This is a genomic window from Ralstonia sp. ASV6, from assembly GCF_016429285.1.
Taxonomy (GTDB): Bacteria; Pseudomonadota; Gammaproteobacteria; order Burkholderiales; family Burkholderiaceae; genus Ralstonia; species Ralstonia flaminis.
In genome coordinates this window covers 1-56661 of the sequence record NZ_JAELUI010000010.1, presented here as the reverse complement: position 1 = coordinate 56661, position 56661 = coordinate 1, and the positions used below count along the sequence as shown (strand labels likewise).

The 56661-nt window shown below is 61.9% G+C and carries 55 protein-coding genes and 1 pseudogene (1 of these 56 only partly in view); 35 read left to right on the top strand and 21 right to left on the bottom strand.

The window, feature by feature from the left end; translation table 11 throughout:
* The 3 genes from JHD73_RS03250 to JHD73_RS03240 form a co-directional block, all read right to left on the bottom strand.
* On the bottom strand, positions 1-371 hold the 5' portion of the coding sequence (locus JHD73_RS03250; protein WP_233176761.1) for a transposase. It extends 73 nt beyond the left edge of the window; the window shows 371 of its 444 coding nt (coding positions 1-371); it begins with the start codon at positions 369-371; its stop codon lies off the left edge, out of view.
* Between the two features lie 396 nt (positions 372-767).
* Positions 768-2591 carry a reverse transcriptase domain-containing protein gene (locus JHD73_RS03245; protein WP_199027707.1) on the bottom strand — a complete coding sequence of 608 codons (1824 nt, stop codon included), beginning with the start codon at positions 2589-2591 and terminating at the stop codon, positions 768-770.
* Between the two features lie 249 nt (positions 2592-2840).
* The gene (locus JHD73_RS03240) at positions 2841-3452 is read right to left on the bottom strand and encodes an HAD family hydrolase (RefSeq protein ID WP_199027705.1); all 612 of its coding nucleotides are present in this window, start codon (positions 3450-3452) and stop codon (positions 2841-2843) included.
* Between the two features lie 485 nt (positions 3453-3937).
* Between JHD73_RS03240 and JHD73_RS03235 the strand changes: the two genes are divergently transcribed.
* The 5 genes from JHD73_RS03235 (at position 3938) to JHD73_RS03215 (ending at position 11551) form a co-directional block, all read left to right on the top strand.
* Positions 3938-5077 carry an AAA family ATPase gene (locus JHD73_RS03235; protein ID WP_233176760.1) on the top strand — a complete coding sequence of 380 codons (1140 nt, stop codon included), beginning with the start codon at positions 3938-3940 and terminating at the stop codon, positions 5075-5077.
* Between the two features lie 11 nt (positions 5078-5088).
* The gene (locus tag JHD73_RS03230; RefSeq protein WP_199027701.1) at positions 5089-7305 is read left to right on the top strand and encodes a S8 family peptidase; all 2217 of its coding nucleotides are present in this window, start codon (positions 5089-5091) and stop codon (positions 7303-7305) included.
* A 246-nt stretch (positions 7306-7551) separates the two neighbouring features.
* Positions 7552-8061 (top strand): hypothetical protein, encoded by a 510-nt coding sequence (locus JHD73_RS03225; protein ID WP_199027699.1) that lies wholly within the window; start codon positions 7552-7554, stop codon positions 8059-8061.
* A 257-nt stretch (positions 8062-8318) separates the two neighbouring features.
* A complete protein-coding gene (locus tag JHD73_RS29705) occupies positions 8319-8543 on the top strand; it encodes a DUF2158 domain-containing protein (RefSeq protein WP_199027697.1) in 225 nt (74 codons plus the stop codon).
* A 2-nt stretch (positions 8544-8545) separates the two neighbouring features.
* A complete protein-coding gene (locus tag JHD73_RS03215) occupies positions 8546-11551 on the top strand; it encodes a DEAD/DEAH box helicase (protein WP_199027695.1) in 3006 nt (1001 codons plus the stop codon).
* A gap of 16 nt (positions 11552-11567) precedes the next feature.
* Here JHD73_RS03215 and JHD73_RS03210 read toward each other — a convergent pair whose 3' ends face one another.
* From JHD73_RS03210 to JHD73_RS03195, 4 genes and pseudogenes are all read right to left on the bottom strand, one after another.
* Positions 11568-13370, bottom strand: coding sequence for a hypothetical protein (locus tag JHD73_RS03210; RefSeq protein WP_199027693.1), 1803 nt, complete (start codon positions 13368-13370; stop codon positions 11568-11570).
* A gap of 78 nt (positions 13371-13448) precedes the next feature.
* Positions 13449-14327: pseudogene (locus JHD73_RS03205) on the bottom strand (YifB family Mg chelatase-like AAA ATPase); the annotation flags it as partial.
* A gap of 202 nt (positions 14328-14529) precedes the next feature.
* Complete coding sequence (locus JHD73_RS03200) at positions 14530-15042, bottom strand: DUF1269 domain-containing protein (RefSeq protein WP_199027691.1); 513 nt, start codon at positions 15040-15042, stop codon at positions 14530-14532.
* Positions 15043-15214: 172 nt separating this feature from the next.
* Entirely contained in the window at positions 15215-15478 is a 264-nt protein-coding gene (locus tag JHD73_RS03195) for an accessory factor UbiK family protein (protein ID WP_199027689.1), read from the bottom strand.
* Between the two features lie 545 nt (positions 15479-16023).
* Here JHD73_RS03195 and JHD73_RS03190 point away from each other — a divergent pair.
* The 10 genes from JHD73_RS03190 to bfr all read left to right on the top strand — a co-directional run bounded on the left by JHD73_RS03190 (position 16024) and on the right by bfr (position 25233).
* Positions 16024-16842, top strand: coding sequence for a TorF family putative porin (locus tag JHD73_RS03190; RefSeq protein ID WP_199027687.1), 819 nt, complete (start codon positions 16024-16026; stop codon positions 16840-16842).
* A gap of 65 nt (positions 16843-16907) precedes the next feature.
* Positions 16908-17246 carry a P-II family nitrogen regulator gene (locus tag JHD73_RS03185; protein WP_021196337.1) on the top strand — a complete coding sequence of 113 codons (339 nt, stop codon included), beginning with the start codon at positions 16908-16910 and terminating at the stop codon, positions 17244-17246.
* 30 nt (positions 17247-17276) lie between these two features.
* A complete protein-coding gene (locus JHD73_RS03180; protein ID WP_199027685.1) occupies positions 17277-18812 on the top strand; it encodes an ammonium transporter in 1536 nt (511 codons plus the stop codon).
* A 367-nt stretch (positions 18813-19179) separates the two neighbouring features.
* Complete coding sequence (gene gshA / locus JHD73_RS03175) at positions 19180-20475, top strand: glutamate--cysteine ligase (protein WP_199027683.1); 1296 nt, start codon at positions 19180-19182, stop codon at positions 20473-20475.
* A gap of 24 nt (positions 20476-20499) precedes the next feature.
* On the top strand, positions 20500-21495 hold the full coding sequence (gene gshB / locus JHD73_RS03170; protein ID WP_199027681.1) for a glutathione synthase: 996 nt from the start codon (positions 20500-20502) through the stop codon (positions 21493-21495).
* Positions 21496-21613: 118 nt separating this feature from the next.
* Complete coding sequence (locus tag JHD73_RS03165; RefSeq protein WP_039598986.1) at positions 21614-22069, top strand: PTS sugar transporter subunit IIA; 456 nt, start codon at positions 21614-21616, stop codon at positions 22067-22069.
* Positions 22038-22307, top strand: coding sequence for an HPr family phosphocarrier protein (locus JHD73_RS03160; protein WP_021196342.1), 270 nt, complete (start codon positions 22038-22040; stop codon positions 22305-22307). Before JHD73_RS03165 ends, JHD73_RS03160 begins: the two co-directional genes overlap by 32 nt.
* A gap of 45 nt (positions 22308-22352) precedes the next feature.
* A complete protein-coding gene (gene ptsP, locus JHD73_RS03155; protein ID WP_199027679.1) occupies positions 22353-24104 on the top strand; it encodes a phosphoenolpyruvate--protein phosphotransferase in 1752 nt (583 codons plus the stop codon).
* A gap of 230 nt (positions 24105-24334) precedes the next feature.
* Entirely contained in the window at positions 24335-24610 is a 276-nt protein-coding gene (locus JHD73_RS03150; RefSeq protein ID WP_021196344.1) for a bacterioferritin-associated ferredoxin, read from the top strand.
* A 143-nt stretch (positions 24611-24753) separates the two neighbouring features.
* On the top strand, positions 24754-25233 hold the full coding sequence (bfr, locus tag JHD73_RS03145; RefSeq protein WP_199027677.1) for a bacterioferritin: 480 nt from the start codon (positions 24754-24756) through the stop codon (positions 25231-25233).
* 78 nt (positions 25234-25311) lie between these two features.
* On the opposite strand, the gene JHD73_RS03140 is transcribed toward bfr, so the two are convergent.
* From JHD73_RS03140 to gpmA, 3 genes are all read right to left on the bottom strand, one after another.
* Complete coding sequence (locus JHD73_RS03140) at positions 25312-26061, bottom strand: molybdopterin-synthase adenylyltransferase MoeB (RefSeq protein WP_199027675.1); 750 nt, start codon at positions 26059-26061, stop codon at positions 25312-25314.
* Positions 26062-26130: 69 nt separating this feature from the next.
* On the bottom strand, positions 26131-27720 hold the full coding sequence (locus JHD73_RS03135) for a S41 family peptidase (protein ID WP_199027674.1): 1590 nt from the start codon (positions 27718-27720) through the stop codon (positions 26131-26133).
* 118 nt (positions 27721-27838) lie between these two features.
* Entirely contained in the window at positions 27839-28585 is a 747-nt protein-coding gene (gene gpmA / locus JHD73_RS03130; RefSeq protein WP_199027673.1) for a 2,3-diphosphoglycerate-dependent phosphoglycerate mutase, read from the bottom strand.
* Between the two features lie 186 nt (positions 28586-28771).
* Between gpmA and JHD73_RS03125 the strand changes: the two genes are divergently transcribed.
* The 4 genes from JHD73_RS03125 to JHD73_RS03110 all read left to right on the top strand — a co-directional run bounded on the left by JHD73_RS03125 (position 28772) and on the right by JHD73_RS03110 (position 31270).
* A complete protein-coding gene (locus JHD73_RS03125; RefSeq protein ID WP_021196349.1) occupies positions 28772-29194 on the top strand; it encodes a rhodanese-like domain-containing protein in 423 nt (140 codons plus the stop codon).
* 19 nt (positions 29195-29213) lie between these two features.
* Positions 29214-29471 (top strand): glutaredoxin 3, encoded by a 258-nt coding sequence (grxC, locus tag JHD73_RS03120; RefSeq protein WP_199027672.1) that lies wholly within the window; start codon positions 29214-29216, stop codon positions 29469-29471.
* 149 nt (positions 29472-29620) lie between these two features.
* A complete protein-coding gene (gene secB / locus JHD73_RS03115) occupies positions 29621-30142 on the top strand; it encodes a protein-export chaperone SecB (RefSeq protein WP_021196351.1) in 522 nt (173 codons plus the stop codon).
* 111 nt (positions 30143-30253) lie between these two features.
* Complete coding sequence (locus JHD73_RS03110; protein ID WP_199027671.1) at positions 30254-31270, top strand: NAD(P)H-dependent glycerol-3-phosphate dehydrogenase; 1017 nt, start codon at positions 30254-30256, stop codon at positions 31268-31270.
* Between the two features lie 20 nt (positions 31271-31290).
* On the opposite strand, the gene trmL is transcribed toward JHD73_RS03110, so the two are convergent.
* The gene (gene trmL, locus JHD73_RS03105; protein WP_199027670.1) at positions 31291-31761 is read right to left on the bottom strand and encodes a tRNA (uridine(34)/cytosine(34)/5-carboxymethylaminomethyluridine(34)-2'-O)-methyltransferase TrmL; all 471 of its coding nucleotides are present in this window, start codon (positions 31759-31761) and stop codon (positions 31291-31293) included.
* Between the two features lie 110 nt (positions 31762-31871).
* Positions 31872-32594 (bottom strand): ComF family protein, encoded by a 723-nt coding sequence (locus tag JHD73_RS03100; RefSeq protein ID WP_199027713.1) that lies wholly within the window; start codon positions 32592-32594, stop codon positions 31872-31874.
* Positions 32595-32703: 109 nt separating this feature from the next.
* Between JHD73_RS03100 and JHD73_RS03095 the strand changes: the two genes are divergently transcribed.
* The 8 genes from JHD73_RS03095 (at position 32704) to JHD73_RS03065 (ending at position 39349) form a co-directional block, all read left to right on the top strand.
* Positions 32704-33645 (top strand): methyltransferase domain-containing protein, encoded by a 942-nt coding sequence (locus JHD73_RS03095; protein WP_199027669.1) that lies wholly within the window; start codon positions 32704-32706, stop codon positions 33643-33645.
* A gap of 194 nt (positions 33646-33839) precedes the next feature.
* Positions 33840-34382 (top strand): DUF2244 domain-containing protein, encoded by a 543-nt coding sequence (locus JHD73_RS03090; protein ID WP_199027667.1) that lies wholly within the window; start codon positions 33840-33842, stop codon positions 34380-34382.
* Between the two features lie 47 nt (positions 34383-34429).
* Positions 34430-35686 (top strand): cytochrome c oxidase subunit II, encoded by a 1257-nt coding sequence (gene coxB / locus JHD73_RS03085; RefSeq protein WP_199027666.1) that lies wholly within the window; start codon positions 34430-34432, stop codon positions 35684-35686.
* Between the two features lie 41 nt (positions 35687-35727).
* Entirely contained in the window at positions 35728-37332 is a 1605-nt protein-coding gene (ctaD, locus tag JHD73_RS03080) for a cytochrome c oxidase subunit I (protein ID WP_065858722.1), read from the top strand.
* Positions 37333-37384: 52 nt separating this feature from the next.
* Complete coding sequence (locus JHD73_RS29035; RefSeq protein ID WP_233176757.1) at positions 37385-37516, top strand: cytochrome oxidase small assembly protein; 132 nt, start codon at positions 37385-37387, stop codon at positions 37514-37516.
* Positions 37517-37576: 60 nt separating this feature from the next.
* Positions 37577-38179 carry a cytochrome c oxidase assembly protein gene (locus JHD73_RS03075; RefSeq protein WP_199027664.1) on the top strand — a complete coding sequence of 201 codons (603 nt, stop codon included), beginning with the start codon at positions 37577-37579 and terminating at the stop codon, positions 38177-38179.
* Positions 38180-38195: 16 nt separating this feature from the next.
* On the top strand, positions 38196-38408 hold the full coding sequence (locus JHD73_RS03070; RefSeq protein ID WP_039599001.1) for a DUF2970 domain-containing protein: 213 nt from the start codon (positions 38196-38198) through the stop codon (positions 38406-38408).
* An 80-nt stretch (positions 38409-38488) separates the two neighbouring features.
* Positions 38489-39349: a cytochrome c oxidase subunit 3 gene (locus JHD73_RS03065; protein ID WP_199027662.1), complete on the top strand. Its 861-nt coding sequence runs from the start codon at positions 38489-38491 to the stop codon at positions 39347-39349.
* Between the two features lie 104 nt (positions 39350-39453).
* On the opposite strand, the gene JHD73_RS03060 is transcribed toward JHD73_RS03065, so the two are convergent.
* The gene (locus tag JHD73_RS03060) at positions 39454-39663 is read right to left on the bottom strand and encodes a twin transmembrane helix small protein (RefSeq protein WP_021196363.1); all 210 of its coding nucleotides are present in this window, start codon (positions 39661-39663) and stop codon (positions 39454-39456) included.
* Positions 39664-39718: 55 nt separating this feature from the next.
* Here JHD73_RS03060 and JHD73_RS03055 point away from each other — a divergent pair, with 55 nt between their 5' ends.
* The 5 genes from JHD73_RS03055 (at position 39719) to JHD73_RS03035 (ending at position 43920) form a co-directional block, all read left to right on the top strand.
* The gene (locus tag JHD73_RS03055; RefSeq protein ID WP_199027660.1) at positions 39719-40489 is read left to right on the top strand and encodes an SURF1 family protein; all 771 of its coding nucleotides are present in this window, start codon (positions 39719-39721) and stop codon (positions 40487-40489) included.
* A gap of 52 nt (positions 40490-40541) precedes the next feature.
* On the top strand, positions 40542-41198 hold the full coding sequence (locus JHD73_RS03050) for a cytochrome C oxidase subunit I (protein WP_199027658.1): 657 nt from the start codon (positions 40542-40544) through the stop codon (positions 41196-41198).
* A 3-nt stretch (positions 41199-41201) separates the two neighbouring features.
* A complete protein-coding gene (locus tag JHD73_RS03045) occupies positions 41202-42293 on the top strand; it encodes a heme A synthase (RefSeq protein ID WP_199027656.1) in 1092 nt (363 codons plus the stop codon).
* A gap of 10 nt (positions 42294-42303) precedes the next feature.
* Positions 42304-43245, top strand: coding sequence for a heme o synthase (gene cyoE, locus JHD73_RS03040; protein ID WP_199027654.1), 942 nt, complete (start codon positions 42304-42306; stop codon positions 43243-43245).
* A gap of 69 nt (positions 43246-43314) precedes the next feature.
* Positions 43315-43920, top strand: a complete 606-nt coding sequence (locus tag JHD73_RS03035) for an SCO family protein (RefSeq protein WP_199027652.1) — start codon at positions 43315-43317, stop codon at positions 43918-43920.
* Positions 43921-44003: 83 nt separating this feature from the next.
* Here the strand turns inward: JHD73_RS03035 and rpoH are convergent, their stop codons facing one another.
* Both rpoH and JHD73_RS03025 read right to left on the bottom strand, forming a co-directional pair.
* Positions 44004-44927 (bottom strand): RNA polymerase sigma factor RpoH, encoded by a 924-nt coding sequence (gene rpoH, locus JHD73_RS03030; RefSeq protein ID WP_199027650.1) that lies wholly within the window; start codon positions 44925-44927, stop codon positions 44004-44006.
* Between the two features lie 199 nt (positions 44928-45126).
* Entirely contained in the window at positions 45127-48051 is a 2925-nt protein-coding gene (locus JHD73_RS03025) for a diguanylate cyclase (RefSeq protein ID WP_199027648.1), read from the bottom strand.
* A gap of 229 nt (positions 48052-48280) precedes the next feature.
* On the opposite strand from JHD73_RS03025, the gene JHD73_RS03020 reads away from it, so the two are divergent.
* Both JHD73_RS03020 and JHD73_RS03015 read left to right on the top strand, forming a co-directional pair.
* Positions 48281-48685, top strand: a complete 405-nt coding sequence (locus tag JHD73_RS03020; protein ID WP_199027641.1) for an OsmC family protein — start codon at positions 48281-48283, stop codon at positions 48683-48685.
* A gap of 18 nt (positions 48686-48703) precedes the next feature.
* Positions 48704-49573: a pirin family protein gene (locus JHD73_RS03015; RefSeq protein ID WP_199027639.1), complete on the top strand. Its 870-nt coding sequence runs from the start codon at positions 48704-48706 to the stop codon at positions 49571-49573.
* Between the two features lie 10 nt (positions 49574-49583).
* Here the strand turns inward: JHD73_RS03015 and ybiB are convergent, their stop codons facing one another.
* The 6 genes from ybiB to JHD73_RS02985 form a co-directional block, all read right to left on the bottom strand.
* A complete protein-coding gene (ybiB, locus tag JHD73_RS03010) occupies positions 49584-50594 on the bottom strand; it encodes a DNA-binding protein YbiB (RefSeq protein WP_199027637.1) in 1011 nt (336 codons plus the stop codon).
* A gap of 734 nt (positions 50595-51328) precedes the next feature.
* The gene (locus tag JHD73_RS03005) at positions 51329-51835 is read right to left on the bottom strand and encodes a hypothetical protein (protein WP_199027635.1); all 507 of its coding nucleotides are present in this window, start codon (positions 51833-51835) and stop codon (positions 51329-51331) included.
* A gap of 70 nt (positions 51836-51905) precedes the next feature.
* The gene (locus JHD73_RS03000) at positions 51906-52709 is read right to left on the bottom strand and encodes an ABC transporter ATP-binding protein (RefSeq protein WP_199027633.1); all 804 of its coding nucleotides are present in this window, start codon (positions 52707-52709) and stop codon (positions 51906-51908) included.
* Positions 52710-52719: 10 nt separating this feature from the next.
* Entirely contained in the window at positions 52720-53571 is an 852-nt protein-coding gene (gene ntrB / locus JHD73_RS02995; RefSeq protein ID WP_199027631.1) for a nitrate ABC transporter permease, read from the bottom strand.
* Between the two features lie 49 nt (positions 53572-53620).
* Entirely contained in the window at positions 53621-54892 is a 1272-nt protein-coding gene (locus JHD73_RS02990) for a CmpA/NrtA family ABC transporter substrate-binding protein (RefSeq protein ID WP_199027629.1), read from the bottom strand.
* A gap of 498 nt (positions 54893-55390) precedes the next feature.
* Entirely contained in the window at positions 55391-56029 is a 639-nt protein-coding gene (locus tag JHD73_RS02985) for an ANTAR domain-containing response regulator (protein WP_199027627.1), read from the bottom strand.
* A 422-nt stretch (positions 56030-56451) separates the two neighbouring features.
* On the opposite strand from JHD73_RS02985, the gene JHD73_RS02980 reads away from it, so the two are divergent.
* The coding region (locus JHD73_RS02980; RefSeq protein ID WP_368735490.1) for a fumarylacetoacetate hydrolase family protein at positions 56452-56661 on the top strand (210 nt) is incomplete at its 3' end.

Below are 56661 nucleotides of genomic sequence, written 5' to 3'. Positions count from 1 at the left end.
CCGCCCGCGCGTTGGATCTCGATGCGAATCTCTTCGGGTGCCGCCCGCGTCGGCGGCTCGCAAAGAATGTCCTCGTTCGTCTGCTGTACCGCCGCCGCAGACTGCACAAGCAGTGGAACAAACGCATTGCCTGCGCGCTGCGCCGCCAGCTTTTGTCGTTCGCGTTCCTCGTGCATCCAGCGATGCACCATGTTCGGGTGCAGTCCATGGCTAAGCGCCACCCCACTGACTGATCCTTGCTGGCGGATTTGCTCCAGCACCAGCGCCTTGAACTCGGGGCTGTACTCTCGCCGCCGCGGCCGGCGTTCTATCGTCGTCATCGATTCATCGTCTCCACGATTGTCCATCGTGGGGACGATGCTCGTTTGCATCTGCCGATTCAAGATGGGGCGCCAGGACGCTTACGCTATGCTCAGTCGGATGGTCTGCTGCACCTCTGCCACCGTCTATGTATTCCCATCTAGTATTCGATGCGGTCCATCAAATATGCCGCATGTTGGCTGCTGTTACTTCGAAGCACAAATTGCCTCTCACGCAGATCGAGCGAGATTTCAAGTTGCCGCGATGTTCGGTGGAGAGGGTGATACCGCTTGAGCGCCACCGTATAGCTCAGCGACATCACTTGCTCGTCGCTGCGGCTTGTCTTCTACTCGATTGGCCTCATACGTTCCGTTGGTACAGCTCCGTAGCGGGGGAACCGGCCAGCATTTTGCGACGCGACATGCAGACGGTTCCCTATCTGTATCAACTCGCACTAGCTTGAGGACCTACGTGAATGGGGCCGCGGGCGTTCCGGGCGGTACTGCCACTGCCGGCGCTACCGTGGCTGCCGACGCGGCGGGGGCCGGTGCTTCCTCGCAAGCGTGGATCCAAGCATCTAGCTCCGCTACGCACAGGCATTCGTTGTTGCCGTCGTCTTGAGTTGCACCTTTTTGGGCGACGCCAGCGACGCGAAACAACTCGTCCACGTAGGGGCCCCCGGAGTTGCCCTTGCGGATCAACTGGTTTATCTCGACACGCTGCAGTGCGGACCGGCGGAACCGGTTTGTGACTATCGCTGGTTCGACATTGGCTCGCCGGCCCGGACTCCAGTTAGGGAAGCCAATGAGGTGCCCCGGAGCATGACGATTGATGGGGGCGTCCATTCCTGAGAAAAACCGTTGGGCGGCCGGCTCGCCTTCGAACTGTAGGATTGCTAAATCGCGCGGCGCGTCACGGTGAACGATGCGCAACGGCCATCGATTACCCGTGGCAGGGTCGTGCGCCTCAAGCGACACCTCACGAAGGTCCTTCGATTGAATGTCCACATCGACGGAAGCGCCCGCGATCTCGCAGCGGGCTGTGAACACGTGATCGCAAGTAATGAGACGATCCTTCTTTTTGTACGCGAAGGCTGTTCCTTGACCATAGGCCATAGTGGCTTCCGTGGTCCCGGTCGGCAGATAGTCGCCACTCCATTCGACAACAAAGACCGCGCGTTCCGCATCTTCGGCGTTACGAACGATCGCCTCCACAGGCAAACTTGACGCTGCGAAATCGGGTTTCGCTCCGCGTTCTCGCTGTATCAGGTGGTTGTACTTCTCGGCGAGGCGAGTGTAGATCGCATCATCGGCACCGCGCACCATTCGCACGAATAGTAGTTTCCCCCACAGGACGTTTTTCAGTTCAGGCGGGTTGCCCGAGCGAGTTTGCCTCTTCCAGGGGCGTTTTTCATACGCGGTCGACGCGCCGGTTTGAACTCGATTTGCCCACGCTTTCTGGGCTAGGTCATAGCCGTACCGATCCCAGGCGTGCAAGGCTCCGCGAATCCGGTCGATGAAAATGCGCTTTACATTCGGGAACTCGTTAATCACCACACCTGTGACCTCCATCCGGCGTCGGCGCGTAGACATTCGCGTCTTCGTTGGATGGATTTGGAAGCTGTGCGAAGCAATGATTGAGATCAGCTCCTGCCCCAGAGTGACCAAGCCCCCATCGAAAGTGCAGATGTTTGCAGGCAATGAGGTGGCATTCGGGGTCGAGAAGCTGAACGTGATGTCGTCAGCGTAGCGCGTATACGTTGCTCGGTGCCGCCGTGCAAGCGCCATCAGGTCTCTGTCGAGACCTCGGCAGATCTCGTTGGACAAGAAGGGCGACGTCGGTGCTCCTTGAGGTAATTCATTGTCCAAGACACACATCTGTGCAAGGACAGTGGCGACCTCATGGGAGAAGCCAAAGGGTGGCTTCTTTAGAACGCCCCGCACTCTGAAGAAGTTGATCGATGGGAAGAATTTTTCCAGATCCAGGTTCAGCAGGAAGTGCGGCTTGCGTTCTAGGTGCTTGCGAGCGTTGGTGACGATGCTGCGTTCTTTCACGAACCCGTGCGCACAGGGCTTCGGGCGCCCCGCCCTTCGTTCCAGGTCCTCCAGCGCTTTCAGTTGCAGAAGCTTGAGCCGCTTGCGCGGCTCTCGTATCACGCGAATGCCACCACTACGCTTGGCGAGTTCAAATGAACGGTATGGCGGTCGCGGGTACAAGATCCCTTGAACCGCCGCATATGGGGCGCCCAATACTGCCGACGAAAACGAATTGACTTGGGTTTTCTGAAGCAACTGTCTCATTGCTTCAAGGAGTTCGGGCGTAAGGGCCCGGGTGGAGGGTGCACTCATATTCGTTGGGTTGCCGCCCCAGGCATCTTTTACCTGTATATAGGGATAGCCCAGTAAGTCCAGGAAGACCCAGAGGAACGGGGTAACTATGCTGCAATGTCCGCGTTAACGCAGACAAAATTAAGTCCTACCTGGGGCGGCAATCGATTGTACGGTGTGACGCGACTGCACTGCAATGAGGTCTCCTTGCTTTCATTGCAGCCACTTGCACAGCCGCGCGATGGCTAGAACGTCTTCTAAAGTTTGGCCCGCCGTTCGGTCTATCAGTGTCGCTGTCATGCCGAAAGCCCGTGGCCCCTCAAGGTCCGCGCTGGGGGTGTCGCCAATGAAAAGAATGTCGGCAGGGCGGCAGTCGAGTGCGTTGACGAGATGCTGATAAATGCGGGGGTCAGGCTTTATGGCGCCAACTTCGTAGCTCAGAACATAAGCGTCCATTGACGGTAGCAGGCTCCGGAGGGGCGGCCCGTAGGGTGCTGCCAGATTAGAGCAAAGGCCGATGCGATAGCCTGCGCCACGTAGCTGCAGTAAGGTCGACGCTGTGTCGGGAAAAAGTTGAATCGCTCCCAATTCGGTGTGCAGGTCTTCTTCCAACGTAGCCAGTGTCTCACTCGAAGGAGTGATGCCAAACATTGCTGCCGCGTCTGCCAGTCCGCCGGGGTGAGACATGATGCGTGCGGCGTCTTCACGCGTTGGCTTTCTTCCATTCTCGTGCATCCATTGCATCAGCCTTCGGTATGGCGACCGCTTGTCGCCGATCCGCACAAGAGTGCCGAAAGCGTCAAACACGACTGCGCGTACGTCCATAGTTTGCCCCTTCGTGACGTTCGGTCGCGTCACTTCGTTATCTCATTGGTTACCAGAACCGACTCCAGACTGGGCCAGCGGCATGCTCCCTCTCGGCGTACTCACAATTCTTGTGACGACCGTCGTCGTGTCATTGCAGTTCAAATACTAGTCCTGACGATGATTCGACGCTACCGAGATCAATCTAGATCTCATAGGTCACCAAGTTGAGGTGATTGCTGCACCGGCCCCAACCAGCGACAACTTCGTGGCAGTGAGCGCGATCTCCACGTTGCTCGCTGAGGTGCGCTCGCGCAAACGAAGCGATGGAGGAAACGTAGATGGGGCGTGGGGCACGAGTGTCGGCTGCTCTCGAGCGGCCAAGACCCTTCCGCGCCTAGATTTGTCCTTTCCACGAGGTTTGTGGTGCGCTATACTTATACTAGTCCAGTTGGAATAAATAAAAATACTATATAAATCAATTACTTATGGGTGATGTGGGCGAAATGAATGAAGTTCAATCTGATCTAGCCCAGGTTGTGAGGCTGGCCTTGTCTGAACAGTCGGACGATGTTCGGTTGTTTGTGGCTCGGCTGGTGCGGAAGTATCGAAGTAGCGCCCCGGATCTCTCCGAGCAGATGGATCTCTACTTGAAGACCAAGGCCTCTCGGTCCTCTGCGCCTATGCGGAAAGTTATGCGACCTGCGGCACCTGAGCAGGCGCTTCCGGTAGACGATGAGTCGCGGCTCTCGCTATTGAAAGTGTTTCAGGACTCGCCGGAGCGGGAGCAGCCGCTGCTCTCGGGACCAATTGAAGAGGGCTTGACGCAGCTCATTCAGGAGCGTCGGCAGGTAAAACGCCTAACGGACCTGGGCCTCACTCCAACGCGCTCGGCCATTTTTGTCGGAAAGCCGGGGGTGGGTAAAACGCTGACAGCGCGCTGGCTTGCAGCGCAACTTGGCGTGCCGTTGTATGTGCTCGATCTGACCGCTGTCATGAGCAGTCTGCTCGGCCGTAGCGGAAGCAATCTTCGGGCTGCGTTGGATTTTGCTAAGCAGCGTCCTTGTGTATTGCTGCTAGATGAGATCGACGCAATCGCCAAACGTCGGAGTGACGATGCCGATATTGGTGAACTGAAGCGTCTGGTGACCGTGATACTGCAGGAAGTTGATGAGTGGCCGGCCACAGGTTTGCTGCTAGCGGCTACCAATCACCCTGAGTTGATTGATCCTGCATTGTGGCGTCGGTTTGATTTGGTCGTCGAGTTCGGTTTGCCGGAGATGCCCGCCGTAAAAGCAGCTATCAAGCGCTTCTTGGGGCCCGATTTTGCGTTGTTCGGTCGTTGGATTGACATCTTGGCTTTCGCTTTTCGTGGCGAGTCCTTTAGCGATATCGAGCGAGAGATTCAGCGCTTCCGGCGTGCATTGGCCTTAGGTGTGACGGCCGATGCCGATCTCATTGAAGAGTTCATCAAGTCGCGTGTGTTGACGCTTGATCGGCATGAACGTATCGAGTTGTCAGTGCTGTTGGCCAATCAGACCCGGTTGTCGCAGCACACGATTAGAGAGCTCACCGGAGTGAGTCGCGACACTATCCGAAAGTACGCGAATCAGCCCTCAACCGCTGCAAGGAAGACTTCAAGATAGGAACCTGACGCATGAGCCAAACCAATTTCCTGATCGGCCGTGGCGAGCTGCTGACACACGAGATCAAAGGGCCCAAGCGCAAGCCGGGCAAGGCGGAGGTGTATACCTTGACGCAGGCCCAGGAGCGCTTGATCCCTCAATTTGCTACGGCGTCGGAAGCGTTGGACGCGTTGCCGGACGAGGCGTGTCCTGGTGATTTTGGTGTGGCTCGGCTGATGATGAACCCTAGCTACATCGCGAGGTCGTTCTTTCCTGTCGCGCTGCTACGTTCAGTTGGATTGGAGTCAGTTGGCAGTCGGACGGTTAAAGTTACCCCCGACGGTTGGACAAAGAAGGGTGAGCCGCGCGAGTGCACCACGACGGAGTTATTTGTCGCGGGCAAGCGCCAGGTGTTTCATGCCCTCCAGAATTGGGCGCATGAAGTTGAGCCGGAAACAGAGGAGGCGCTGGATCTGGCGCACATCGAGCAGTTCTCGGCCTTCGAACCCGAAGAGCGCATCGTATCGCTGGGAGGAAAGAAGGACCGCTTCTTTGAAGTCGGCCTTCATCTGCTACCCAATGAAAGCCATTTGTTTGTGCAGCGCGCGTTTGGTCGCTTTGCAAAGCACGTAGACGTTAAGGTCTACGTAGACCTCGGCTTCACTGCAGGTAACCTGTGGTTTGTGCCAGCGCAAGGTCAAGCCGACGACATTGAGCGTCTTGCCCAATTTGCATTCGTGCGAGTCATTCGGCCGATGCCGAAGTTGCGCGGTATGTGGCCGGTTCATCGGTCGGGCGAGGTCTCCGTTGGGTGCAGTCTCCCCGTCGAGCAGCCTTTATCGTCTGAACCCAAAGTCGCTATTTTGGACGGCGGTCTGCCGAAGCAGCACACGATTACACCGTGGCTACGTTCATATCGCTTGATGGACGAGGATGCCGAGGACGATCCTGAAGGTCCCGAGCACGGGTTGGGTGTGACATCGGCCTTCCTATTCGGTCCAATTCAGCCCAACGGCACGGCCTCGCGACCATTCTCATACGTAGATCACCTGCGCGTGCTCGATAAAGATACGAAGATCGAGGATCCCCTGGAGCTCTATCGAACGCTCGGTTTTGTCGAGGAAGTTTTACTCTCTCGGCAGTACCAATTTGTGAACCTCAGCTTTGGCCCGGATCTGCCTATCGAGGACACGGACGTTCACGCTTGGACTTCGGTCATCGATGATCTGCTTAGCGATGGCGATACCTTGATGACCGTCGCGGTAGGTAACAATGGGAAACTGGATCGCTCCGTGGGCAACGCTCGCGTGCAAGTGCCTTCGGATTGTGTCAACGCTCTGGCGGTTGGGGCGGCTGATGATACTGAGGACGGTTGGGCTCGCGCTGCCTATAGTGCGATCGGGCCAGGGCGTAGCCCAGGCGTGGTTAAGCCAGACTTGCTCGCTTTTGGTGGGGAGGCGACAAAGTACTTTCACGTTCTGTCATCCGGAAAGAAGCCGGCGTTGTCGCCGCAGCTAGGCACCAGCTTCGCTTCGCCCTATCTGCTGAGGAGCGCGGTCGGCGTTCGAGCAATTCTCGGCTCAGATTTGACCCCATTGGCGATCAAAGCTCTGCTAATTCACGCAGCAGATCCAGCTTTGCACGACAAACTTGAAGTGGGCTGGGGGAAAGTGCCCGAAGACCTTATGGCGGTCATTACTTGTCCTCCAGGTGTGGCGCGTGTGGTCTACCAAGGTGAGTTGAAGCCCGGAAAGTACTTGCGAGCTGCGCTACCTCTTCCTGTTGGCGGTTTGACCGGCAAAATCAAGCTGAAAGCGACCTTCTGTTATGCGTCGCCGACTGATCCACAGGATGCAGCCGCCTACACTCGGGCGGGTCTGGACATCGTTTTTCGTCCTAGCGACAAGAAGATCAAAGATGGCAAAGCCAACGCTGAGACGGCCGGCTTCTTCGATATGAAGAAGTTTGCCACTGAAGCGGAACGGCGCTCCGACCTAGGAAAGTGGGAAACAGTTCTGCATGGCAGTAAGGGCATGCTTGGCAGTAGTCTCGATAGTCCGGTATTCGATATCCACTACAACGCGCGTGAAGGTGGCGGACGTGCAACCGGCCCAGAGAAGATTCGGTACGCACTAATCATAACGGTTGAAGCACCAAAGCACGCTGAACTCTACAACGACATATTGCGTGCATACGCGAAGACTCTAGTACCGATCCAGCCGCAGGTGTCGCTACCGATTCGTGTCTAGAGCGATCATGCGGCAGTATCTGCAAAGACTATGCAGCATCCACAATATCGAACGTGAAATAGCGCAGGGAGGAGTATGTGAGATGAGCTCAATTAAGACCCCCAAACCGACTGGTGTGCGACAGGTCGTCGGAGATTCCTTGCCCCCGGTGTTGCGACGCCCGCCGCCGATGCCTGCCGTCAAGCCGCCAGCGCCTGCTGTAAAGCCGTCGAAGCCGACAAAATGAGCTGAGCGGAGTCAAACGATATGAATCCGCAGCAACGATTCTGGCGGGCTCTCTACGAGCTCGTATCGCACGGGTACTTTCTTGAAGCATATTCTCAGCGCTCAGCACTGTTGGAGCGTCGGGCCAACGTGGCCCTAGCGGTCACGTCAACCAGCAGCCTCGGGATTTGGGCTGTATTCAAACAGTTCCCGTTGGTGTGGAGTGGCATCATTGTTCTCACGCATATCGTAAGTACGACGAGCAAATTTCTTCCGTTCTCGTCGCGCGTGCGTGCTGCGTCGGCCTGTGCCCACGAGTACCGACTGCATCAGAATTGGGCGGAGGCGAGGTGGTGTGAGATTGCTGATGGATTGTTGACCGAGTCGGAAATTAGCAAGGCCCGGGCAGATTTGCAGGCGAAGATTGCGAAGACTTTGAAAACGCATTTTCCCTTGAGTGGCCTGCCGGACAACCCGGTTTTGCTTGAGAAGGCGGAGCAGCGTGCCGCTCAATATTTGACACATCACTACAGTGAAGGCGATGACGAATAACCAGAAGCCACCAGCACCCACGTCGCAACCAGTGAGAAGGATTGAGAGGGGCGCCAACCTTCCCCCGGTGAAGCATTCCCCACCTCCGATGCCCGCGGTGAAACCGGCGAAGCCAAGCAAGTAGCCGAAGCATCCTAGTGCTACAGCACATGTTGTCTCGGCATCGCGCTTCCCCCAATCGGCCTATTGCGTAACCGGCCTTGGATGTTCGGCGCGTATGCCGTCGAATTGCAGCATTGAACACTCTGGAGAAATTTATGAGCTTTCAACCCGGTGATGTTGTTCAATTGAAATCCGGAGGGCCGAGAATGACGGTCGAGAAGGTCGGGAATGACGCCATGACGGGCGTCGAAGCTGTCTGGTGCACGTGGTTTGAAAAAGTCGGTAGCAGGCAGACTGTGCAACGTGACACATTTCCGCCTGCCACGCTGGACAAGGCGGGAGCCCCGGGCCTCGGTGCCATTGGAATCCACCGAGGTTAGCGTTGATAAGAGCGGCCTTTATTGGTATTAACCGATACCAAGACCCACTTATTCGGGATTTGAGCGGTGCGGCACGTGATGCCTCAGCGTTGTGGGCAGTATTTTCGGACTCCATTGCTGGTCTTGAGGCCGCTCTAATCACCGACGAGCATGCGAGCCTGCAGGCAATCACGGCCGCGCTTGACCACACGCTCGGAGGCGCCACAGAGGATGATGTGGTCCTTCTGAGCTTCGCCGGGCATGGGACTCCCGATCATCGTCTAGTTGTGGCGGACACGCGAGCTGACGATCTGCTCGCGACTACGCTAGACATGGCTCACCTAGCAGAGCGGTTCAGAACTACGGCTGCCCGGGCCGTGGTACTACTCCTTGATTGCTGTTTCAGCGGGGGTGCCCCCGCTCGGGTCCTTGATCTTGGATTGGTGTCTCGCAACATTGGCTTACCGCTGGCTGACGTAGCTGGTCGTGGCCGAGTCCTGTTCGCGGCATCGGCACAGGACGAGCCAGCATTGGAGGATCCCCGATCGCGTCATGGGCTTTTCACAAAAGCGATTCTTGAGTGCCTCCTGTCGGCCAACGAACCGGTGAGCGTGATTGGATTGGTTGATCGTGTGGTCCAACTCGTTCGAGCAGACGCAAATCGCTTTGGGTACGAGCAGACGCCTGTCATGTTCGGCCATGTTGAGGGTGAGCTTGTCATTCCTGCCGGCCGAAGAGGCGAAAATTACCTCGCTCTCTTCCCAGCTCGTGCCAAGGTTATGGCAAGGGGGGATTTTGGCGATCTGGTGCCTTATGGCTTCTCCGATAACGTACTTGCAGCGTGGCGAGAGAGGTTCCCTGGAGGGCTAAATGCCCTGCAAATTGCTGCTGTAAACGAGCATGGGGTCCTCGACGGAAGTTCACTGCTCGTGGTCGCTCCAACCAGCGCTGGTAAAACATTCATCGGCGAAATGGCTGCGCTTAAAGCCATTTCTGAAGGAAGAAAGGCGGTTTTCTTACTGCCGTATAAGGCGCTTGTGAATGAGAAGTATGAGGACTTCTCAGCACTGTACGGTGAACGCTTAGATCTCAGAGTCGCCCGCTGTAGCGGTGACTGGCAAGACCAAGTCGGCGACATCCTGCGCGGTAAGTACGACATTGCGTTCTTCACGTACGAGAAATTCCTGAGCCTGTCGGTTTCTGCTCCTCACATCCTCAACCAAATCGGCTTGGTTGTTTTGGACGAGGCGCAGTTCATCACCGAACCTGGTCGTGGGATGGTGGTCGAGCTACTTCTAACAAATCTCATCAGCGCTAGGCAGCGAGGAGTTACCCCTCAGCTTCTAACTCTGAGTGCCGTGATTGGAGATGCTAACGCTTTCGATCGCTGGCTCGACTGTGGACTCTTGCTGACGACCGAGCGACCGGTGCCCCTGACGGAAGGAGTGCTCGACCGCGATGGGAGTTGGCAGTTTTTGGCTGCGGCGGGGGACGCTCGTATAGAGCAAATGTTGGACGGCGCATTGATTCAGCAGCGCGGCCAGAAACCGTCGTCCCAAGACGTGATAGTCCCGTTAGTACGTGACTTGGTAGCGAGGGGCGAAAAGATCATTGTCTTCCGTAACAGCCGAGGGGCTGCAGCCGGGTGCGCGGAGTATCTTGCAGCCAACTTGGGGCTGCCAGCATCTCATGCGGTTCTGGACGCTCTGCCAGAGCGTGATCTGTCTATGATGTCTCGGCGGCTTAGGATTTCTCTTGTCGGGGGCGTCGCATTTCACAACAGCGACCTCAATCGCGAGGAACGAGTGGCCATAGAGCGTGGTTTTCGTGACCCCGACGGGGGGATACACGTTCTTGTGGCTACCAGCACCGTCGCGGCTGGAGTGAATACGCCCGCCTCGACCGTAGTGATAGTCGAAACATCTTTCCCCGGTGCGGGAGCCGAGGAACCCTACTCTGTCGGTCAGTACAAGAACATGGCCGGTCGCGCTGGGAGGTTAGGGTATGAAAACGAAGGCAAAGCTGTGCTCCTTGCGAGTACTAGATTCGAGCAAAATGCATTGTTTCGGCGTTATGTTCAGGGCCGGCCGGAACCCATCACTTCTTCTTTCGATCCGCACGATCCAGGGACATGGGTGGTAAGGCTACTGGCCCAGGTGAGAGAGGTTCCTCGCGAGGCTGTAGTTGATTTGGTTGCCAACACATATGGTGGCTATCTAGCTACGCTGCGTGATCCGCTTTGGCGTCCGCAAATGACTGCGCGCCTTGAAGATCTGCTTGGCCGCATGATCGTAGACGGTCTAATCGAAGAGCGCGGCGGTTTTGTGAGCTTGACAATATTGGGCCGTGCCTGCGGGGAATCTCCACTAACCCTTGAGTCTGCCCTGCAGGCCGTGGAGCTCATACGTCGCCTCGATCCCCAAGCCGTGACACTGGAGAGTCTGCTTGTGCTGGTGGAAGCTCTACCCGAACGCGATCAGGACTACACGCCACAGAGCAGGCAGGGGGAGCCAGGTCGACAACAGGACGCAGGGCACCGTTTCGGTTGGGACGTGACGCGCATGCTGCGCCATCGCGCAACGAGTGACCGCCAGTTCTACGCTAGGTGCAAGCGAGCACTCATCGTTGCTGACTGGCTGGACGGTGTTGCAGTCGGTGATATCGAGGGTCGGTATTCGCCGAATACTTTCGTGCGTGTTGGGCACGGGGATATTCGAGGCTACGCAGACGGTAGCCGTTTCTTGCTTGAGTCGATCTTGAGGATTTCCGCCATCGTGCTTGAGCGCGCAGAAGATCCAAATTCAGTGGCAACGCTTTTAAAGCGTCTGGATCTTGGTGTCCCTGTAGAGGTGCTAGAGCTGACGGAGCTTCCGATCGCGCTGTCGCGAGGAGAACTTCTAGGACTTTGGCGAGCCGGGTTGCACTCTTTCGCGCAGATTGCCGACACGCCTATTGAGAACTTGGAGCGAATCATTGGGAGGGGCGCTCGCGGGCTATCTGCAGCAGTCCAGGAACACATCGGTCAATAAGCAGCGAGGGCCCTGATCACCACAGCTCGGCTACCTTCGCGAGGACCGCGTTCGCAAAGGACTGTATCGTCCTGCTTTCATGGTGCGGTACCTTCGCGCGCAGCAGTCTGGGCAGAAGCTCTGATGGGGGCCATCCATTCTTTCTTGCGGTCATCACCAGAAACCTTTCTAGCGTCGCATCGACCAGAGGCAAGCCATCGTCTGCTCGCAACACGAGAACGCAATGCTTGTCAGTTTTTCGCTCAAGTTCCATGACGTACGAGGTGCCACGCGGTTCATCGATGCGTGCGATGACAACAGCCCGAGGTCTCTCCGGGGAGTTGGACATCAGGTGCCACGATCGACAACCCTTGATTCGCGCCGGAAAGCACGCCAGCACATCGTCCGCGTCCATTGGCCAACCGCGATCGCTGACGGTGAGTGTGGTCACCTCCCACCCATCGGCACGTTTAGACGAGCGAATTGTTTTTACGACATCAAGAAAAGTCTTGAGGTCCGCCGGAAGTCGGGTCTTAAATGGGTTCGTTTGTTGCTGGATATCGACCTTTCCGGCATCGCCGCTTGCGCCTTCACCCTCTCCCGTTCCGTGGGTTTCGAACTGCTGTGCTTCCTTCAACTTGCCTTTTGCGGACTTGTACTTCTGGAGACTCTTCTCGTCCTGGATAAGGGCTCGACCCAAGAGGTCAACAAAACGGTCCTTGAACAACTGCAGCAGTAACGGTCGAACGTCCTTTTGCGGTTCCTCGTTGCTGATCAAGTTCAACTCGTCTTCTGGCGGAACTTGTTGGGGCTGCGTGGTGGCTGGTGGGAACGCAGTTGCAGGCAGGTCCGGATCCTCGCTGTTCGCACCCTTTGCCGAGTTGTTCTTGCGGTCTACCGCAAGGTCTGTGTAGGGGAGTGGGTGCGAGCAAGTGCGAATTCCGAGTACGAGAAACGCCCAGACGTCCTTTTCATTTGTGCCTGGTGTTGCCGTGGCGATTCTCAGGCGTTTCCCATAGGCGGTCAGCGTTGTCTCGTCATCGAACGGAAAGCCAATTTCGATAGGGACGGCATGGGAGCTACCCTTGCCGTTGATGGGAGCATTGACGCTTGCAGCCATCATCGCGCGATGGAGATGGTCGATCTCCCGGTGCGTCTCCTTACTTGCGTACCATCGGCCGATGAACCAAGCATCGCCGTCCGCAATATTCTTCCAAAGCATCAGGAAAAGACTGCCGTCCTCCAACGGGGCCGATTCATCGAGATCAATGAGCGCCCCAATATCATTGGAAAAGACTGCTCGGGCTACGTCGCTTGAGCACAGATAGTAGGTCCGTAGAAGTTCCGCCGGGGGGATGAGCACAAATTTGAATGACTGCCGCTCCACCGGATACACCCAGAGAGGGGTGTTGGCCAAATGCTTGAAATTGCCTCCGACCTCGTAGTAGGCCTTAGGCATGCACTTCACCAATCGCCCATTGGCTTCCACGTTTCCTGCAAACGTGTTTCGCAAGCGGTTGGTCGGCTTAATCGTGAGTGTTTCAAGGCGCCCGCCCGCGTTGCCGTCGTTGATGACGGAGTGCAATTTTCGCCTATGCCAGACTGACCCTACGCTGACCAGCGGCAACTGCCCGACACCGATCCACGCCTCGTCATAGCACTTGCCTGTACGGCTAGTGTTCTTGAGCGGGTCTCGATAGTTATCGTGAAGCGCACTCAGCAATATGTGGACCTTGGGCTCGCTATCAACATGAGGGTTGTGGGCAACCTTTCCGATCCAGTCGACGCGCCAATATTGGTCATCGTTGGGGAACTCACTGATTCGGAACCCTGTGGCCATCTATGGCAATCTCCTTGCATTTATCCATGTAAATCTGCATGGAAATGTGGAGCCTTGCAACCATTTTTGGTTCTTACAGCCGCCGCCGACCATCGCCACCGCCGATGCGGTGTGATGTGGCGCCCGGAACGGCCGCACCTTCCAGCGCTTGGCATCGAAACCGCGCGTGGTCAGGCTCATCACAGCGGCGGCAGAGAGCGCTTCGTCGTCGCTCATGTCCGGCAGCAAGCCGGGGAAGCGTTGCGCGAGCATCGATTTGCCGGTGCCGGGCGGGCCGATCATCAGCATCGAATGGCCGCCCGCCGCGGCCACTTCCAATGCGCGCCGCGCTTGCGGCTGGCCGCGCACGTCTGACAGATCGGGATAGCGGATATCAGCATCGACCGGTGCGGGCAGCGCGGGCGCGAGCTTGCGGTCGGGCGCACTGAGGTGGTCGCATACCTCGATGAGCGACCGCGCGGGCAGCACCTTGGTGCCGCTGACAAGTGCGGCTTCTGCGGCGTTTTCGGTGGGTAGCACGAACGCGCGGGTCAGCGGCGCTTCGCCGTCTGCGGATGTGGGGTTGCGCGACAGTGCATACGCCATCGCCAGCGCTCCGCGAATCGGCCGCAAGTCACCCGAGAGCGACAACTCGCCCGCAAACTCGTGCGCGTCCAGATGCGTGTGCGGAATCTGCCGGCTCGCGGCGAGGATGCCCAGCGCAATCGCCAAATCAAATCGCCCGGACTCTTTTGGTAGATCCGCCGGTGCCAGATTGACGGTGATGCGCCGCGCCGGAAACTCGAAGCGGCTGTTCTGGATGGCGGCGCGCACGCGGTCCTTGCTCTCCTTCACCTCGGTGTCGGGCAGCCCGACGATGGTGAACGACGGCAACCCGTTGGCCAGATGCACCTCCACTGACACCGCTGGCGCATCGATGCCGGAAAGCGCGCGTGAACGCAGGACGGCGAGGCTCATCGCGGCGTCCTCCGATTGACATGACTGGCGGAACAGAGAGCGGGGCAGGGATGCATGGCGTGTCAGTGCGCGGCGTAAGAGGAACCTGCCACTGTGCCAGCCACGCCACGCCGTGATCTCTGCCTGCATCCAAATTTGACGCGCTGTCTGAATGCAAAAAAACCGGAGCACGTGGCTCCGGTGTTGTTGTCGGCAGATCAGATCAGGGGAACGCAGGCATCGCCGAATCCTCACCGCTGAAGCGGCCTTCGGGATGCGTGTTCTGCAGCAGGGCGCGCACTTCCGGCACGCGCGAGCGCGGTATGTCCACCATCAACAGGATCTGCCCATCCTCCACCGCCTGCTTGAACGGTTTGAGGCGGCTGTTCGGCACGGAACTGCCGATCATGCTGGAAGCCCACGCACCAAACAGCGCGCCGACCACGGTTGTGATGCCGACCATCCCCCACTGCGGACCTTCGCCAATGATCGGAAACAGCGCGGCCACCACGCCCGCTGCCACGCCCGCACCTCCGCCGATCACCAGCCCGTTCTGGGTGGCGTGGACGATGTCGGAAGTCTGGAGCAGGTTGGCCTCGTGCAGGCCGGTGAGGTCGGCGCCTTCCTTGGCGACGAAGTGGATGTGGCGCTCGGTGATGCGCGCCAACAGGAGGTCATTCATGACACGCCGGGCGCTGGCGACGTCCGGCAAGAGAAAGTAGAGACGATGCTGCATGATCTTCTCCTCAAGCGCTGCTGCGCGTGCGTCTTAAGGACGTTCTAGATCAGTTCACCAGTTGCAACAAGGCGGCGCTTCGAACTTTTCGCTGTGCGCCGCAGCACGGGTGCGGCGGCGGGCACAGCAGGGGGCGGTACCCACTCCCTGCGTGATGTTGGGCGCTCGCGCGTTACTGGCCGGTGCTTGCCGGGGCGGTGGTCTTGAGCTGCGCTTCGAGCGCAGCCACGCGCGTCTCCAGCTCTTCCAGGCGAGCGCGGGTACGGGCCAGCACCTGCGACTGCACATCAAATTCTTCGCGTGTGACCAGATCGAGCTTGGAAAAGCCCTGGGTCATCATCGCGCGCACGTTCTTTTCGATGTCGGCGGCCGGCGAGTTGCGCAGTGCCTCGGTCACGCGGTTCTGAAAGTCGGTAAAGAGATCGGTGGGTTTCATTGAGGTTCTCCGAGGGTCAGGCTGCCTGCGCCAAGCCGGTGCATGCACCGCTTTTGTGCGCTGGAGTTGCCGTGTCATGGTGCGCTGGGCGGCACAAGGCGCGTGGTTTCGGTGCTGCAGGCGAGGATGCTACCTGTTGAGCGCTTCCAACTCCACAAATCCCAGCAAGTCTCGCTGCGATGCGGCATTGCCGACGCCAGCCAAACGGGGACAGATTCAGCGTCCGCTGCCCCGGAATATCAGGCGGGGCCATGACACGTTGTTGAAATCACTCTATCACATGGCTTTTTGCGTGCCATGACGGGCTGAGGCTGCATTGGGCAGATCAGCCTGCGGCAACTGTTGGCGGGTGGCGTGCATCACTTGAGCGATCCGTCCCCAATTTCTCCTGTTTCATGCTCCACGCCGTGTGTGGCGTATCGGTCGAGGGAATCCTCCAACTTCACTACCTCGACATGGCATGACAGTTGCAGAACCAGTGCGACTTTTTTCACGTTTCCACGTTCCGTTCTGTTGTTGCGACTTTCTAAAGGGGGAGAGCCGTTATGAAGAAATTTGCGTACGCAGCCAGTGTGGTGTTGTTGACCGGTGCTGCCGCCGGTATCACGCAAACCGCCATTGCTCAGACTGCGCCCGCCGCTCCGGCGGCCGATGCACCTGCCGCCGCGCCCGCGCCGGCACCTGCACTGACTGCCAATCTCACGCTGGCCAGCCAATACCGCTATCGCGGCATCATGCAGACCAACAACAAGCCAGCCATTCAAGGCGGCTTTGACTACGCCATTCCGGGCGGCGTGTTGCCCGAAGGCTTCTACATCGGCAACTGGAACTCGTCGATCAGCTGGCTGAGCGATTCCAACTCGAACGTGTCCGCACCCATCGAGATGGACTTCTACGGTGGCTACAAGACCGAGATCGTCAAGGACGTGCCCATCGACGTGGGCGTGCTGCAGTACTACTACCCGGGCAGCTATCCCGACGGTTTCACGCGCCCGCACACGACCGAAGGCTATGCGCAGATCGGCTATGGCCCGGTCACATTCAAGTACTCCCATGCGTTCTCGAACCTGTTCGGCACGCCCGATTCGCACCACAGCCAGTACTTTGATCTGTCGGGCAACTTCGACACCGGCTTCTGGGGCCTGACGCTGAACCTGCATGCAGGCTACCAGCAGGTGCCGCACCAGGCCGTACGCGCCTCCTATGCCGACTGGAAGATCGGCGTGACGAAGGACTTCGGCAGCGGCTGGACGGCATCGCTGGCCTACATCGATACGAATGCTTCGCGCGCCTTCTACACCAACACTCGCGGCAGCTACATGGGCAAGGCCACAGCCTTGCTGTCGGTCACCAAGACTTTCTAATCAACGAGGCGAGGCGGCGCTCATTGAGCAACAACAGGGCGCTGCCAATCGAGGAGGAATCCAGCATGAAACTCATCATGGCGGTCATCAAGCCGTTCAAGCTCGACGAGGTCCGCGAGGCGTTGTCCGAAGTCGGGGTGTCGGGCATCACCGTTACGGAAGTCAAGGGTTTTGGGCGCCAGAAGGGTCACACGGAGCTCTACCGCGGCGCCGAGTACATCGTCGACTTCCTGCCTAAAGTGAAGATTGAAGTGGCCGTGCCCGACGACGTGCTCGAGCGCGCCGTCGAAGCCATCGAAAAATCCGCACGCACCGGCAAGATCGGCGACGGCAAGATTTTCGTTGCCGACGTTGAGCAAGTCATCCGCATCCGCACCGGCGAGACCGGCGGCGACGCCCTATAAGCGCCAACCAGCCAAGGAAGAGGTCAAGACATGAAAACCTGGTTCACACGATTCCTGACGGCGGGGGCCGTCGCTGCGGTGCTTGCAGGCGCCGTACTGTCCGCGCCGGCTATGGCGCAGGACAAGCCGGCCGCATCTGCGCCTGCCGCTGAAGCCAGCGCCGCGCCGGCAGCCGCTGCTGCTGCGTCGGAACCGGCCGCCGCGCCAGCCGCTGCTGCGCCCGCTGCCGCTGCTGCCCCTGCGGCTGCCACGCCCGTGCCCAACAAGGGCGATACGGCCTGGCTGCTGATCTCCACCGCGTTCGTCATCCTGATGACGCTGCCGGGTCTGGCGCTGTTCTACGGCGGCCTGGTGCGCAAGAAGAACATGCTGTCCGTGCTGATGCAGTGCATGGGCATCTTCTCGCTCATCATCATCCTGTGGGCCGTCTACGGTTACAGCTTCGCGTTCACCGAAGGCAATGCGTTCTTCGGCGGGATGGACCGACTGTTCCTGAAGGGCCTGACGCCAGATTCGGTGGCCGCCACTTTCAGCAAGGGCGTGGTGGTGCCGGAGTACGCGTACTTCGCGTTCCAGGGCGCGTTTGCTGCGATCACCTGCGCGCTGATCATCGGTGCCTTCGCCGAACGTGCAAAGTTCTCGGCCGTGCTGCTGTTCGTGGTGCTGTGGTTCACCTTCAGCTACCTGCCGATCGCCCACATGGTCTGGTTCTGGCCGGGTCCGGATGGCTTTACCGATGCCAAGGCCGCTGAACTCATGACGTCCAAGTCGGGCTGGCTGTTCCAAAAGGGCGCGCTGGACTTTGCCGGCGGTACCGTGGTGCACATCAACGCCGCTGTCGCGGGCTTGGTGGGGGCCTTCCTGTTTGGCAAGCGCATCGGCTTCGGCCGTGAAGCGCTCAAGCCGCACAGCCTGACGCTGACGATGGTCGGTGCCTCGCTGCTGTGGTTCGGCTGGTTCGGCTTCAACGCCGGTTCGGCCCTGGAAGCCAACGGCAGCGCCGCGCTGGCCTTCGTCAACACGCTGCTGGCCACCGCCGCTGCTGTGCTGTCGTGGAGCTTCGGTGAGTGGATCGGCAAGAGCAAGCCGTCGATGCTGGGTGCTGCATCGGGTGCTGTGGCGGGCCTTGTGGCCATCACCCCGGCAGCCGGCTTTGTCGGCCCGATGGGCTCGATCGCGCTGGGCATCATCGCCGGCCTGCTGTGCCTGTGGGGTGTGACTGGCCTCAAGCGCATGCTGGGCATGGACGACACGCTGGACGTGTTCGGCGTGCACGGCGTGGGCGGTATCCTCGGCGCACTGCTGACCGGCGTGTTTGCCTCGCCGAGTCTGGGCGGCACTGGCATCTACGACTATGTCGCCAACAAGGTGGCCGACGGCTACTCGATCGGCGGTCAACTGTGGATCCAGTTCCAGGGCGTGCTGACCACCGTGATCTGGTCTGGCGTGGTGGCCTTCATCTCGTACAAGATCGTCGACGCGGTCGTCGGCCTGCGTGTACCGGAGGAAGAGGAGCGCGAAGGTCTGGATATCACGTCCCACGGCGAAACTGCCTACGAAGACTGATCCGCAACCTGATGGAGCAAAAGACCCGGCCACGTGCCGGGTTTTTTGTTGGCGCCCGCCCCAAGCCGCGTAGCCTTAATTCCGATGTAAAAAACCTTCAATTGCCTCTCGTTATGCGGACGCTTACATTGCAGATGTGGTTTCCTCCACCTGCAGAACGCTCCCCGTATCTGTCAGGCTATTCCCCAAGCGCGGCAGCCCCGCGCTTTTTTTTGCCCGCGTTTTTTGTGTGGTTTTGTGCCTTGCCACACACCGCCCCTTGCGAAACCCTCCGCTGACCGCATATCGATAGCCCACTGTCGTCTGCAAGCTATTGCCTGTTCCTCTACAATCGGAGCGGGCGATAAATTACATCAATAGGAAGGGTATGGTTCCGCACCTGATCACCGCGCTGAACGGGCCGCTGCTGGAGCTCGAGCAGAAGATTCTTGACGCCACGCCCGCCATCGAACGCTGGTTCCGCCTGGAATGGCAGGAACACACGCCGCCGTTCTACTGTTCGGTCGATTTGCGCAACGCCGGCTTCAAGCTGGCGCCGGTCGACACAAACCTGTTCCCGGGCGGCTTCAACAACTTGGCGCCAGAGATGCTGCCGCTGGCCGTGCAGGCCGCCATGGCCGCGATCGAGAAGATCTGCCCGGACGCCAAGAACCTGCTGCTGATCCCCGAGCGCCATACGCGCAACATGTTCTATCTGCAGAACGTGGCACGCCTGTCGCAGATCATGCGCCAGGCAGGGCTCAACGTGCGCCTGGGTTCGCTGTCCGAAGACATCAAGGAACCGACGCCGATCGACCTGCCCGATGGTCAGCGCCTGGTGGTCGAGCCGATCTCGCGCATCGGCACCAAGGGCCGCCGCGTGGGCATGGAAGATTTCGATCCGTGCTCGATCCTGCTGAATAACGATCTGTCGGCCGGCGTACCGCCGATCCTCGAGAACATTCACGAGCAGTACCTGCTGCCGCCGCTGCACGCGGGCTGGTCGCAGCGCCGCAAGACCAACCACTTCGCCGCCTATGATGAAGTGGCCAAGAAGTTCGCCAAGTTGATCGACATTGACCCGTGGATGGTCAACCCGTACTTCACCAAGTGCAGCGGCCTTGACTTCCACGAGCGCGCCGGCGAGGAAGAACTCGCCCACGCGGTTGAGACCGTGCTCAAGAAGACCGCCAAGAAGTACAAGGAATACGGCGTGACCGAGACCCCGTACGTGGTGGTCAAGGCGGATGCCGGCACCTACGGCATGGGCGTGATGACCGTGCGTGATCCTTCCGAGGTCAAGGGCCTCAACCGGAAGGAGCGCAACAAGATGAGCGTGGTCAAGGAAGGCCTGGAGGTCTCCGAGGTGATCGTGCAGGAAGGCGTGCACACCTTCGAGAAAATCAACGAGGCCGTGGCTGAGCCTGTGGTCTACATGATCGACCGCTACGTGGTTGGCGGCTTCTACCGGGTTCACACGGGCCGCGGCGTGGACGAGAATCTGAACGCGCCGGGCATGCATTTCGTGCCGCTGCCGTTTGCGTCGAACTCGCTGCCGGACAGCCACGCCAAGCCGGGCGCCGGCGAGCCGAACCGCTTCTACATGTATGGCGTAGTGGCCCGTCTCGCTTTGCTGGCCGCGTCGCTCGAGCTCGAGAAGACCGACCCGAACCCGCTGATCTAAGTACAAGCTGTTGAGGGAATCGCTATGCGCATCCTGTTCATCGTCGATCCACTGTCGACGTTCAAGATCTACAAGGATTCCACCTTCGCGATGATGCGCGAGGCGACGGCACGCGGCTACGCCATCTACACGTGCCTGCAGTCGCACCTCACGCTGTCGGGCAACGTGGTCGAAACCGTTGCCACGCCCATCGCCCTGACCGGCAATGAGGAGGATGGGCAAGAGTGGTATCGCGCTGGCGATGCGCGCCTGTTACCGCTCACGGGCTTTGACGCCGTGCTGATGCGCAAGGACCCGCCGTTCGATATGGAGTACGTCACCAGCACCTGGCTGCTGGAGATTGCCGAGCGCCAGGGCGCACGTGTGTTCAACAAGCCGCAGGCGATTCGTGACCACTCCGAGAAGCTGGCGATTGCGCAGTTTCGCGAGTTCACCGTACCGACGATCGTCTCGCGCGATGCCAAGCGCCTGCGCGATTTCCACGCCGAGCAGGGCGACGTCATCTTCAAGCCGCTCGACGGCATGGGCGGTACGGGTATTTTCCGCGTCGGGCCGGACGGCATGAACCTCGGCGCTGTGATCGAAACGCTCACCGACAACGGCGCGCGCACGATCATGGCGCAGCAGTACATTCCCGCCATCCGCGAGGGCGACAAGCGCATCTTGCTGATCGGTGGCTCGCCGGTGCCGCATTCGCTGGCACGCATCCCGATGGCTGGCGAAGTGCGCGGCAACCTGGCCGCCGGCGGTACGGGTCGTGCCCAGCCCTTGTCCGAGCGCGATCAAGTGATTGCGCATGCACTCGCGCCGGTGCTATGGCAGCGCGGCCTGCTACTGGTCGGCCTGGATGTCATCGGTGACTACCTGACCGAGGTCAACGTCACCAGCCCGACGTGCTTCCAGGAGATCACCCAGCAGACCGGCTTTAACGTGGCTGGCATGTTCATCGACGCGCTCGAGCGGGCCGCGGGCAAGTCGCCGGGCGCGGGGTTAGGTGGGACTGGCCGGAAGTTGGCCTAGGAAGGCGGCATAGCCCCTCTGGCGGGTGTCCTCCGCTCGGGGGAGTTCCGTCACACTGTGCGCAATCGCCCCAAATGGCCCTGATACAATCAGAGTCATACCGATTCGCTTTTCGATCATGGCAGGGATTCTGATCATCGCTCATGCGCCGCTGGCCAGCGCACTGCGCGATTGCGCTGCACACGTGTATTGCGGCCAGCCCGAACGGCTGGGTGCAATCGACGTCCTGCCCGATGCCGAGCCGGCCGCCGTGCTGGCCCAGGCACGCGCCAAACTCGCAGAGCTGGTCGAGGACAACGGCGCGCTGGTGCTGACCGACATCTTCGGAGCCACGCCTGCCAACATCGCCTCCCGCCTGGCGGATCCAGGTCGTGTGCGTGTGCTGGCCGGCGTTAACCTGCCGATGCTGGTGCGCGCCATCTGCTATCGCACCGAAAAACTCGAACAACTTGCTGCCAAGGCCTTGGCCGGCGGCGCGCAAGGCGTACTGCAGGTCGGCTCGACAGCCGTTCAGAACCAGGTTGCCAACCATCCGGACAAATATGCTGCAGAGGGATATCACCATCATCAATAAGCTCGGGCTGCATGCCCGTGCTTCCGCCAAACTCACGCAGCTCGCCAGCAAGTTCGACAGCCAGATCAAGATGTCGCGCAACGGCCGTCAGGTCGACGCCAAGAGCATCATGGGCGTGATGATGCTGGCGGCAGGCATCGGCTCCACCGTCACGCTGGAGATCGAAGGCCCTGACGAGCAGGCTGCCATGGACGGGCTGGTCGGACTCATCAACGACCGCTTCGGCGAAGGCGAGTAACCCACAACCTGTCAGACAACGCAGCAGCTCTCGGCCAGCGTCTCTATGCCATTCACTTTGCACGGCATCCCGGTCTCGCGCGGCATCGCCATTGGTCGAGCCCATATGCTGGCGCGCGCGGCACTGGATGTGTCGCACTACCTCGTCGACGAAGATAAGTTGGACGCCGAGGTCGAGCGCCTGCGCAGCGCTCGAGCCGCTGTGCGCGGCGAGCTGGTCACGCTCAAGCATGAGTTGCCCGCCGATGCGCCTGAGGAGCTGAGCGCCTTCTTGGCCGTCCATGCGATGTTCGTGGATGATCCGCATCTGTCGCAGGAGGCGGAGAAGCTGATTCGCGAGCGTCGCTACAACGCCGAGTGGGCGCTGACCACGCAGCTCGAAGAGCTGATCCGCCAGTTCGGCGAGATCGAAGACGAGTACCTACGCGAGCGCAAGGCCGACATCGAGCAGGTGGTCGAGCGCATCCTGAAGGTGCTGGCCGGTGCGCCCGCGCTGGCGCCCGCACCGGTGGCGGTCGGCTGCGATCCGGACGCCGGCATGATCGTCGTCGCACATGACATCGCCCCGGCGGACATGTTGCAGTTTCGCGGTCAAACGTTCGCTGGCTTTGTCACCGACCTCGGCGGGCGCACCTCACACACTGCCATCGTTGCGCGCAGCCTGGATATTCCGGCTGCGGTGGGCGTGCACAATGCCAGCGCGCTGATCCGCCAGGACGACGTCATCGTCATCGATGGCGACAACGGCATCGTCATCGTTGATCCGAGCGTGGCCATCCTTGAGGAATACCGCCACCGCCGCAGCGAGGGCGAGCTGCAGAAGAAGCGCCTCGAGCGTTTGCGCCACACACCCACTGTCACACTCGACGGCACGCAGATCGATCTGCTGGCCAACATTGAGATGCCGGAAGATGCAGCCGCCGCCGTGAAGGCTGGCGCTGTGGGCGTCGGGCTGTTCCGCTCAGAATTCCTCTTCATGAACCGGCGTGGCGCGCTGCCCGACGAGGAAGAGCAGTTCCACGCGTACCGCACGGCGGTCGAGTCGATGCAGGGCTTGCCGGTGACGATCCGCACGATCGACATCGGCGCCGACAAGCCGCTCGACATCCGCGACGACGTGTTCGAGACCGCGCCCAACCCGGCGCTGGGGCTGCGTGCGATTCGCTGGTCGTTGTCGGAGCCAGCGATGTTCCTGACGCAATTGCGCGCGCTGCTGCGGGCGTCGGCCTTCGGGCCGGTGAAGATTCTCGTGCCGATGCTCGCGCACGCCCGCGAGATCGACCAGACGCTGGATCTGCTCGCGCGTGCCAAGGCCTCGCTTGACGCCGACGGCATCGCCTATGACCCGACCGTCAAGGTTGGCGCCATGATCGAGATTCCGGCTGCTGTACTGATCCTGCCGGTATTCCTGCGCCGCATGGATTTCTTCTCCATCGGCACGAACGACCTGATCCAGTACACGCTGGCCATCGACCGCGCCGACAACGCGGTCGCGCATCTGTATGACCCACTGCATCCGGCGGTGCTGCAGTTGATTGCGCGTACCATCCGCGAAGGGCATCTGGCGGGCAAGCCGGTATCAGTGTGTGGCGAGATGGCGGGCGATTCGACGATGACGCGCCTGCTGCTCGGCATGGGGCTCACCGAGTTCTCGATGCATCCATCGCAGTTGCTCAGCGTGAAGCAGCAGATCCTGCGCTCGGACCGCCCGCGTCTGATGCGTGAGGCCGACCGCCTGCTGCACGCCTGTGAACCCGCTGAAATCCAGGACGCACTGGGCGCGCTGGCTCGCGCTTGACCTGCTGAGTTTTTAAGCACCGGGCCCACACGACTGTCGTACCGGCGCATCGCCTGTCTCATGGGCGCTTCCCGTTAAGTGACTGAAATTGCACGTCTTTTCGCGAAAAGGCGGCTTGCGTGCACCTGTTTGTCCCTGCCGATCGAATGGGGTAGAACAAGAATTGTTCTCATTACCATTCTCTGTTATTCTGGTTTCACAGCGCGTTTTGAGTGCTGCGGAGGAAACCCGTGTACGTCTGCATCTGCAACCAAGTGACCGATCGCGAAATCCATGGCGCTGCCCGTCTGGGCGTGTCGACAATGGACGAACTCGCCGAGACGCTGGGCGTCGGCACCTGCTGTGGACAATGCCGGGACTGCGCCAAGCAGGTGCTCGCCGAAGCGGTGAGCTGTATTCCCGTCGATCAGGTGTTGGGGCGTGCAAGCACGCATGCCATAATCGAGCGTCGCGACGAGCCCGTTGCCAACGATCAAGCCATTTCGGCTAGTGCGTTGGCTGCCTGATACCCCCGCTTTTCCGTTTCTTTTTTCGCCGCGACCTGCCGCCCGGGCTGAATAGCCTAGGTGGCGTTTGTTGCTTGGGTCAGGCACAGGGCTCGCCTTGAACGGACGCGTGCGTGCGTCCATCACCCGCAGGAGCCCCAAGAATGAAAGGCGATAAGAAAGTTATCCAATATCTGAACGCCCAGCTCAAGAATGAGCTGACCGCCATCAACCAGTACTTCCTCCACGCGCGCATGTATGGCCATTGGGGGCTCAAGCGCATCGGGGACCACGAATACAAAGAGTCCATCGGCGAGATGAAGCACGCCGATCGCCTGATCGAACGCATCCTGATGCTCGAAGGCCTGCCGAACCTGCAGGACCTCGGCAAGCTGATGATCGGCGAGAACACCCCGGAAATGCTCGAGTGCGACCTGAAGCTGGAGAAGGCCGCACACACCACGGTGGTGGAAGCCATTGCGTACTGCGAGTCCGTCAAGGACTACGTCAGCCGCGAGATTTTCGTCGACATCCTGGACGACACCGAAGAGCACATCGACTGGCTGGAGACGCAGCTGGAGCTGATTGATAAGATCGGCATCCAGAACTTCCTGCAGTCGCAGATGGAAGCCGACAGCGAGTAAGCCTCGTCGATCGGCAAGGAAAAAGGAGGCCTGGGCCTCCTTTTTTGTTGTCCGCGTTCAGTGAGCCAGGACTTAGGACTAGTGTGCGCCACCACAGACCGGGCACGACGCCTGACGCGCCACACGCATCGTCGTCCATTCCATCGACAGGCCGTCGAGCATCAGCAGGCGCCCGGCAAGCGAGCGGCCGATGCCAGCGATCAGCTTGAGCGCCTCGGCGGCCTGCACGGTGCCCACCATGCCGACCAGTGGCGAGAACACCCCCATCGTTGCGCAGGCCACGTCCGGCGCGGGCTCGTCGGGAGGGAACAGGCAGGCGTAGCAGGGGCCGCCAGCGCGGCTGTCAAATACGCTGATCTGCCCGTCAAAGCGGATCGCCGCCCCCGACACCAGCGGCACGCCCGCATGCACGCAGGCGAGGTTGGCTGCCTGGCGCGTGGCGAAATTGTCGGAACAATCGAGCACCACATTCACGCCGCCGAGTAGCGCACCGATGCTGTCCGCATCCAATCGGCGCTGCACGGTGTTGACCTGCACGCCCGGGTTCAGGCGGGCGATGGCGGCCTGTGCCGATGCCACTTTCGGCTGTCCAACCGACTCGGTGGTGTGAAGGATCTGGCGCTGTAGGTTGGTCAAGTCGACTGTGTCGTCATCGACGATGGTGAGCGTGCCTACGCCTGCGGCTGCCAGATAGGGCAGGGCTGCTGCGCCCAGGCCACCCGCGCCAATGACGAGCGCATGCGCTTCAAGTAGACGCGTCTGCCCCTCGATGCCGATCTCGTCGAGCAGGATGTGGCGGGAATAGCGCAGCAGTTGGTCGTCGTTCATGGCGGTGCAATGAAAAAGGCCGTGCAGTGCACGGCCTCGCAAGTTTGCCAGTGTTTGCCGGCGGGTGTCTTAACGGGCGCCGCTCGGCTCCGGTGCCGGGATGACACCGCTGGCCGGAACGTTGGGCTTCTGTGCTGCCGGCTTGGCCTTGGGCTTGGCATCGCTGCCGTCCTTGGCGGCCGGCGACTTGGCGGGCTTGTCCGACGTCGCCACGGCGGCTTCCAGCACCGACTTCGAGCGCTTGACCGGCTGGCCGCGCAACTCATTGATCGCCTGCTGCAGCATGAAGTCGTCAGCCGAACCGAACTCGATCGGCTTCTTGTTGCGCTCCTTCTCGCGCTGCTCAGGTGTCTTCTTGGCGTTCTCTTCTTCCAGGCGACGCAGCTCTTCAACGCGGCGCTTTTCGCGCTCGGTCATCTCGGTTTCTTCCGATTCCTGCTTGTTGTGCAGGTGGCGCTCGGTGTCGATTTCACGGGTGATCAGCGCGTCGTCCGGGTCGCCGTCCGGGTTCTGGTCAACCGGGATGTCCGGGCGCACGCCCCAGGCCTGGATCGACTTGCCCGACGGCGTGTAGTAGTACGCGATGGTCAGCTTGATGCCGGTGTCGTTGGACAGCGGACGCACCGTCTGCACTGAGCCCTTGCCGAAGGTCGTCTTGCCCATCGTCTTGGCACGGTGGTGATCCTGCAGCGCACCCGCCACGATTTCCGATGCCGATGCCGTGTAAGCGTTGGTCAGCACAATGATCGGCACGGTCTTGAACTCGGGGTCCAGGCCGGCCAACGGATCGGAATCGAAGTTGCTCAAGCGGTAGTTGGCAAAGTTTGCCTTGTACGTGCGCTTGGCATCGGGCACCTGGCCGTTGGTCGACACCACCGTCACGTCCGGCGGCAGGAACGCGGCCGACACGCCCACAGCGGCTTGCAGCACGCCGCCGCCGTTGTTGCGCAGATCCAGGATCAGGCCCTTGAGGTGGCCGTCTTGTTTGGCCAGGTCATTCAGCTTCTTGGCCAGGTCCGGCACGGTGCGTTCCTGGAAGCTGGTGATACGCACCCAGGCGATACCGTTATCCAGCAGCTTGGCTTTGACCGACTGCACCTGGATTTCAGCGCGGGTGATCGTGAGCGGGAAGGTGCGCTCTTCCTTCTTGCGATAGATGGTCAGCGTGACCTTGGTGCCCGGCGCACCGCGCATGCGCTTGACGGCTTGCTCCAGCGGCATGCCGCGCACGGGCTTGTCGTCGATGCGGGTGATCAGATCACCCGGTTGCACGCCGGCGCGGAAGGCGGGGGTGTCTTCAATCGGGTTGATGACCTTGACCAGGCCTTCTTCCTGCGAAATCTCGATGCCCAAGCCGGCAAAACGGCCCTGAGTGCCTTCCTGCAGTTCCTGGAAGTCTTTCTTGTCGAGATACGCCGAATGCGGGTCAAGGCTGGAGACCATGCCCTTGATGGCTTCGGTCAGCAGTTTGTCGTCGTCCACGGGCTCGACGTATTCGCGCTTGATCTGGCCAAAGATGTCGGCCATCAGGCGGAGCTTTTCCAGCGGGAGCGGCCCAACCGTCGCGTTTTGCGCGGTGGCGGAGAGCTGGAGCGTCGCCAGAACCCCGGTGACGAGGCCAATGGCGATCAAGCTGATGTTCTTGAGCGAAGTTCGCATGTGTCGAGCGTGGACGTGGGAACAGTAGATAAACATGACCCGGGATGGCTCGCGCATATCCCGGGCTACAGGCTTCGACAGTATAAAGGCGTTGGAGTGCCAAACGCCTCGTTACGGTTTATTTCGACTTACCCTGGCTGGCTACCGCCGCGAGGGACGCGGCAATCGCTTGCTGATCGCCCAGGTAATAGTGGCGGATCGGCTTGAGGTTGGCGTCCAGCTCATACACAAGTGGTGTGCCATTGGGGATGTTCAGGCCGACGATGTCAGCGTCCGAAATGCCGTCCAGGTACTTCACCAGTGCGCGGATGCTGTTGCCGTGCGCGGCGATCACTACGCGCTGGCCGCTCTTGATGGCCGGGGCGATCGATTCTTCCCACAGCGGCAGTACGCGTGCGACGGTGTCCTTCAGGCACTCGGTCAGGGGCACTTGCTCGCGCGACAGGCCCGCGTAGCGCGGGTTGCCGAACGCGTCGTTTTCGGCGCCGGGCTCAAGGGCGGGCGGCGGCGTGTCGTAGCTGCGGCGCCAGACGAGGACTTGCTCATCGCCGAACTTGGCGGCGGTCTCGGCTTTGTTCAGACCCGACAGTGCGCCATAGTGGCGTTCATTGAGGCGCCACTCGTTGCGGGTCGGGATCCACATCAGGTCCATTTCATCCTGCACGTGCCAGAGCGTGCGAATTGCACGCTTGAGCACCGAGGTGTAGGCCAGGTCGAAGGTGAAGCCGGCTTCGCGCAGCAGGCGGCCGCCTTGGCGGGCCTGGGCAACGCCCGTGTCGGTCAGGTCGACGTCGACCCAGCCGGTGAAGCGGTTCTCCAGATTCCACGTTGATTCGCCGTGGCGGATGAGGACGAGCTTATGCATGACTGCCATGATGAGAAGTGAGAAAACCTGCGCGCGGGCCTGCGGCGATGCGTCGTGGCGTCATCGTGCGGCCGCCGAAACCAGCTATTTTATAATGCCGCCCGCATCATGTCCCCGCGCGCGCCCGAGCCGTTCGGCTGATGTTCGCCAATTCGGCCCGCCCGATCCATCCAGGAAACCCATACCGTGAAGTTCTTCGCCGATTACAACAACCTTGCCCTGCTTGCTGTCGCCATCGTTTCGGGTCTGCTGCTGATCTGGGGCCCCATCCAGCGCCGCCTTGCTGGTGGCGGTGGTGCCCAGGTAGGCGCTTCGGTTGCCACCCAGCTCATCAATCGCCGCAATGCTGTGGTGGTGGATGTGCGTGAGAGTGCTGAATACGCCGCAGGCCACCTGCCGCAAGCCAAGCATGCGCCGCTCGGCGAGCTGGAAGGCAAGGCCGCCGGCCTTGCAAAGAATAAAGAGACCCCCATCATCCTCGTATGCCAGACCGGCCAGCGCGCCGGGAAGGCGCAAGCAGTCTTGAAGCAGGCCGGTTACAGTGAGGTCTATTCGCTCGAGGGCGGATTGGCCGCCTGGCAGCAGGCTGGTCTTCCGGTCGTCAAATAAAGACAACGAGGTTTGAAGTATGGCGCACGTGGTTATGTACAGCACCACCGTCTGCCCCTATTGCGTGGCAGCGGAAAAACTCCTGAAGCAGCGAGGTGTCGAGCAGATCGAGAAGATCCTGATCGACCGTGAACCCGGCAAGCGTGAAGAGATGATGACGCGCACCAATCGCCGCACCGTGCCGCAGATCTACATCGACGATCGCCACATCGGCGGCTTCGATGACCTCTCTGCGCTGGACCGCGAAGGCGGGCTGGTGCCACTGTTGGCGGCCTGATCGCCATGCCAAAACGCCCGGCTTTGACCGGGCGTTGCACTTTTAGGCCAGCTCTCATGGTGGGCACCATTGCCTCATGTACCATACGCGTCTTGCGCGCGGAACAGATCCCGCCGCGCACTGACCATACATCTATCTGAAGGCGAGTCATGAGCGACCAGCAACAGCAGCAACCGGGCCAGGATGGCCAGCCGTTCTTCAACATTCAGCGCGTCTACCTGAAGGACCTGTCGCTGGAACAGCCGAACTCGCCGCACATTTTCCTGGAACAGGAACAGCCGTCCGTGGAAGTGCAGGTGGACGTGTCCGCCTCGCAACTGGCCGAGGGTGTGTTTGAAGTGGTGGTGATCGGCACGGTCACGACCAAGGTGCAAGAGAAGGTGGCCTTCCTGGTGGAAGCCAAGCAAGCCGGCATCTTCGACATCCGCAACGTGCCGGACGAGCAAATGGACCCGCTGCTGGGCATCGCCTGCCCGACCATCGTGTACCCGTACCTGCGCTCGAACATCGCCGACACCATCGGCCGCGCGGGCTTCCAGCCAATCCACTTGGCGGAGATCAACTTCCAGGCACTGTACGAGCAGCGCCTGGCTGCCGCCATGGAGCAAGCCCAAGCTGCCGGTGGCAACAGTGGTCTGGTGATGCCGGACGGCTCGAAGGCCACCCACTAAGTACGAGGCGCCCTGCGCCAGAAGCCCGCGCCGGCCATACGCTCGCGCGGGCTTTTTCTTTTGCTTGACCTTTTTGCCTGACCGATCCGAGTTTTGAACATGCACACGCGCATGCGAATTTCCGTTCTGGGTGCCGGCGCCTGGGGGACTGCCCTGGCCAGCCATGCCGCGCAATCGCACGATGTCGTGCTGTGGGGGCGTGACGCCAGCCTCGTCACGCAGATGGCCGCCACGCACATCAACGAGGCTTACCTGCCGGGCATCGCGCTGCAGGCGTCGCTGCGTTTCGAGGCTGACCTGCACGCCGCGCTCGATCACGCAGCCGGCGACGACGCATTGGCTGTGATTGCCTCGCCCGTTGCGGGTCTGGCCGACCTGACTCGGGCGGTTGCCGCGCACGGTGGTGTGCGCAACGTGATCTGGCTGTGCAAGGGGTTCGACCCACAGACCGGTGCGTTGCCCCACGCCATCGTTGCCGACGTGCTGACGCAGACCAGCCACCCGGATCTGGCGACGGGTGTGCTGTCCGGCCCGAGCTTTGCCAAGGAGGTCGCGCAGGGTTTGCCGTGCGCGATGACGGTGGCATCCACCAGCGCCGCGCTGGGCAAGCTCACGCAACGCGGTTTCCACCATCACGCGATGCGCGTGTATGCGAGCGATGACCTCATCGGTGTGGAGGTGGGTGGTGCAGTCAAGAACGTGCTGGCCATAGCGACCGGCACGGCGGATGGTCTGGGCCTGGGCTTGAATGCGCGCGCTGCGCTGGTGACGCGCGGCTTGGCCGAGATGACGCGTCTGGGCATCGCACTGGGTGGTCGGCCGGAAACCTTCATGGGCCTGACCGGCATGGGCGATCTGCTGCTCACCGCCACGGGCGATCTCTCGCGCAATCGCACCGTCGGCATGCAGCTCGCGCAGGGCCGCACGCTTGACGACATCCTGCACAGCCTTGGCCATGTCGCCGAGGGCGTGCGTTGCGCGCGCGCTGTCGCCGCACTGGCGCGAGCAAAAGGCGTCGACATGCCGATTACCTTTACGGTGTGCGAAGTCCTGTTCGAGGGTCTTGCGCCTGCAAGCGCAGTGGATCGTCTGCTACAGCGCGACGCGAAATCCGAATCGGCGCGCTGATTCTGGTGCGGGGCTGGCGCTCAGGCGCCGCCTTCGAAACCGTTCTGCCGCCACGCTTCGAACACCACCACCGCCACGGTGTTCGACAGATTCAAGCTGCGGTTGTCGGGCCGCATCGGCAGACGGATGCGCTGCGACGTGGGAAACCATTCGCGGCGTTCTTCAGACAACCCGCGCGTTTCCGATCCGAACACGAACCAGTCGCCCGGCTGGAAGGTCATGCTGGCAAAGGGTGTGGAACCACGCGTGGTGAGCGCGAACATGCGCGCCGGATCAGGCTGCGCATCCCGTAGGAAGGCTTCCCAATCGGCATGCACGCGCATCGTTGCGTACTCGTGATAGTCGAGGCCGGCGCGGCGCATGCGGGCGTCTTCGAGCGGAAACCCCAGCGGCTCGATCAGATGCAGCTGCGCGCCCGTGTTGGCGCACAGGCGGATCACATTGCCCGTGTTGGGCGGGATTTCGGGCTCGACGAGGACGACGTTGAACATGATGGCTGGCCAAGGAAATTTCGGCGGCGAGCTTATCTAGATTGACGAGGGTTGTCACCCCGCCACAGTGCCAAACTCGGGCCGCGACACTATGTCGCATAAGCATGTAACTAGGGCGTGCGCAAGGCAACCACATTGGTGACACGCGCGGCGCCTGCGCGCTTGAGTCGGGTGGCGATCTCGCCGAGGGTGGCGCCGGTGGTCATCACATCATCAATGATGCCGATGTGACGCCCCGCGATGCTGCCCGCGTGCGTCACCTCGAAGGCGCCGTGCAGGTTGGTCAGGCGCTCGGCGCGATCGAGCGAGGCCTGGGCGGGATTGTCGCGCACGCGGCGCAGCCCATCTGCCTTGGCCGGTATGGCGAGTTGCCTGCCCAGTCGCCGGGTGATCTCCCAGGCTTGGTTGTAGCCGCGCGAGCGCAGACGGGTTGCCGACAGCGGCACCGGCAATAACAGGTCGGGCAGGCCGCCCGGCGCGGCGACCAGCGCGTCCCTCAAACGGTCGGCCAGCCATGCCGCGAGCGGCAACTGCGCCCGAAACTTCAATCCGGTGACGAGGTGATCGAGCGGCCAGCCGTAGTCCGCAATGACGATGGTGGCGTCAAAGTCGGGCATGCCGGCCAGGCAGGCGGAGCAATGCCGGGCGATGTGCCGGGCTTCCAGTGCGATGGCGCATTGGAAGCAGCGCCGCCGGTGCAGTTGCGGCGCCAGATCGCCCATGCAGCCGGTGCAGACCAGCTCACGCTGGACTGCGCCGCACAGCGCGCAGGCGCACGGCAGCAGATGCCGCAGGCCGGCATGAAACCATTGGTGCAATAGGGTTGGGGGCATGGTCAAAAAGCCGCCATCCCAGCCGATTTGCGGCCGATACGCCATCAGACGGCGCCTGAAACATCTCGCCGGTATACTTGCTGACCGCAGTTCCTGCCTCGATTTGTCGATGTCCGATCCCGTTCTCGCCCGTCCCGCCGCCTTGCGGCGCGCTTTCGATCGCCGCGCCGCGCGTCTTGCCGACATGGACTTCCTGCTGCGCGAGGTCGGAGCCCGGATGCAGGACCGGTTGTCGTACATCAAGCTGACGCCGTCGCGTGCGCTGGACCTGGGCTGTGGCCTCGGACAAGGGCTGGCGGTGCTGCGCGCCCAGTATCCGGATGCGCAGATCTGCGGCGTGGACTGGTCATCCGCCATGCTGGCGCGGGCAATACAGCTTGATCCGCAGCGCACGGACACGGGCTGGCTCGGTCGGCTGCTGAAGAAGCGCCCGGTCTTCGATTTCGCCCAGGCAGACTTTCGCGCGCTGCCATTTGCTGATGCGTCGTTTGACCTGCTGTGGTCCAACCTGGCGCTGCACTGGGACCCATCTCCGCACGCGATTTTTCCGGAGTGGCACCGCATCACCAAGGAAGGCGGTCTGCTGATGTTCAGCCTGTTCGGCCCGGACACCCTGCGCGAGCTGCGCAGCGCGCTGGCCGGTATCGATGCGGGTGTCCACACCTTGCGCTTTGTCGATATGCACGACATTGGCGATATGCTGGTGCATAGCCGCTGGTCCACGCCCGTGATGGACATGGAGCAGATCACCATCACCTACGAGACCCCGCAGGCGCTGCTGGCCGACGTGCATCTGCTGGGCGGCATGGCGGGCCTCATGGATGAAAGCGGCCGCAACCTGGCCGGCGCAGGGCTACACACGCCGCGCTGGCGCCAACGGCTGTTTGACGCGCTCGACGCGCAGCGCAATCCCGAGGGCCTGATCCCGCTGACCTTCGAGGTCGTCTACGGTCATGCCTGGAAGCTGGCGCCCACCCGCCGGCAGGCGCTGGATGATGAAGGGCGGGCGATGATCCCAGTTGATCAGATCGGCCGCAAACCGCGCGCCTGAGGCGGTTCTTGATGCAGGAACGGCATTGATAGCCCCTTGTCAAGCCGGGACTTGCATAAAGGCGCTTTACCTTGTTTGGGGTCAATTAGGACCATATACTGTGCCGGTTTGTCGCAGCAGTCCCCCCTAAGGCCTATCCCGTTTGTTGCCACGGGCGAACCGATCGGGTATGCATCCGAGGCAGGAGTGGTTCAATGCACGACATTGCAAATGTATGCGTTGATACGGCGCTCCAGCCAGCATGTGGCGCCTCCACCGTTCCGGAATCGCCGCGCAAGAACTGGCTCATGAAGCGAAACTGCTCGCTTTCACCTCGCCAGGTCGGCTGGTTCTACCTCTCGATTGTCATCCTCTCGTTCGTGATCGCTTCGTTCTTTGCGTGGCAAGGTGCGTGGTTGGTGTTGCCTTTCTCGGGGCTGGAGGTCGCGATTCTCGGATGGGCGTTGCTGTACCATGCCCGCCACGCCTCCGATTACGAGCACGTCTGGCTGGAGGACGGCGCGCTGGTGATCGAACAGGTGAGCGCCGGCCAGCGGGTGCGCCATGTGTTCAATCCGCAGTGGGTGCGCGTCGAACTCGGCGAGCCGCGAAATGAGCCCCTCCGGGAGCTGGTTGCGCTGCATTCCGGTGGACGCGTCGTGCGGGTCGGCCGATTTCTCGATCCGGTCGGGCGGAGCAGGCTTGCGAACGAGCTTTCCCGGTGTTTGGGACAGGGGCAACCAACCCAGGTCTCATGAGCCGCGCACCGGGGCAGAGTGGAATCTGTAAATTGGGTAGATAAAAAATGAAAATGTTGAATAAGACATTGGCAAGTTTGCTGGCGGCAGGCTCACTCCTCGCCTTCGGTCAAACGGCTCTGGCAGTGGAAGACATGCCAGGCGGCCCCGCAGTGATGCAGCTCAATCTCGCGCCCCCGGTCACCAAGATCGCCGCCGAGATCCACTGGCTGCACTACATGATGCTGATCATCTGTATCGTGATCTTCATCGGTGTGTTCGGGGTGATGTTCTACTCCATTTTCAAGCACCGCAAATCGCTGGGCCACAAGCCGGCGACGTTCCACGAAAGCACTACCGTCGAAATCATCTGGACCATCGTGCCGTTCCTGATCGTGATCGGGATGGCGCTACCGGCTACCAAGGCCGTGGTCGCGATGAAGGACACCACCAATTCTGACCTCACCATCAAGGCCACCGGTTACCAGTGGAAGTGGGGTTACGACTACCTGAAGGGCGAAGGCGAGGGCATTTCGTTCCTCTCAACGCTCACCACGCCGCGCGAGCAGATCAACAACGAGGCGCCCAAGAGCACCACGTACCTGATCGAAGTCGATAACGAGCTGGTCGTGCCGGTCAACCGCAAGGTGCGCATCGTCACCACCGCCAACGACGTGATCCACTCGTGGATGATTCCGGCATTCGGCGTGAAGCAGGATGCGATTCCGGGCTTCGTGCGCGACACGTGGTTCAAGGCCGAGAAGGTTGGCGTGTACCGCGGCCAGTGCGCCGAGCTGTGCGGCAAGGAACACGCCTTCATGCCGATCGTCGTGCGCGTCGTGTCCGACGCCGACTACACAGCGTGGGTCGACGGCAAGAAGAAGGAAATGGCCGCCAAGGCGGATGACCCCAGCAAGGTCTACACGCTGGACGAACTGAAGACGCGTGGCGAGAAGGTCTACACCGCCAATTGCGCGGTCTGCCATCAGCCGAACGGCAAGGGCGGTGGCCCGTTCCCGGCGCTGGACGGCTCGAAGATCGCCAACGGCCCGCTGGCTGGCCACGTGGACATCGTGCTGCACGGCAAGGCTGCAATGCCGCCCTGGGCTTCGGCGCTCAACGATGTGGAGATCGCCTCCGTCATCACGTACGAGCGAAACAACTGGGGCAACCATACAGGTGACCTGCTGCAACCGTCGCAAGTGAAGGACGCGCGCGGCGGCAAGATGCCCGAAGGCGGCGGCGCCAAGACTGCCGCTGCGCAAGCCCCCGGCCAGGTGGCCACCCAACAAGCGAATGCGGCGCAAGACCGCAGCGCTAGCTGATTGATCGTCTGCGTGACGAAACGAATCCAAGGAGTTTTGCGATGAGCACCGCTGTTACGCACCCGCAAGATCACGCGCACGGTCATGGAGACGACCACGCGCACGACCATCCACACGGCTGGCGCCGTTGGCTGTTCGCGACCAACCACAAGGACATCGGTACGCTGTACCTGTTGTTCTCGTTCATGATGCTGCTCTCGGGCGGCACGCTGGCACTGCTGATCCGTCTTGAGTTGTTCCAGCCGGGCCTGCAGTTCTTCCATCCGGAGCTGTTCAACCAGTTCACCACGCTGCACGGCCTGATCATGGTGTTCGGCGCAATCATGCCGGCCTTCGTGGGCTTCGCTAACTGGATGATCCCGCTGCAGGTGGGCGCCTCTGACATGGCGTTCGCCCGGATGAACAACTTCAGCTTCTGGCTGCTGCCGCCGGCCGCCCTCCTGCTGGTGGGCTCGTTCTTCGCGCCGGGCGGTGCGACAGCTGCCGGCTGGACGCTCTATGCGCCTCTGTCGGTACAGATGGGCCCGGGCATGGACATGGCGATCTTCGCGGTGCACATCATGGGTGCCTCGTCGATCATGGGCGCGATCAATATCATCGTGACCATCCTGAACATGCGCGCGCCCGGCATGACGCTGATGAAGATGCCGATGTTCTGCTGGACGTGGCTGATCACGGCGTACCTGCTGATCGCCGTGATGCCGGTGCTGGCGGGCGCGATCACCATGGTGCTGACCGACCGTCACTTCGGCACGAGCTTCTTCTCGGCTGCCGGCGGCGGTGACCCGGTGATGTACCAGCACATCTTCTGGTTCTTCGGGCACCCCGAGGTGTACATCATGATCTTGCCGGCGTTCGGCATCATCAGCCAGATCGTGCCGGCCTTCGCGCGCAAGCCGCTGTTCGGTTACAGCTCGATGGTGTACGCCACGGCCTCGATCGCCATCCTGTCGTTCATCGTGTGGGCGCACCACATGTTCACGACCGGCATGCCCGTGACCGGCCAGCTGTTCTTCATGTACGCGACGATGCTGATCGCCGTGCCGACTGGCGTGAAGATCTTCAACTGGGTGGCCACGATGTGGCGCGGCTCGATGACGTTCGAGACACCGATGTTGTTTGCGATCGGCTTCATCTTCGTGTTCACGGTGGGCGGCTTCACGGGCCTGATCCTGGCCGTGGCCCCGATCGACATCCAGCTGCAGGACACGTACTACGTGGTGGCGCATTTCCACTACGTGCTGGTGGCCGGTTCGCTGTTCGCGCTGTTCGCGGGCTTCTATTACTGGGGTCCGAAGTGGTCGGGCTACATGTATAGCGAAACGCGCGGCAAGATCCATTTCTGGGGTTCGATGATCACCTTCAACCTCACGTTCTTCCCGATGCACTTCTTGGGCCTGGCCGGCATGCCGCGCCGCTATGCGGACTACCCGCAGCAGTTCGCCGATTTCAACGCTGTCGCGTCGATCGGTGCACTGGGCTTCGGCCTGATGCAGGTGTATTTCTTCTTCTTCGTGGTGCTGCCGTCGTATCGCGGTGGCGAGAAGGCTGCTGATAAGCCGTGGGATGGCGCAGAAGGCCTTGAGTGGACCGTGCCGTCGCCGGCGCCGTTCCACACCTTTGAAGAACCGCCGCACGTGAAGTAATTCAGGTATCGCGAGGCCGGCCGCTTCCGGCCTCGCGATCCGCAAGGCAACGATGTCGAATCCAGAAAAAAGCCCAACGCCCGAGCAGCGCGCCAACAACCGTCGCCTGGGGTTCATCCTTGGCACCATCGCGTTGGTTTTCTTTCTGGGTGTGATTTTCAAGCGCGTGGTGTTCGGCGGTTAGCCGAAGACATGACGAATACGCGATCTATCCATCGCTGAATCAAACTTCGTAAGACCGCATATGAGCCAGCCGCCGGTCCAAGACAATCAAGACGATCGGGCCATCGAACGTGGCCTGAACCGCTCCATGCTCGGCAAGCTGGCCGTCGTGGTGGTCATGATGTTCGGCTTCGGTTATGCGATGGTGCCGCTGTACAAGAAGATCTGCGAAGTCACCAACATCAACGTGCTGAACACGCGCGAAGAGGATGGCGGCGCACTGCGCAACTCGCAGGTCGACACTTCGCGCACGATCACGGTGGAATTCGATTCGAACAGCCAGGGGCCGTTCCGCTTCCGCCCGGTCAAGAACAGCATGGAAGTCCACCCGGGCGAGATCAGCCAGATCGTCTACGAGGTGGTGAACAAGGAAGGGCGTACGGTGGAGGCGCAGGCCATCCCGAGTTACGCGCCCAAGCAGGCAACCGAGTTCTTCAAGAAGATCGAGTGCTTCTGCTTCAAGCAGCAGAAGCTGACGGCCAACGAGTCGCGCGAAATGCCGGTGGTATTTGTGATCGATCCGGAGCTGCCGAAAGACGTGAAGACGATCACCTTGTCCTACACTTTCTTTGAAATCCACGCACCGTCAGCCATTGCGCCGGCGATGCCAGGCAAGGGAACGTGAGGGCACAAGGCAAACCATGGACGACCTGAAGGAAGCGACCAAACGACGCGCGTCATTCGCACAGACGATGAAGGCGGTGTTCTGGTCCTTCTTCGGGGTGCGCAAGGGGCGCGATCATGATCGTGACATGGCACAGCTCAATCCTGTGCACGTGATCATCGCGGGTCTGCTTGCAACGGCGTTGTTCATCTTTGTACTGCTGATGATTGTGCGTGCAGTCGTCAGTTGAAGGTTGAGGAGGCGGCCTGAGCAGCAGGGGCCGGGCAACATCGAGTGAATTCTTAAAAAAATAGAGCTGGAGAAAAAGAGATGAGTGCGAACCGAGCGAACGCTCCGTACTACTTCGTACCCGGGCCGTCGCGGCATCCGATAACGGCCAGTATCGGCTTGCTGATCGTGCTGCTGAGTTCTGCGGCGTGGGTGAACGCGCAGCCGTGGGCGCCGTGGACTTTCCTGATCGGCCTGCTGTGGTTCCTGTTCGTGCTGCGTGCGTGGTTTGCCGATGCCATCTCCGAATCCGAAGGCGGCAAATACGGTGATCGCGTTGATGCCTCGTTCCGTTGGTCGATGAGCTGGTTCATCTTCTCGGAAGTGATGTTCTTTGCGGCGTTCTTCGGTGCGCTGTTCTACGCCCGCGAGATCGCCATGCCCTGGTTGGGCGATCTGAACAACAAGCTGCTGTGGCCCGATTTCAACGCGCTATGGCCGAATGCCGGCCCGGCCGGTACGGTCAAGCCGTTCACGACGATGGGCCCGTGGCCGATCCCGACCATCAACACGGCGCTGCTGCTGACCTCGGGCGTGACGCTCACGTGGGCCCATCACGCCCTGCGTGAAGGCAAGCGTGCCCAGGTGATCCAGGGCCTGCTGCTGACGATTCTCCTGGGCTTCACGTTCATGGGCTTCCAGGCGTTCGAGTACATCCACGCGTATCACGAGTTGAACCTGAAGCTGACGTCCGGTATCTACGGCTCGACGTTCTTCCTGCTGACGGGTTTCCACGGTTTCCACGTGACGATGGGTGCGATCATGCTGTCCGTGGTGCTGGGCCGCGTGATCAAGGGTCACTTCACGCCGGAGCACCACTTCGCGTTCGAGGGCGCTGCGTGGTACTGGCACTTTGTGGACGTGGTCTGGCTGGGCCTGTACGTTGTCGTGTACTGGCTGTAAGGCAGAATGGATCGGGGCGACGCGCTTGTCGCCCTATTGCTTGGCCGATGAATGCCGCAGACGGGACACCGCTGCGGCGTTTTCGTTTTTCTGGCGTCGGTGGATTACTGGCCGAACTGGATGCCGGTGCTGTGGATCCAGCCTAACCGGTTCGCAACCAGAATGAAGATGAACAGCGCGATCGAGAACCCGACACGGAACATCAGTGAGCGGACGGTGCGGTTGCTGTTGCCCTTGTCGCGCATCAGGAAGAACAGCGCGGAGGCAAGGCTGCCGAGGATCAGCAGGAACGCGATGGCAACGACGATGCGCATGGAAGGTTGAGAGCTTGGAAATGGTTGCCGTGCATTATCTCACCGGGTGGACGCGATGACCGCGCGCGTGCCACTGCGCCAGTGGTTTGCGCCGGTGCCGATGTTGGCGGGCGTGCTGTTGATTGCGCTCACGTGCGCGCTGGGGCGGTGGCAGTTGTCGCGCGCGCAGGAGCGCATCGACAAGCAGGCGCGCATCGAGGCGCTGCAGAATGCGCCCGTGCAGCGCATCACGGCGCAACCTGTCGCGGCCGATGCGGTGCTGTACCGGCCGGTGCTGCTGCGTGGCACGTTTGACGTGGCGCATACGGTGCTGCTCGACAATCGCCCGCATACGAACAATGGCGTGTCGCGCGCCGGTTTCGAGGTGTTGATCCCATTCGTGCTGGAAGGGGCGGGTGGACGTGCGGTGCTGGTCAACCGTGGCTGGCTGCCGCGTGATCCGGCAGACCGCACGCGCATCGCGCCGTACACCACACCGGCGGGCGAAGTGCAGGTCGAAGGGGTTGCTGTGCCACATGCCAGCCGCGTCTTCAGCCTGGGGCGCAAGGACGGCGCGGATGAAGTCGGCCAGCGACTTAGGCAGAATATCGACCTCGACGCTTTTTCGCGCGAAATCGGTGTGCCGTTGCAGCCCTTTGTGGTGGAGCAGCAATCCGACGCGCAAGACGGTCTGGCGCGCGATTGGCCGCGTGCAGACTTGGGCGCCGACCGCAATTACGGTTACGCGTTCCAGTGGTTTGCGATGGCGGCGGCGGTGCTGACCTTGATGGTTGTCTACAGCGTGCGACGCTATCGTCGCTTGGCGGGCCCTTCTGAGCCCGTCTGAATACGAACACGTGTTGCGGCTTAGTGCCGCAGTTGAATGTATTAGGAATCACATGGTGAACCAGGAATCTGCACCGGGCACGCCCGGCACACTCGCGGCGCCCGCTGACCCGCGTATCGACGCGCGCACGCGCCGGGGCCGCCTGATGATGCTGTTCCTGCTGCTGGTATGCGCATCGCCGGTGATTGCGTCGTACCTCGCGTACTACGTCTTCACGCCGGCCGGCGGCAAGGCCGCGTATGGCGCGCTGGTCGACCCGCAGCGCCCGATCCCGACCGGCCTGATGGTGCAGGACGAGCACGGCGCAGAAGTGCCGTTCGCCAGCCTCAAGGGCAAGTGGCTGATGGTCTCGGTGGACAACAGCGCCTGCGACGACAACTGCGCGCGCAAGCTCTTCACCATGCGCCAGTTGCGCATCGGGCAGGGCCCGGACCGTGACCGTATCGTCCCCGTGTGGCTGGTCACGGATCGCGGTGCGATCGACCCACGCCTGATGAAGGCCTATAACGACGACTACGCCGCCGCGCGTTTCCTGCGTGCGCCCGAGTTGCCCAAGGACTGGCTGACCGACGGCAAGACGCCGGCAACGGACCACATCTTCCTGATCGACCCGCTCGGCAACCTGATGATGTCGTTCCCGAAGGACCCGGACCCGAAGAAGGTGCGCGGTGACCTGACGCGGCTGCTCAAGTACTCGCGCATCGGATAAGCCATGCTGCTGCAACTTGCATCCATTGGCATCCTGATCGCGCTGATCCCGCTGTGCTACGTGCTGGTCAAGGGGGACCGCAACAAGTACCGCAAGCTGGTGTGGATCACGGCATTCCTGACGCTGGACCTCATCATGTTCGGCAGCTTTACGCGCCTGACCGACTCGGGCCTGGGCTGCCCGGACTGGCCCGGCTGTTACGGCACGTCCAACCCCTTCCACGCGCGTGACGACATTCACGCCGCGCAAACCGCCATGCCGAGTGGCCCGGTCACGTGGATGAAGGCGTGGATCGAGATGACGCACCGCTATTTCGCGCTCGCGCTGGGCGTGCTGATCATCACGCTGGTGGTGCTGGCGTGGGTCAAACGCAAGGAACTCAAGCAATCGCCCTGGTACGCCACGGCTGTGCTGGCGCTGGTGTGCGTGCAGGGCGCGTTTGGCGCCTGGACGGTCACGCTCAAGCTGCAGCCGGCCATCGTGGTGACGCACCTGCTACTCGGCATGTCGTTGCTCGCATCGTTGATCTGGCTTGGCTGCAAGAACGACACGCCGCGCCTGGTCGACGGTCAGGGCGCATCGCTGCGTGTGCCGGCGGCGATCGGGCTGGTGTTGCTCGTCGTACAGATCGCGCTGGGTGGCTGGGTCAGTACCAACTACGCGGTGCTCGCCTGTACTGACTTTCCGCTATGCAATGGCCAGTGGGTGCCCGCGATGGATTTCGCGCATGGCTTCACCTTCTGGCGTCAGCTGGGTCGTACCGCCGGGGGCGATTTCATCTCGCATGACGCGCTGGTCGCGATCCACTGGACGCACCGCGTCTTTGCGGTGCTCGTGCTGAGCTACCTGGCATGGCTTGGCATACGCGCGCGGCGTGTGGCCGGCATCGGCCGTGTGGCGACCGTACTGCTCATTGTGCTGGCCGTGCAACTGGCGACCGGCCTGTCGAATATCGTGCTCGGCTGGCCGTTGCTGGCGGCGGTGGCGCACAACGGTGGCGCGGCGGTGCTGCTGTTGCTGATGGTGCGTCTGCATTACCTGATCGGCTTGGCGCAAGTGCGCGCGCCGATGCCTGCGGCAGTGGCCGCCGTTTGATTGATTGTTTATGAATACCGTGGCAACCCCAACGACTTCCACTCAACTCCCTGGCTGGCGGCATACCGCATCGCAGTATGCGGCGCTGACCAAGCCGCGCGTCACGCAGCTCGCCGTATTCTGCGCCGTGATCGGCATGTTCCTGGCCACCCCGGGCATGGTGCCGTGGCTGGTGCTGATTGGCGGCGCGGTCGGCATCTGGCTGTTTGCCGGCGCGGCCTTCGCCATCAACTGCCTGGTCGAGCGCAAGATCGACGCCATGATGCGGCGCACGGCGTGGCGCCCCTCGGCCAGCGGCGAGCTGGGCACACGGCAGATCCTGCTGTTCTCATTGGTGCTGGGCGGCGCGGGCATGTGGACGCTGCACGTGTTCGCCAACGACCTGACGATGTGGCTGACCTTCGCCACCTTCATCGGCTACGCCATCATCTACACGCTGCTGCTCAAGCCGGCCACGCCGCAGAACATCGTCATCGGTGGCCTGTCGGGCGCGATGCCGCCGGCGCTGGGCTGGGCAGCTGTCGCCAACAGCGTGCCGGCCGAGGCGTGGATCCTCGTGCTGATCATCTTCACCTGGACGCCGCCGCATTTCTGGGCGCTGGCCCTATATCGCCGTGCTGACTACGCCAAGTCTGGCCTGCCGATGCTGCCGATCACCCACGGCGAGAAATACACGCTGCTGCACATCTTGCTGTACACGCTCATCATGATTGCCGCGACCATCCTGCCGTTTGTGTACGGCATGAGCGGCTACATTTACCTTGCGACGGCGCTGTTGCTGGGCGGCGGTTTCTTCGCCTATGCATGGCGCATGTACCGCAAGTATTCCGATGCGCTGGCGCAGAAGACCTTCCGCTACTCGATCATCTATCTGTCGATCCTGTTCGCGGCGCTGCTGGTGGATCACTACTTCAAGTTCGGGCCCACGCTGACCCAAGGCGCGGCGCTGTGACGCACGGGGCTGCGGCCGAGTGCGTGCAATTGGCGCTACGCTAGACCGCCCCTCTTCAACACGATGACCATGCTCTCTTTCCGATACTTCCGCGGCGTTCTGTTTGCCGCTCTGGCTGCCACCGTGCTGGCGCTGACGGCCTGCAGCGACAAGCCGGCTTTCACGAACCTCGACATCACCGGTGCCAAGAGTTTCGGCAAAGACTTCTCGCTGACCGACCACACCGGAAAGCGCCGCACGTTGGAGGATTTCCGCGGCAAGGTCGTCGTGATGTTCTTCGGCTACACGCATTGCCCCGATGTTTGCCCGACCACGCTGGCCGAACTGCGTGGCGTGATGGACACCCTCGGCAAGGACGCCGACCGCGTGCAGGTGCTGTTCGTGACCGTCGATCCTGAGCGCGATACGCAAGACCTGCTGGGCAAGTACGTGCCCGCGTTCGATCCGCGCTTCATCGGCCTGCGCCCGGCCGACGAGGCAGAGCTGAAGAAGGTCACGTCCGACTTCAAGGTGTTCTACAGCAAGGTGCCAGGCAGCAAGCCCGACAACTACACGATGGATCACACCGCTGGCAGCTATATGTTCGACACGAAGGGCAACCTGCGACTGTTCATCAAGCATGGTCAAGGCCCCGAGCCGATCGCGCACGACGTCAAACTGCTGCTGAACGAGTAACCGCGCGCAGCACGCACCCAAACAAAAAGCCCGCCAGGTGGTTTGCACAACCCGGCGGGCTTTTTTACTGCTGGGGAAACCGCTTAGGCAAACGCCTGCAGCGCACCCTTCATCTTCTTCATCGCGGCCACTTCGATTTGGCGGATGCGTTCGGCCGACACGCCAAACTCGTCAGCCAACTCGTGCAGCGTGGCGCCGCCCGATCCGTCGTCGTTCACGTTCAGCCAGCGGGCTTCGATGATGCGGCGGCTACGGTCGTCCAGCTTGGCGAGGGCGGACTCGATGCCTTCGCTTTGCATGCGGTCGTGGCCGCGCGACTCGATCACGCGGGTCGGCTCGTTGTGCGTATCGGCCAGGTAGGCGATCGGGGCGTACGCCTCTTCGCCGTCGTCCATCTGGCCTTCCAGCGCGATGTCGCCACCCGAGAGGCGCGTTTCCATCTCGCGCACCTCGGCGCCCTTGACGTTGAGTTCGGCCGCTACGGCGTCGATCTCACCGGGCGAGAAGGTGGCCTGTGCATCCTGCTTGTGGCTGCGCAGGTTGAAGAACAGCTTGCGCTGGGCCTTGGTGGTGGCCACCTTGACCATGCGCCAGTTCTTCAGGATGTACTCGTGCATCTCGGCCTTGATCCAGTGCATCGCGTACGAGACGAGACGCACACCTTGATCCGGGTCGAAGCGCTTGACGGCCTTCATCAGGCCGATGTTGCCTTCTTGGATCAGGTCCGCATGCGGCAGGCCGTAGCCGAGGTACTGACGGGCGATGGACACGACCAGGCGCAGGTGCGAGAGCACCAGACGGCGCGCCGAATCGAGATCGTCGTTGTCGCGGTACTCGCGGGCCAGACGTTGTTCTTCTTCAGCCGACAGCATCGGCACCCGGTTGACGCTCTGGATATAGGCGTCAATGTTGCCGAGGTTGCCGGGGAAGGCCAGCGCCCACGCGTTGCCCGAAGACTGCTGCGTGGCAATGGGGGAGACGGTATTCACGGGAATGACTGCGTTCACTCAGGACTCCTGTCGAAATCCAGTGGAAGTTTGGAAAGGCATCTTAGCACTCCAACCGGAAGAGTGCTAATAGGACATTTTGTGCCGGTTGATAGTTCCCGTAAATCAGATGATGAACCTCAATAGTATGATGATTGCGCCGCAACAGACATGGCCGCGCACCCAGTCATAGACAGCCGCCGGCGGCGTCGGTTCTCAGTTATGCCGCAGTGTTACGTCCGCGCGACTTGGCCCAATAAAGTGCACGGTCCGCCTCGCGCAAAACCACGTCAGGATCACTGATATCGGGCGCTGGGCAGGCTACCCCGATGCTGGCTGTCACATGCAGCGATACATCGCCGCGCAGGGGAATTGGCGGGCGGATCGCGCTCACCACCTTGTGTGCGGTGTGCAGCGCATCATCCGGGGCGTCAATCGGGTCCAGGAGGATGACGAATTCGTCACCTGCGAGGCGGGCGACGGTGTCCGTGCGGCGGACGGCCTGCTGCAGGCGGCGGGCGACTTCCACCAGCACCGCGTCCCCCGCGGCGTGGCCGTAGGTGTCGTTGATGTGTTTGAAGTGATCCACGTCCAGGTACAGCACGCCCATCGGGGCAGGCTGGCGCTGGCGGCGCTCCAGGGCCGTGCGCAGGCGCTCGTAGAGTTCATAGCGGTTGGCCAGGCCGGTGAGCGCATCGAAGCGCGCCATGCGCGAGAGTTCCATCTCGCTGCGCTTGGCCTCGGTCACGTCCTGGACGAAGGCGTAGAAGCCGCAGCGCTCGGCGCCGGCGTCGGTATCGGTGGCATCCGGCACCAACTGGCCGCGCAGGTAGCGCGTGCGGTGGCGCGGGCTGCCGGCGTGCGTCTTTTCGTACCACGGCGCGTTGATCTCGAATTCGACCGTCTCGCCCCGCACCGCGCGGGTCAGATACGGCGCCAGCAGCGCATAGGTGCCCGGCGTGAAGACGTCCTGCGCCGGCTGGCCGCAGACCTCCTCGGGCGTGCGCTGCAGCCAGCGTGCATGGGTGACATTGCAGAAGGTGAAGATGCCGTCGGCGTTGATGTGCGAGACCAGCAGCGGTGCGTTGTCGAGCACCAGCGTGAGCGCGCGTTCGCTGCGGGCGAGGGCGATTTCGGCCGTGGTGCGCTCGGTCAGATCCTGCAACATCGAGAAGTAGCCACGCAGCGTGCCGCGGTCGTCGTAGTCGGGGTAGTAGTGGCCGCTCAGGTAGCGCGGCTTGCCCGTGCGCAGCGAGGTGATGTCGAACTGCACCGGGTAGCCGGCCAGCACCTCGGTCATGTAGGGCAGCAGCGTGCGGTAGTCCTCGGGCGTGTAGATCTCGCTGACGTGGTGGTCGATCATCTGGTCCTGCGTGCGGCCAAACGCCTCCAGCAGCGTGCGGCTGGCAAAGCGGACGATGCCGTCAGGATCGACATAGCTGAGTTGCGCGGGCACGTTGTCGGCCACCAGGCGCAGTTGCTCGCGGCTGGCGCGCAGGGCGTCGCGCCGTCGTTCCAAGCTTTCGTTGGCGATACGCAGTGCGCGCTCAGACGCCGCCAGACGGTTGGCAAATGGCCGCACTGTCAGCCGGATGGCCGCCACGCTGCCGATGATCCCGCACAGCATGAGCGCTGCCAGCCGCTCGAACTGTGCGCGCATGGGTGTGTACAGCTCGGCGCTGGAGATCTTGCTGATCAACGCCAGGCCCGTGTGGCCGATGGGCATGTAGCTGAGCGAGGTCGGCACGCCATGAATGTCGCGCCATTGGCCATAGCCCGACTGGCCCGCCAGCGCCAAGCGCGAGGGCAGCGTCCGTTGTTCGACCGTCTGCCTTGGCAACTCAAAGATGTACGCATCGAAGCGCTGCGGAAACGACATCGCACGGCCAGTCGCATCGAACCCCGACATGGCGAGCGTTTCCGTCGTGCCCGCTTCGGGCAGGCTGGTGTAGCGGGCCGTCATGTGGGCCAGCGGCTGCTCGGCAACGAGCCAGCCGACCTGCACGCCGTCTACCAGGACCGGCGTTTCGGTGCGCATGGCAAAGCCGTGGTTCCACTGCAGCGTGACGCGCTCAGGCGCCAGGCCTGCGTGCAGCGCAATCGCCAGTTCCGGGTGCGACACCTCCGTGCCGAGGCTGATGATGCCCTCGCCGGCCAGCGTGCGCAGTTGCAGGTATGAATAGCCCTGCTCGCGATAGGCCTGCAGTGCGCTCTCGCCATGCAGGCGGGCGGCGGTGTCGGCGGGATCGCGCAGCGCTTCCTGGATGCGCTGCGCGGCGGCCACCAGTCGCGGGTTTTCCGCGCGCATGGCCAGCACCTGGTCGAACTCTTCGGCGTAGCTCGACAGCGTGCGCGTTCGCGTGTTGCCGAACGCCACGCTGGCGCTATCGACCTGGATGATGAAGGCCGTAACGGTGGCGCCCAGACCCGCCAGCACCACACAGCCGCCGCTGATCCAGACAATGGTGTCTTCTGGCGACAATCGGATGTGGAACAGGCGCGGATACCGGGCCAGTGCCGTGCACAGCACGCCCGCCACCACCAGCAGTGTGCAGCCGGCCGCCACGTCGGAGGCGCGCCACTGCAGCCAGGCCGGGTACAGATACTCCAGCGCCATCGCCCGGCCGAGCAGGTCTCCGACGCAGAGCAGGACCGACACGACCAGCAACGCAAACAGCCACTGCACGCGATGCGCCTGTCGCGCCGTCGGGACAAGACACAGCGCGCCTGCGCCCGAGGCCAGCGCCAGTGCGTGGCTCGGGTGCATGCCGCCGATCCAGCCCGTCAGCCAGTTGCGCTCCAGCCAGACGTGCACGCCAGGAAAATCGAACGCCACGGGCCAGCCGGTCACCACCTCCACCAGACGCAGCGTGCACAGCACGGCCACCGCGCCGCCGGCCAAGCGTGCAGCCCGGTCGGCCCAGCGGTTGCTGGGCCGTAGCGTGCCAACCAGCAGCGCGGCGAGCCCCCCACCCAGCAGCAGAAGGTTCAGCCCTGTTGCAAAGACGATCACCAGATGGTCGTTGCCCACTTTCACGCCCCACGGCCAATGCAGCAGCCAGCTGACCATGACGGTCAGCCCAATTAGCGTGAGAAGAGCACCGATGCCGCCGGCGATGGCGACAAGCGGCTGGCGAGAAACCATGCAGTCGGTCTGTAGATGGGCCCGAAGAGGGGTGGGTTTGGACGAACGCGCCCTAACCGGGAAATCGGCGCAAACGTGCGCTGCTTGAGCGTTTGCAGGGGCAAATTGCCCTACCCCCGACGAGATGGGGGAGTCGTTTGCCGGAAATGCGATGTGTACTGCACCTCATGTGGCGTCACGTAACTTCGCTACACTCCCCGGATACCCTTGAACCGCACCTGGAGCCGCCATGACCATCGTCGTTAGCAAGGACACCGAAGGCCTGTTCCGCCACAAAGTCACCTTTCCCGAAGGCGTGACCTACACCGATGTACCCAAGCCCACGGGCGAGGGCAGCGCGCCCGACCCGCACGCCTACTTCGACGCCGCACTGGCGAGCTGCAAAGCGCTGACCGTTACGCTCTACGCCCGGCAGCGCAAATATCCGCTGGACTCCATCGACGTGGCGGTCGAGCATGACGGCAGCCAAGAGCGCCAGGGGCGCTACAAGCTGCGCACCGTCCTCACCCTGCACGGTGACCTGACCGACGAGCAGCGCGCCGACTTGCTGCGCGTGGCCGGCAAGTGCCCGGTCCACAAGCTGATGACCGAGGTTGAGATCAGCGTCGACACCGAACTGGCCGAACGCGCCTGAGCAGGGGAGACCACCACCATGACTTCCATCCAGCACATCATCGGTCCGCACGTGCGCGACCTGGGCGGCTTCTCTGTCAAGCGCGTGCTGCCCTCGGCGGCGCGCCAGACGGTCGGCCCGTTCATCTTCTTCGATCACATGGGGCCGGTGGACTTCCCGCCGGGCGAGGGCATTGACGTGCGCCCGCACCCGCACATCGGCCTGGCCACCGTCACCTACCTGTTTGACGGCAGCATGGTCCACCGCGACAGCTTGGGGCACGTGCAGACCATCGTCCCCGGGGATGTGAACTGGATGACGGCCGGCAACGGCATCGCGCATTCCGAGCGCTCGACACCCGAGGCGCGGCAGAAGGGCGCCCGCCTGCACGGCATCCAGACCTGGGTCGCCCTACCGAAGGATCAGGAAAAGGTCGGCCCCAGCTTCGCGCACCATGGCGCCGACACGCTGCCCAAGCTCGATTGCCCCGGCGTGCAGGGCGTGGTCATCGCGGGGGATGCGTTTGGGCTGACGTCGCCCGTGAAGGTGAATTCGCGCACGCTGTATGTGGCGCTGGAACTGGCAGCGGGGGCATCGTTGGTGATCCCCCCCGAGCATGAAGACCGCGGCCTGTATCTCGTCGACGGTGCCGTCACGATTGATGGCGAATCGCTCGATCCGCAGCACCTGGCCGTGCTCGAACCCGGCGGCGACGTGACGCTCACCGCGCAGGTGTCGTCACGCGTGATGCTGCTGGGCGGCGAGCCGACCGATGGCCACCGCCACATCTACTGGAACTTCGTTGCCAGCGACAAGGCTGACATCGAAGACGCCAAGCAACGCTGGGAGAGCGACGCCTTCGCCCACGTGCCCGGCGAGACGGAGCGCATTCCGCTGCCGTCCAAGTAAGACGCGCCGATCAGGCAGGCTGCGCCGGTCGTGCGCAACGCACGATGGCGCGCACCTGCTTGGCGATGGGTTCGGGCACGGGCTGCCTGCCGTCGAGCACCGCTTCAATCCACCGCGCCGTTGCCGCCGCATCTGTGCCGGCGGGCAGTTCGGGCGGCGTATCGCTCGACCCTTCCACCGCTTCGATCACCGTTTCGTGGGCTCCATCACGCAGCCATTCCACAGCGCTGCCGCGCCGCGCATCGGCCACCGCCTCGCCCTCGGTGCCGCGTGCCAGCAGCACATTGGCCGGGTGTCGCAGGAAGTAATCGGTGAGGGTGTCGCGGTATTCGGGGTGCGTATAGCTGACCAGACGCAGTGCTTCGTGCGGCGCGTGGTTGCCGATCGGCTGCAGCATCTTCACCACCGTGTGCGCGGAATTGCGCAGGCCGACGATCTCGCGCTTGTCCAGCAGCGTTGCCAGCTCGGGCGAGAGCACGTCGATCGGCACATATGCCAGTCGATCGTTCTCCAACCGCTCGCGCGCTTCGTCCATGTGGTCGCAGATGGGCCAACCGAGTGCGTCGAACAGCGTGGCCGTGGTGATGCGTCCATCGAAGCGGCGGATGCCATGCACCAGCACCGGCACGCCTTCACGTGCCAGCAGCTTGGCTAGCAGCGGCACCAGGTTCGGTTGGCGGCGGGCGCCGTTGTAGCTCGGGATGACGACCGGAAGCGTGTGCTCTGGCGTATCCGGTGCGGATAGCGGCCGGCAGTGCGCGTGCGTGGCTTCCAGCATGCCGTCCAGCTCTTCCGGCGTTTCGCCCTTGATGCGGTAGGCCATGAGGATGGCGCCGAGTTGGATCTCGGCCACGCGGCCTTCCAGCATGGCGGTGAACAAGGCGCGTGCGTCGTGCTTGACGAGCGCGCGGGCGCCGTCTGCGCCGCGGCCGATTTCCTTGATGAAGCGGGCGGCGGGGAAGGGGCCGTTATTGAGGGCCTCTTCTGCGGCGTTGTCAGGGAGGATGGGGGGAGCGGGCATTGTTGTGGGTGGGTGGTATTGGCGTGGGGTTGATCATAGCGCTCTGGGTTTGGCGCGGGCGCTGGGGCGGTTTTTTTGTTGTTGGTCCATCTCCGGTATCGTCCCCTGCCGGGGCCGACTCACTTTTCTTTGTCTTGCCAAAGAAAAGTAAGCAAAAGAAAGGCGCGCCCGAGATGGCGACCCCCTCCTTGAATTTTCATAACCGGGCGGAGACGGGAAAAACTCGCTGCGCTCAAACAGTTTCCCGTCTTATTTCCGCCCGCTTACGAAAATTCAAGGCGCCATCAAGGGCAGGAACGTCAAAGGCCAAACCGGCGGAATACAACGGCGAGCGCCAAAGCACGTTGATCGTGAGCTGCGCGCAGTGGGACTCAAGACGAAGTCGTGCGCTGGCAAGAGATTGTTTGCTTTTCCGCTGCCCTATGCGGCGCCTTGAATTTCTGTTGCAAGGAGGAAAAAGAGGGGAGGCTTGTCTGAGCGCAGCGAGTTTGCCTCCCCGCCCTCCTTGCGACATAAATTCAAGGGGAAGTTGCCGCATCGGGCGCGCCTTTCTTTGCTTACTTTCTTTGGCAAGACAAAGAAAAGTGAGTCAGCCCCGGCCGGGGATGAAACAAGGGATGGACCACCAAAGCTCGCCCCGGCAGGGGATGAAACAAGGGATGCCCCACCAACAAAAGAACCAAAAGCCCAACGCCCAATCATCAAGCCGCGTCCGCCCCAGGCGCCTCGCGCATCTAATGTTGCGCCGTCTTGGTCAGCACGTAGTAGTGATGCCTCCCGCTGCGGTCTGCAATGTCGAAGAGGTAGCTTCCCTCCGGAATCGTCATCGTTGCAAACGAGGGTGGCATGGTGCCGGAGTTCACGGGGTCCGGGCTGGTCTGTCTCTGCAGGGAAAAGAAGTTGACCTCGCCGGTCAACGCATCGCACTGCATGGCCGTGTAACGACGGTTCTCGGTATACCACCCTCGGCAGTCCGACCCGCTTAACGTCGTGGCGCCGATTGTCGGGCCCATCATCAACAGGCTGAGCTGGTCTGAGCCGTCTTGCTTGCTGACGATGGCCTGCGTATAGCCGCGGCCATCGTCGTTGCGGCTGTCCGTGACTTCGTAGGTGCCCATCAGCGCGTTGGCGGCCCGGCGCAGCGCAATCTTCTGCTGCTCGGGCGTGCGCGGGTCCTGATAGGTCATGCACCCAGCGAGAGACGCCATGGCGCAGAGCAGTGCGATGTTGCGAGCGAGCATGTTGTGCCTTGAAGACGAAATGGCTGACAGGCTCCCACCAACAAACAATCAAAAGCCCAACTCCAAAATATCACGCCGCTTCCGCCACCGGATGCCGCTGCTTCCGATACAAGAAATCCAACACCGCCGTCCGGCAAGCGTGATACGTCGGGTCATCTGCCAGCGCAACACGATCCCGAGTCCGCGCAAGTTCCACCTTCAACACTTCCCCGATAGTGGCCGCCGGCCCATTCGTCATCATGACGATGCGATCCGCCAGTAGCACGGCCTCATCCACATCATGGGTGACCATCACAACAGTGCTGCCTGTAGTGGCAATGATCTTTAGCAGCTCATCCTGCAGATGCGCCCGCGTGAGCGCATCCAGCGCGCCAAAGGGCTCATCCATCAGCAGCACCTTGGGCTCCATCGACAGCGCTCGCGCAATGCCCACGCGCTGCTTCATCCCACCGGAAATCTCATGCGGATGCTTGTGCTCGGCATGCGACAAGCCCACCAGCGCCAGCGCCGCATGCGTTCGCGCCTTCAGTTCAGCCTTTGATTCGCTCTTGCTGAAGACGCGCTCGACCGCGAGGTACACGTTGTCAAAGCACGTGAGCCAGGGCAGCAGCGAATGGTTCTGAAACACCACCGCCCGGTCCGGCCCTGGACCGGCAATCTCACGCTCGGCCAGGATCAGTGCACCGGTGGTCGGCCGCGTGAGCCCGGCAATCAGATTGAGCAACGTGGATTTGCCGCAACCGGAGTGCCCGATCAGCGCGATGCACTCGCCGCGCGCCGCCGTCAGGTCGATATCACGCAGGGCAACGAACGGCCCGCTCTTGGTCTTGAACGTCTGCCCGACGTTTTCAATGCGCAGGAATTTATCGCTCATGGTCGCCCCCTCAAACCGCGTCGTACGAGAACCTGCGGGCAATGACCAGCAGCGCGTGCTCCAGCAGCAACCCCACCACGCCAATCACGAAGATGGCGATGACGATGTGCTCGACCTTCAGGTTGTTCCACTCATCCCACAGCCAGAAGCCGATGCCGACACCGCCAGTGAGCATCTCCGCCGCCACGATCACCAGCCACGCCGTGCCGATGGACAGCCGCACGCCCGTCAGCATGTACGGCAGCACCGCCGGAAACAGCACGCGCGTGAACACCTTCCACTCCGACAGGTTCAGCACGCGCGCGACGTTCAGGTAGTCCTGCGGCACACGCGTCACACCCACGGCGGTGTTGATCACCATCGGCCAGATCGAGCAGATGAAGATCGCCCAGATGGCCGCCGGGTTGGCGGACTTGAACAGCAGCAGCCCGATCGGCAGCCACGCCAGCGGCGACACCGGCCGCAGCAGGCTGATGATGGGCGAGGCCATCGCGTTCAGAAACGCAAAGCGCCCGATCAGGAAGCCCGCAGGAATACCAATGACCGCCGCCATCCCAAAGCCCGCACCCACGCGGGCGAGCGAGGCCAGCACGTTCCAGCCGACCCCTTGGTCATTCGGGCCGTTGCGATAGAACGGATCTGAAAACAGCGCGACGGCAGCCTTCCACGTCACAGCCGGTGTGGGCAATGCGGGGATGGCCGTGGCGATGCCCTGCCACGCCAGCACAAACATCATCAGACCCAGCAAGGGCGGAAAACCTTTCACCACGGCAGCAACAAACCAGTCACGCCAAACGATGCGGCGCGTGGGTACAGCGGCGTCGGACTGCACGCCGGACAACGTTTTGACGAGCGTGTTCATGTCGGGCTCCATCGACGGGAAGAACCGCAATCAGAGAAGGCCGGAAGCGTCAGACCTTGATCTTGAAACCGTCTGCGTACGCGGCGGGGTTCTTGGCATCCCACACCACACCGTCGATCAGCTTGGCGGTGCGCATGTCGCTCTTGGGCAATGGCGTGCCTGTGGCGGCAGCGGCCTGCTTGTAGGTATCGATGCGGTTGACCTGCCGGGCCACGGCTGCGTAATCCGGATGCGCCTTCAGCAGGCCCCAGCGCTTGTGCTGCGTGAGGAACCACATGCCATCCGACAGGTACGGAAAGTTGACCGCGCCGTCGTGATAGAAGCGCATCGGGTCGGTGTCGTCCCACGTCTTGCCGATGCCGTTCGTGTAGCGGCCCAGCATGCGGTCAAGGATGATGTCCATGTCGGTGTTGACGTAGGACTTGGCGGCAATGGTCTCGGCCGTCTTGCGGCGGTTCGATGCGGAGGCATCAATGAACTTGGATGCCTCCAGCACTGCGGCGGTGAGCGCGCGTGCCGTGTTCGGATACTTCTGCACGAACTCCGCCGTGGTGCCGAGCACCTTTTCGGGGTGGTCTTTCCAGATGGCCTGTGTGGTCTCGGCGGTAAAGCCGATGTTGTCGGCAATCGCGCGGGCGCCCCACGGCTCGCCCACGCAAAAGCCATCCATGTTGCCGACGCGCATGTTGGCGACCATCTGCGGGGGCGGCACGGTAATCGCCTTCGCATCCTGCAGCGGGTGAATGCCGTGCGCGGCCAGCCAGTAGTACAGCCACATGGCGTGCGTGCCGGTCGGGAAGGTCTGCGCGAAGACGTAGTCGCGCTTGTCTTTCGCCATGACCGCCTTGAGCGATGCGCCGTCACGCACGCCGGCTTCCTTGAGCTTGGATGACAGCGTGATCGCCTGGCCGTTGTTGTTGAGCGTCATCAGCACGGCCATGTCCTTCTTCGGGCCGCCAATACCGAGTTGCACGCCGTAGATCAAGCCATAGAGCACGTGCGCTGCATCCAGATCGCCTGACACGAGCTTGTCGCGCACGCTGGCCCACGACGCCTCTTTGGACGGCGTGATCTTGATGCCGTACTTCTTGTCGAGGCCGAGCGTGGACGCCATCACCACCGAGGCGCAGTCCGTGAGCGGGATGAAGCCGACCTTGAGTTCGGTCTTCTCGGGCGCATCGGAGCCAGCGGCCCAGGCACCGGCACGTACCAGCGGATCGATCAATGCCACGGCACTACCTCCTGCGATGGTTGCCGCAGCCTTCATGACGCTGCGACGCTTGGGGTTGATGACGGTGTCGGTCTTGTCTGGCGCGGCCATCCATGGCTCCAAAGAAAAAGCGCCCCGATGCGCGGCACTCGCCTATCCGCAAGGAGAGAGGTGATGTGCCGTGCATCGAGACGCCGTTGTCCCGTGCCGATACCCACGTTGGTATCGGCTTCGCAGCAGCACTTGCAAGGGGTGTGCCAACGGAGGGCGTATCGGTTGTCACCCTGTTTCGTCCCCTGCCGGGGCCGACTCACTTTCTTTGTCTTGCCAAAGAAAGTGAGCAAAGAAAGGCGCGCCCGAGATGGCGATTCCCCCTTGAATTTATGTCGCGGGGAGGGAAGGGAGGCAAACTCGCTGCGCTCAGACAAGCCTCCCTTCTTTTTCCTCCTCGCAACAGAAATTCAAGGCGCCATCAAGGGCAGGAACGACCAAACCGTCTGGATATCTGCGTGGGTGCCACAGCGGAATGTGGCGTGTGGCTGGTGCATTTGTGGTGCCGAAATTGTGCGGTGCACCAGAACTGGGCGGCGCCGGAGGCGCAACCGGCCACTACGTCGCCATCACGTCGATCACCCGCTGGGCGGCTTCCACCAGCTTGATGTTGCGGTCCATCGCCATTTTGCGCAGGCGCTTGAAGGCGTCGTCTTCCGACAGGTTCATTTGCTTCATCAGCAGGCCCTTGGCGCGCTCCAGCACCTTGCGCTCGGCCAGTTGGGTCTTGGCGGTGTCCAGCTCGGCACGCAGTTCGCGTTCGTGCTCGAAGCGAGCGTAGGCCACGTCCAGCACGGCCTTGACGCGCGTGGGCTTGAGCCCGTCGACGATGTAGGCGGTGATGCCCGCCGCGAATGCCGATTTGATGCGCGCCGCATCGTCGTTGTCGGTGAACAGCACGATGGGGCGCGGTGCATGCTGCGTGGCCACGCAGACGTGCTCGATGGTGTCCCGCGCGGCAGATTCCGACGCAACGATCACCATGTCGGGCTGTGTCTGGGCGATGCGATCGGGCAGGGTGAGGTCGGCGTCGGCCAGGCCCACGTCCACGAAGCCGGCCTCGGCCAGCCCGGCGCGGATCAGCTCCAGGTTGACCGGTTCGGTATCCAGCGGATCACGCACCAGCAGCACGCGCATCGGTGCGCCCGGGTGGGCGGCGGCGGGCAGAGCAGATGGGGTGGGCGGTTTCGCTTGCATGGCGCAATGTGGGGCAGTGTGCACGGAGCGTGCGATGCCCCTTTTTCGGGAGATGCGTTCGCCGCAAAACGGTTCGCGTGGTAGGCGCAGACCGCCGCCCTTAGTCAACTAAGGGCAAGGGCTGCAACACCCCACGCGGGCCGTTTTGCGGCGAACCCTCCGGGAAGCCCATCAAAAGGCCGCATGGCGGCGTTGTGACTCGCTTATGTGGCAGGCCACACCGCGCTCGCCACGTCTTGCCCTGCGACCTTTTGATGGGCTTCGCACTCCCGAAAAAGGGGCATCGCACGCTCTATGCAAGAACCGCGCCGGGGCGGTGCGGGTGTATGCTCGCAGCTCGGTCGCCGGGGGGCGGTGGCCGTGTCCCCGTTAGTTTCTGTTTCGTTCCAGCTTAGTCCGAGGAGACCTGCATGACCGCTCATGTGACCGAATTCGTCGTCACCCCGCCCGCCGTCAACGGCATTCCCGTGCGTGGCGGGCAAGGCCAGTTTCCGGTGCGCCGTGTGTACTGCGTCGGCCGCAACTACGCCGCCCACGCTCGCGAGATGGGTTCCGACCCCGACCGTGAGCCGCCGTTCTTCTTCTGCAAGCCGGCGGATGCCGTGCGCTACATCCCTGATGGCGAGACCGGC

Coding starts and splice junctions, on each gene's coding strand:
- JHD73_RS03240 (WP_199027705.1), bottom strand. CDS start 3,452: ATGGACGTACGCGCAGTCGTGTTTGACGCTTTCGGCACTCTTGTGCGG.
- JHD73_RS03235 (WP_233176760.1), top strand. CDS start 3,938: ATGAATGAAGTTCAATCTGATCTAGCCCAGGTTGTGAGGCTGGCCTTG.
- JHD73_RS03230 (WP_199027701.1), top strand. CDS start 5,089: ATGAGCCAAACCAATTTCCTGATCGGCCGTGGCGAGCTGCTGACACAC.
- JHD73_RS03225 (WP_199027699.1), top strand. CDS start 7,552: ATGAATCCGCAGCAACGATTCTGGCGGGCTCTCTACGAGCTCGTATCG.
- JHD73_RS29705 (WP_199027697.1), top strand. CDS start 8,319: ATGAGCTTTCAACCCGGTGATGTTGTTCAATTGAAATCCGGAGGGCCG.
- JHD73_RS03210 (WP_199027693.1), bottom strand. CDS start 13,370: ATGGCCACAGGGTTCCGAATCAGTGAGTTCCCCAACGATGACCAATAT.
- JHD73_RS03200 (WP_199027691.1), bottom strand. CDS start 15,042: ATGCAGCATCGTCTCTACTTTCTCTTGCCGGACGTCGCCAGCGCCCGG.
- JHD73_RS03195 (WP_199027689.1), bottom strand. CDS start 15,478: ATGAAACCCACCGATCTCTTTACCGACTTTCAGAACCGCGTGACCGAG.
- JHD73_RS03190 (WP_199027687.1), top strand. CDS start 16,024: ATGAAGAAATTTGCGTACGCAGCCAGTGTGGTGTTGTTGACCGGTGCT.
- JHD73_RS03185 (WP_021196337.1), top strand. CDS start 16,908: ATGAAACTCATCATGGCGGTCATCAAGCCGTTCAAGCTCGACGAGGTC.
- JHD73_RS03180 (WP_199027685.1), top strand. CDS start 17,277: ATGAAAACCTGGTTCACACGATTCCTGACGGCGGGGGCCGTCGCTGCG.
- gshA (WP_199027683.1), top strand. CDS start 19,180: ATGGTTCCGCACCTGATCACCGCGCTGAACGGGCCGCTGCTGGAGCTC.
- gshB (WP_199027681.1), top strand. CDS start 20,500: ATGCGCATCCTGTTCATCGTCGATCCACTGTCGACGTTCAAGATCTAC.
- JHD73_RS03165 (WP_039598986.1), top strand. CDS start 21,614: ATGGCAGGGATTCTGATCATCGCTCATGCGCCGCTGGCCAGCGCACTG.
- JHD73_RS03160 (WP_021196342.1), top strand. CDS start 22,038: ATGCTGCAGAGGGATATCACCATCATCAATAAGCTCGGGCTGCATGCC.
- ptsP (WP_199027679.1), top strand. CDS start 22,353: ATGCCATTCACTTTGCACGGCATCCCGGTCTCGCGCGGCATCGCCATT.
- bfr (WP_199027677.1), top strand. CDS start 24,754: ATGAAAGGCGATAAGAAAGTTATCCAATATCTGAACGCCCAGCTCAAG.
- JHD73_RS03140 (WP_199027675.1), bottom strand. CDS start 26,061: ATGAACGACGACCAACTGCTGCGCTATTCCCGCCACATCCTGCTCGAC.
- JHD73_RS03135 (WP_199027674.1), bottom strand. CDS start 27,720: ATGCGAACTTCGCTCAAGAACATCAGCTTGATCGCCATTGGCCTCGTC.
- gpmA (WP_199027673.1), bottom strand. CDS start 28,585: ATGCATAAGCTCGTCCTCATCCGCCACGGCGAATCAACGTGGAATCTG.
- grxC (WP_199027672.1), top strand. CDS start 29,214: ATGGCGCACGTGGTTATGTACAGCACCACCGTCTGCCCCTATTGCGTG.
- secB (WP_021196351.1), top strand. CDS start 29,621: ATGAGCGACCAGCAACAGCAGCAACCGGGCCAGGATGGCCAGCCGTTC.
- JHD73_RS03110 (WP_199027671.1), top strand. CDS start 30,254: ATGCGAATTTCCGTTCTGGGTGCCGGCGCCTGGGGGACTGCCCTGGCC.
- trmL (WP_199027670.1), bottom strand. CDS start 31,761: ATGTTCAACGTCGTCCTCGTCGAGCCCGAAATCCCGCCCAACACGGGC.
- JHD73_RS03100 (WP_199027713.1), bottom strand. CDS start 32,594: ATGCCCCCAACCCTATTGCACCAATGGTTTCATGCCGGCCTGCGGCAT.
- JHD73_RS03095 (WP_199027669.1), top strand. CDS start 32,704: ATGTCCGATCCCGTTCTCGCCCGTCCCGCCGCCTTGCGGCGCGCTTTC.
- JHD73_RS03090 (WP_199027667.1), top strand. CDS start 33,840: ATGCACGACATTGCAAATGTATGCGTTGATACGGCGCTCCAGCCAGCA.
- coxB (WP_199027666.1), top strand. CDS start 34,430: ATGAAAATGTTGAATAAGACATTGGCAAGTTTGCTGGCGGCAGGCTCA.
- ctaD (WP_065858722.1), top strand. CDS start 35,728: ATGAGCACCGCTGTTACGCACCCGCAAGATCACGCGCACGGTCATGGA.
- JHD73_RS29035 (WP_233176757.1), top strand. CDS start 37,385: ATGTCGAATCCAGAAAAAAGCCCAACGCCCGAGCAGCGCGCCAACAAC.
- JHD73_RS03075 (WP_199027664.1), top strand. CDS start 37,577: ATGAGCCAGCCGCCGGTCCAAGACAATCAAGACGATCGGGCCATCGAA.
- JHD73_RS03070 (WP_039599001.1), top strand. CDS start 38,196: ATGGACGACCTGAAGGAAGCGACCAAACGACGCGCGTCATTCGCACAG.
- JHD73_RS03065 (WP_199027662.1), top strand. CDS start 38,489: ATGAGTGCGAACCGAGCGAACGCTCCGTACTACTTCGTACCCGGGCCG.
- JHD73_RS03060 (WP_021196363.1), bottom strand. CDS start 39,663: ATGCGCATCGTCGTTGCCATCGCGTTCCTGCTGATCCTCGGCAGCCTT.
- JHD73_RS03055 (WP_199027660.1), top strand. CDS start 39,719: ATGACCGCGCGCGTGCCACTGCGCCAGTGGTTTGCGCCGGTGCCGATG.
- JHD73_RS03050 (WP_199027658.1), top strand. CDS start 40,542: ATGGTGAACCAGGAATCTGCACCGGGCACGCCCGGCACACTCGCGGCG.
- JHD73_RS03045 (WP_199027656.1), top strand. CDS start 41,202: ATGCTGCTGCAACTTGCATCCATTGGCATCCTGATCGCGCTGATCCCG.
- cyoE (WP_199027654.1), top strand. CDS start 42,304: ATGAATACCGTGGCAACCCCAACGACTTCCACTCAACTCCCTGGCTGG.
- JHD73_RS03035 (WP_199027652.1), top strand. CDS start 43,315: ATGCTCTCTTTCCGATACTTCCGCGGCGTTCTGTTTGCCGCTCTGGCT.
- JHD73_RS03025 (WP_199027648.1), bottom strand. CDS start 48,051: ATGGTTTCTCGCCAGCCGCTTGTCGCCATCGCCGGCGGCATCGGTGCT.
- JHD73_RS03020 (WP_199027641.1), top strand. CDS start 48,281: ATGACCATCGTCGTTAGCAAGGACACCGAAGGCCTGTTCCGCCACAAA.
- JHD73_RS03015 (WP_199027639.1), top strand. CDS start 48,704: ATGACTTCCATCCAGCACATCATCGGTCCGCACGTGCGCGACCTGGGC.
- ybiB (WP_199027637.1), bottom strand. CDS start 50,594: ATGCCCGCTCCCCCCATCCTCCCTGACAACGCCGCAGAAGAGGCCCTC.
- JHD73_RS03005 (WP_199027635.1), bottom strand. CDS start 51,835: ATGCTCGCTCGCAACATCGCACTGCTCTGCGCCATGGCGTCTCTCGCT.
- JHD73_RS03000 (WP_199027633.1), bottom strand. CDS start 52,709: ATGAGCGATAAATTCCTGCGCATTGAAAACGTCGGGCAGACGTTCAAG.
- ntrB (WP_199027631.1), bottom strand. CDS start 53,571: ATGAACACGCTCGTCAAAACGTTGTCCGGCGTGCAGTCCGACGCCGCT.
- JHD73_RS02990 (WP_199027629.1), bottom strand. CDS start 54,892: ATGGCCGCGCCAGACAAGACCGACACCGTCATCAACCCCAAGCGTCGC.
- JHD73_RS02985 (WP_199027627.1), bottom strand. CDS start 56,029: ATGCAAGCGAAACCGCCCACCCCATCTGCTCTGCCCGCCGCCGCCCAC.